The 57,539-nt window shown below is 55.3% G+C and carries 58 protein-coding genes, 4 tRNA genes and 1 pseudogene (1 of these 63 running past the window's edge); 8 read left to right on the top strand and 55 right to left on the bottom strand.

Annotated elements, in window-relative coordinates; translation table 11 throughout:
* On the top strand, positions 1 to 367 hold the 3' portion of the coding sequence (locus AUC60_RS12600; RefSeq protein WP_087267482.1) for an OmpW/AlkL family protein. Its footprint begins 320 nt before the window's first position; 367 of the gene's 687 nt are visible here — the last part of the coding sequence; its start codon lies beyond the left edge, outside the window; its stop codon occupies positions 365 to 367.
* A 166-nt stretch (positions 368 to 533) separates the two neighbouring features.
* Here AUC60_RS12600 and AUC60_RS12595 read toward each other — a convergent pair whose 3' ends face one another.
* Positions 534 to 1,463, bottom strand: coding sequence for an NAD-dependent epimerase/dehydratase family protein (locus tag AUC60_RS12595; RefSeq protein ID WP_087267479.1), 930 nt, complete (start codon positions 1,461 to 1,463; stop codon positions 534 to 536).
* Positions 1,456 to 2,340, bottom strand: a complete 885-nt coding sequence (locus tag AUC60_RS12590) for a sugar nucleotide-binding protein (RefSeq protein WP_087267476.1) — start codon at positions 2,338 to 2,340, stop codon at positions 1,456 to 1,458. The genes AUC60_RS12595 and AUC60_RS12590 overlap by 8 nt, the downstream gene beginning before the upstream one ends.
* 415 nt (positions 2,341 to 2,755) lie before the next feature.
* On the opposite strand from AUC60_RS12590, the gene AUC60_RS12585 reads away from it, so the two are divergent.
* Positions 2,756 to 7,078, top strand: a complete 4,323-nt coding sequence (locus AUC60_RS12585; protein WP_087267473.1) for a DNA glycosylase AlkZ-like family protein — start codon at positions 2,756 to 2,758, stop codon at positions 7,076 to 7,078.
* Between the two features lie 271 nt (positions 7,079 to 7,349).
* On the opposite strand, the gene AUC60_RS12580 is transcribed toward AUC60_RS12585, so the two are convergent.
* Positions 7,350 to 9,515: a mechanosensitive ion channel family protein gene (locus tag AUC60_RS12580; protein WP_338014028.1), complete on the bottom strand. Its 2,166-nt coding sequence runs from the start codon at positions 9,513 to 9,515 to the stop codon at positions 7,350 to 7,352.
* A 197-nt stretch (positions 9,516 to 9,712) separates the two neighbouring features.
* On the opposite strand from AUC60_RS12580, the gene AUC60_RS12575 reads away from it, so the two are divergent.
* From AUC60_RS12575 to AUC60_RS12565, 3 genes are read left to right on the top strand one after another with little or no spacing between them, the layout of a single operon-like run.
* On the top strand, positions 9,713 to 12,064 hold the full coding sequence (locus AUC60_RS12575; protein WP_087267467.1) for an FdhF/YdeP family oxidoreductase: 2,352 nt from the start codon (positions 9,713 to 9,715) through the stop codon (positions 12,062 to 12,064).
* Positions 12,065 to 12,108: 44 nt separating this feature from the next.
* On the top strand, positions 12,109 to 12,702 hold the full coding sequence (locus AUC60_RS12570) for a TetR/AcrR family transcriptional regulator (RefSeq protein ID WP_087267464.1): 594 nt from the start codon (positions 12,109 to 12,111) through the stop codon (positions 12,700 to 12,702).
* Between the two features lie 25 nt (positions 12,703 to 12,727).
* Positions 12,728 to 13,207, top strand: coding sequence for a nuclear transport factor 2 family protein (locus AUC60_RS12565; RefSeq protein ID WP_087267461.1), 480 nt, complete (start codon positions 12,728 to 12,730; stop codon positions 13,205 to 13,207).
* Here the strand turns inward: AUC60_RS12565 and AUC60_RS12560 are convergent, their stop codons facing one another.
* On the bottom strand, positions 13,208 to 14,134 hold the full coding sequence (locus AUC60_RS12560) for a LysR family transcriptional regulator (protein WP_087267458.1): 927 nt from the start codon (positions 14,132 to 14,134) through the stop codon (positions 13,208 to 13,210).
* Positions 14,135 to 14,358: 224 nt separating this feature from the next.
* Between AUC60_RS12560 and AUC60_RS12555 the strand changes: the two genes are divergently transcribed.
* Both AUC60_RS12555 and AUC60_RS12550 read left to right on the top strand, forming a co-directional pair.
* On the top strand, positions 14,359 to 15,351 hold the full coding sequence (locus AUC60_RS12555; protein WP_405623932.1) for an oxidoreductase: 993 nt from the start codon (positions 14,359 to 14,361) through the stop codon (positions 15,349 to 15,351).
* 55 nt (positions 15,352 to 15,406) lie between these two features.
* Positions 15,407 to 16,771, top strand: a complete 1,365-nt coding sequence (locus AUC60_RS12550) for an NTP/NDP exchange transporter (RefSeq protein WP_087267452.1) — start codon at positions 15,407 to 15,409, stop codon at positions 16,769 to 16,771.
* A gap of 96 nt (positions 16,772 to 16,867) precedes the next feature.
* Here AUC60_RS12550 and AUC60_RS12545 read toward each other — a convergent pair whose 3' ends face one another.
* Both AUC60_RS12545 and AUC60_RS12540 read right to left on the bottom strand, forming a co-directional pair.
* On the bottom strand, positions 16,868 to 17,404 hold the full coding sequence (locus tag AUC60_RS12545) for a single-stranded DNA-binding protein (protein ID WP_032626487.1): 537 nt from the start codon (positions 17,402 to 17,404) through the stop codon (positions 16,868 to 16,870).
* A gap of 9 nt (positions 17,405 to 17,413) precedes the next feature.
* Positions 17,414 to 18,808, bottom strand: a complete 1,395-nt coding sequence (locus AUC60_RS12540; RefSeq protein WP_087267449.1) for an MFS transporter — start codon at positions 18,806 to 18,808, stop codon at positions 17,414 to 17,416.
* Positions 18,809 to 18,998: 190 nt separating this feature from the next.
* On the opposite strand from AUC60_RS12540, the gene uvrA reads away from it, so the two are divergent.
* Positions 18,999 to 21,833, top strand: coding sequence for an excinuclease ABC subunit UvrA (uvrA, locus tag AUC60_RS12535; RefSeq protein WP_087267446.1), 2,835 nt, complete (start codon positions 18,999 to 19,001; stop codon positions 21,831 to 21,833).
* Positions 21,834 to 21,915: 82 nt separating this feature from the next.
* Here uvrA and bfr read toward each other — a convergent pair whose 3' ends face one another.
* The 49 genes and pseudogenes from bfr to birA all read right to left on the bottom strand — a co-directional run bounded on the left by bfr (position 21,916) and on the right by birA (position 57,273).
* The gene (bfr, locus tag AUC60_RS12530) at positions 21,916 to 22,380 is read right to left on the bottom strand and encodes a bacterioferritin (RefSeq protein ID WP_087267443.1); all 465 of its coding nucleotides are present in this window, start codon (positions 22,378 to 22,380) and stop codon (positions 21,916 to 21,918) included.
* A gap of 154 nt (positions 22,381 to 22,534) precedes the next feature.
* Entirely contained in the window at positions 22,535 to 23,983 is a 1,449-nt protein-coding gene (locus tag AUC60_RS12525; protein WP_087267441.1) for a catalase, read from the bottom strand.
* Positions 23,984 to 24,164: 181 nt separating this feature from the next.
* Complete coding sequence (rplQ, locus tag AUC60_RS12520; RefSeq protein ID WP_008145500.1) at positions 24,165 to 24,551, bottom strand: 50S ribosomal protein L17; 387 nt, start codon at positions 24,549 to 24,551, stop codon at positions 24,165 to 24,167.
* Positions 24,552 to 24,593: 42 nt separating this feature from the next.
* Positions 24,594 to 25,595, bottom strand: coding sequence for a DNA-directed RNA polymerase subunit alpha (locus AUC60_RS12515; protein WP_003176403.1), 1,002 nt, complete (start codon positions 25,593 to 25,595; stop codon positions 24,594 to 24,596).
* 22 nt (positions 25,596 to 25,617) lie between these two features.
* A complete protein-coding gene (gene rpsD, locus AUC60_RS12510) occupies positions 25,618 to 26,238 on the bottom strand; it encodes a 30S ribosomal protein S4 (protein WP_002555465.1) in 621 nt (206 codons plus the stop codon).
* 18 nt (positions 26,239 to 26,256) lie between these two features.
* Entirely contained in the window at positions 26,257 to 26,646 is a 390-nt protein-coding gene (rpsK, locus tag AUC60_RS12505; RefSeq protein ID WP_002555466.1) for a 30S ribosomal protein S11, read from the bottom strand.
* Between the two features lie 30 nt (positions 26,647 to 26,676).
* Positions 26,677 to 27,033, bottom strand: coding sequence for a 30S ribosomal protein S13 (gene rpsM / locus AUC60_RS12500; RefSeq protein ID WP_027898310.1), 357 nt, complete (start codon positions 27,031 to 27,033; stop codon positions 26,677 to 26,679).
* Between the two features lie 130 nt (positions 27,034 to 27,163).
* On the bottom strand, positions 27,164 to 27,280 hold the full coding sequence (rpmJ, locus tag AUC60_RS12495) for a 50S ribosomal protein L36 (protein ID WP_002555468.1): 117 nt from the start codon (positions 27,278 to 27,280) through the stop codon (positions 27,164 to 27,166).
* A gap of 28 nt (positions 27,281 to 27,308) precedes the next feature.
* Complete coding sequence (gene secY, locus AUC60_RS12490; protein WP_027898309.1) at positions 27,309 to 28,637, bottom strand: preprotein translocase subunit SecY; 1,329 nt, start codon at positions 28,635 to 28,637, stop codon at positions 27,309 to 27,311.
* A complete protein-coding gene (gene rplO / locus AUC60_RS12485) occupies positions 28,638 to 29,072 on the bottom strand; it encodes a 50S ribosomal protein L15 (RefSeq protein ID WP_087267438.1) in 435 nt (144 codons plus the stop codon).
* A gap of 3 nt (positions 29,073 to 29,075) precedes the next feature.
* Positions 29,076 to 29,252 carry a 50S ribosomal protein L30 gene (rpmD, locus tag AUC60_RS12480; RefSeq protein WP_003186033.1) on the bottom strand — a complete coding sequence of 59 codons (177 nt, stop codon included), beginning with the start codon at positions 29,250 to 29,252 and terminating at the stop codon, positions 29,076 to 29,078.
* A 2-nt stretch (positions 29,253 to 29,254) separates the two neighbouring features.
* The gene (gene rpsE / locus AUC60_RS12475) at positions 29,255 to 29,755 is read right to left on the bottom strand and encodes a 30S ribosomal protein S5 (RefSeq protein WP_003186035.1); all 501 of its coding nucleotides are present in this window, start codon (positions 29,753 to 29,755) and stop codon (positions 29,255 to 29,257) included.
* A gap of 3 nt (positions 29,756 to 29,758) precedes the next feature.
* Entirely contained in the window at positions 29,759 to 30,109 is a 351-nt protein-coding gene (gene rplR, locus AUC60_RS12470) for a 50S ribosomal protein L18 (RefSeq protein WP_087267435.1), read from the bottom strand.
* A 10-nt stretch (positions 30,110 to 30,119) separates the two neighbouring features.
* Positions 30,120 to 30,653, bottom strand: coding sequence for a 50S ribosomal protein L6 (gene rplF, locus AUC60_RS12465; RefSeq protein ID WP_027898306.1), 534 nt, complete (start codon positions 30,651 to 30,653; stop codon positions 30,120 to 30,122).
* Between the two features lie 12 nt (positions 30,654 to 30,665).
* Positions 30,666 to 31,058: a 30S ribosomal protein S8 gene (gene rpsH / locus AUC60_RS12460; protein ID WP_027898305.1), complete on the bottom strand. Its 393-nt coding sequence runs from the start codon at positions 31,056 to 31,058 to the stop codon at positions 30,666 to 30,668.
* Between the two features lie 213 nt (positions 31,059 to 31,271).
* The gene (gene rpsN, locus AUC60_RS12455) at positions 31,272 to 31,577 is read right to left on the bottom strand and encodes a 30S ribosomal protein S14 (protein ID WP_027898304.1); all 306 of its coding nucleotides are present in this window, start codon (positions 31,575 to 31,577) and stop codon (positions 31,272 to 31,274) included.
* A 13-nt stretch (positions 31,578 to 31,590) separates the two neighbouring features.
* Entirely contained in the window at positions 31,591 to 32,130 is a 540-nt protein-coding gene (gene rplE / locus AUC60_RS12450) for a 50S ribosomal protein L5 (RefSeq protein ID WP_004883677.1), read from the bottom strand.
* A 20-nt stretch (positions 32,131 to 32,150) separates the two neighbouring features.
* Positions 32,151 to 32,465, bottom strand: coding sequence for a 50S ribosomal protein L24 (gene rplX, locus AUC60_RS12445; RefSeq protein WP_002555478.1), 315 nt, complete (start codon positions 32,463 to 32,465; stop codon positions 32,151 to 32,153).
* An 11-nt stretch (positions 32,466 to 32,476) separates the two neighbouring features.
* A complete protein-coding gene (gene rplN, locus AUC60_RS12440) occupies positions 32,477 to 32,845 on the bottom strand; it encodes a 50S ribosomal protein L14 (protein ID WP_002555479.1) in 369 nt (122 codons plus the stop codon).
* 23 nt (positions 32,846 to 32,868) lie between these two features.
* Entirely contained in the window at positions 32,869 to 33,135 is a 267-nt protein-coding gene (rpsQ, locus tag AUC60_RS12435; protein WP_002555480.1) for a 30S ribosomal protein S17, read from the bottom strand.
* Between the two features lie 2 nt (positions 33,136 to 33,137).
* A complete protein-coding gene (rpmC, locus tag AUC60_RS12430; protein ID WP_002555481.1) occupies positions 33,138 to 33,329 on the bottom strand; it encodes a 50S ribosomal protein L29 in 192 nt (63 codons plus the stop codon).
* On the bottom strand, positions 33,329 to 33,742 hold the full coding sequence (rplP, locus tag AUC60_RS12425) for a 50S ribosomal protein L16 (protein ID WP_027898303.1): 414 nt from the start codon (positions 33,740 to 33,742) through the stop codon (positions 33,329 to 33,331). The genes rpmC and rplP overlap by 1 nt, the downstream gene beginning before the upstream one ends.
* Positions 33,743 to 33,754: 12 nt before the next feature.
* Positions 33,755 to 34,441, bottom strand: a complete 687-nt coding sequence (gene rpsC, locus AUC60_RS12420) for a 30S ribosomal protein S3 (protein WP_003176422.1) — start codon at positions 34,439 to 34,441, stop codon at positions 33,755 to 33,757.
* Between the two features lie 13 nt (positions 34,442 to 34,454).
* Entirely contained in the window at positions 34,455 to 34,787 is a 333-nt protein-coding gene (gene rplV, locus AUC60_RS12415) for a 50S ribosomal protein L22 (RefSeq protein WP_002555485.1), read from the bottom strand.
* 13 nt (positions 34,788 to 34,800) lie between these two features.
* Positions 34,801 to 35,076, bottom strand: coding sequence for a 30S ribosomal protein S19 (gene rpsS / locus AUC60_RS12410; protein ID WP_002555486.1), 276 nt, complete (start codon positions 35,074 to 35,076; stop codon positions 34,801 to 34,803).
* Positions 35,077 to 35,092: 16 nt separating this feature from the next.
* Positions 35,093 to 35,917 carry a 50S ribosomal protein L2 gene (rplB, locus tag AUC60_RS12405; RefSeq protein ID WP_003317104.1) on the bottom strand — a complete coding sequence of 275 codons (825 nt, stop codon included), beginning with the start codon at positions 35,915 to 35,917 and terminating at the stop codon, positions 35,093 to 35,095.
* Positions 35,918 to 35,931: 14 nt separating this feature from the next.
* Entirely contained in the window at positions 35,932 to 36,231 is a 300-nt protein-coding gene (rplW, locus tag AUC60_RS12400; protein WP_002555488.1) for a 50S ribosomal protein L23, read from the bottom strand.
* Positions 36,228 to 36,830 carry a 50S ribosomal protein L4 gene (gene rplD / locus AUC60_RS12395; RefSeq protein ID WP_020290705.1) on the bottom strand — a complete coding sequence of 201 codons (603 nt, stop codon included), beginning with the start codon at positions 36,828 to 36,830 and terminating at the stop codon, positions 36,228 to 36,230. The genes rplW and rplD overlap by 4 nt, the downstream gene beginning before the upstream one ends.
* Before the next feature lie 12 nt (positions 36,831 to 36,842).
* Complete coding sequence (rplC, locus tag AUC60_RS12390; protein WP_027898301.1) at positions 36,843 to 37,478, bottom strand: 50S ribosomal protein L3; 636 nt, start codon at positions 37,476 to 37,478, stop codon at positions 36,843 to 36,845.
* An 81-nt stretch (positions 37,479 to 37,559) separates the two neighbouring features.
* Entirely contained in the window at positions 37,560 to 37,871 is a 312-nt protein-coding gene (rpsJ, locus tag AUC60_RS12385) for a 30S ribosomal protein S10 (protein WP_003186070.1), read from the bottom strand.
* A 139-nt stretch (positions 37,872 to 38,010) separates the two neighbouring features.
* Positions 38,011 to 39,204, bottom strand: a complete 1,194-nt coding sequence (gene tuf, locus AUC60_RS12380; RefSeq protein WP_087267432.1) for an elongation factor Tu — start codon at positions 39,202 to 39,204, stop codon at positions 38,011 to 38,013.
* Between the two features lie 32 nt (positions 39,205 to 39,236).
* Complete coding sequence (gene fusA, locus AUC60_RS12375) at positions 39,237 to 41,339, bottom strand: elongation factor G (protein WP_087267429.1); 2,103 nt, start codon at positions 41,337 to 41,339, stop codon at positions 39,237 to 39,239.
* 30 nt (positions 41,340 to 41,369) lie between these two features.
* Positions 41,370 to 41,840, bottom strand: coding sequence for a 30S ribosomal protein S7 (gene rpsG / locus AUC60_RS12370; RefSeq protein WP_002555493.1), 471 nt, complete (start codon positions 41,838 to 41,840; stop codon positions 41,370 to 41,372).
* Positions 41,841 to 41,962: 122 nt separating this feature from the next.
* Complete coding sequence (gene rpsL, locus AUC60_RS12365; RefSeq protein ID WP_002555494.1) at positions 41,963 to 42,334, bottom strand: 30S ribosomal protein S12; 372 nt, start codon at positions 42,332 to 42,334, stop codon at positions 41,963 to 41,965.
* Positions 42,335 to 42,535: 201 nt separating this feature from the next.
* On the bottom strand, positions 42,536 to 46,735 hold the full coding sequence (gene rpoC, locus AUC60_RS12360) for a DNA-directed RNA polymerase subunit beta' (protein ID WP_087267426.1): 4,200 nt from the start codon (positions 46,733 to 46,735) through the stop codon (positions 42,536 to 42,538).
* Positions 46,736 to 46,798: 63 nt separating this feature from the next.
* A pseudogene (gene rpoB, locus AUC60_RS12355) lies at positions 46,799 to 50,871 on the bottom strand (DNA-directed RNA polymerase subunit beta).
* 219 nt (positions 50,872 to 51,090) lie between these two features.
* Entirely contained in the window at positions 51,091 to 51,456 is a 366-nt protein-coding gene (gene rplL / locus AUC60_RS12350) for a 50S ribosomal protein L7/L12 (protein WP_087267423.1), read from the bottom strand.
* Positions 51,457 to 51,534: 78 nt separating this feature from the next.
* Positions 51,535 to 52,035, bottom strand: coding sequence for a 50S ribosomal protein L10 (gene rplJ, locus AUC60_RS12345; protein ID WP_027898295.1), 501 nt, complete (start codon positions 52,033 to 52,035; stop codon positions 51,535 to 51,537).
* 194 nt (positions 52,036 to 52,229) lie between these two features.
* On the bottom strand, positions 52,230 to 52,925 hold the full coding sequence (gene rplA / locus AUC60_RS12340; protein WP_032626524.1) for a 50S ribosomal protein L1: 696 nt from the start codon (positions 52,923 to 52,925) through the stop codon (positions 52,230 to 52,232).
* Positions 52,925 to 53,356, bottom strand: coding sequence for a 50S ribosomal protein L11 (gene rplK / locus AUC60_RS12335; protein WP_020290713.1), 432 nt, complete (start codon positions 53,354 to 53,356; stop codon positions 52,925 to 52,927). The genes rplA and rplK overlap by 1 nt, the downstream gene beginning before the upstream one ends.
* Before the next feature lie 118 nt (positions 53,357 to 53,474).
* Entirely contained in the window at positions 53,475 to 54,008 is a 534-nt protein-coding gene (nusG, locus tag AUC60_RS12330; protein ID WP_020290714.1) for a transcription termination/antitermination protein NusG, read from the bottom strand.
* 9 nt (positions 54,009 to 54,017) lie between these two features.
* Complete coding sequence (gene secE / locus AUC60_RS12325; protein ID WP_087267420.1) at positions 54,018 to 54,386, bottom strand: preprotein translocase subunit SecE; 369 nt, start codon at positions 54,384 to 54,386, stop codon at positions 54,018 to 54,020.
* A gap of 46 nt (positions 54,387 to 54,432) precedes the next feature.
* Positions 54,433 to 54,508: transfer RNA gene (locus tag AUC60_RS12320), tRNA-Trp, on the bottom strand.
* 187 nt (positions 54,509 to 54,695) lie between these two features.
* Positions 54,696 to 54,771 (bottom strand) — tRNA-Thr (locus tag AUC60_RS12315).
* A gap of 25 nt (positions 54,772 to 54,796) precedes the next feature.
* Positions 54,797 to 54,870 (bottom strand) — tRNA-Gly (locus tag AUC60_RS12310).
* 25 nt (positions 54,871 to 54,895) lie between these two features.
* Positions 54,896 to 54,980: transfer RNA gene (locus AUC60_RS12305), tRNA-Tyr, on the bottom strand.
* 143 nt (positions 54,981 to 55,123) lie between these two features.
* Complete coding sequence (locus AUC60_RS12300; protein ID WP_087267417.1) at positions 55,124 to 55,561, bottom strand: hypothetical protein; 438 nt, start codon at positions 55,559 to 55,561, stop codon at positions 55,124 to 55,126.
* Between the two features lie 7 nt (positions 55,562 to 55,568).
* Positions 55,569 to 56,318 carry a pantothenate kinase gene (locus AUC60_RS12295; protein ID WP_087267414.1) on the bottom strand — a complete coding sequence of 250 codons (750 nt, stop codon included), beginning with the start codon at positions 56,316 to 56,318 and terminating at the stop codon, positions 55,569 to 55,571.
* The gene (birA, locus tag AUC60_RS12290; protein WP_087267411.1) at positions 56,308 to 57,273 is read right to left on the bottom strand and encodes a bifunctional biotin--[acetyl-CoA-carboxylase] ligase/biotin operon repressor BirA; all 966 of its coding nucleotides are present in this window, start codon (positions 57,271 to 57,273) and stop codon (positions 56,308 to 56,310) included. The genes AUC60_RS12295 and birA overlap by 11 nt, the downstream gene beginning before the upstream one ends.
* Positions 57,274 to 57,539 lie beyond the last annotated feature (266 nt).

Below are 57,539 nucleotides of genomic sequence, written 5' to 3'. Positions count from 1 at the left end.
GGACGTGAAACAACTGCCACCGACCCTGTCGCTGCAGTACTACCCGATGGAAGCGTCGTCGAAGTTTCAGCCGTACGCGGGTGTCGGCATCAACTACACCACGTTCTTTGACACCGACCTGACAGGTAATCGCAAAAGCCAGGGCTTCAGCAACCTGAAGATGAAAGACTCCGTCGGCCTGGCTGCACAAGTCGGTATGGACTACATGCTGACCGACAACATTCTGGTTAACGCCTCGGTCTGGTATGTGGACATCGACACCGAAGCGACTGTCGACGGCCCTTCAGCACTGAGTGTTGGCAAGACCAAAGTGAGCGTGGACATTGATCCATGGGTTTACATGGTGGGTGTGGGTTATAAGTTTTAAGACGCGGCGCACACTGGACCTGTAGGAGCTGCCGAAGGCTGCGATGCATTTGTTCTGGCGCACCGCGATCGCAGCCTTCGGCAGCTCCTACAGGTCAACGGTTTGCAGTAACCGCCCACAAAAAAAGCACCTCAGAGGTGCTTTTTTTGTGGGTCTCGACCAGCTCTCAACGACCAAGCAATTTCGCCAGCCCGACATTCAGCGGCGTTGGCTCACCCAGCGTAAACCGCTCCAGCAGGCGCTGATTGTTCGCTCTCGAGTGACGGATGTCGCCGGAGCGAGCCGTTTGATAGGTCACTTGCGGCTGCTTGCCTACCACGGCTGCCAACGCTGCCAACAACTGGTTCAACGAGGTGGTCTTGTTCAGACCCACATTGATCGCGCCCGACTCGACGTGCGGCAGATCCAGCGCTTGGGTCAGCAACTTGACCACATCGCCCACATAGAAGAAATCCCGTGTTTGCTCACCGTCGCCAAACACGGCGATCGGCAGGCCTTTTACTGCGCGCTCGGCAAAAATGCTGATCACACCCGAGTAAGGCGAGGAAGGATCCTGGCGTGGGCCGAAGATGTTGAAGAAACGAAAGATCACGGGCTCCAGACCATGCTGGCGGCCGTAGAAATCAAGGTAGTGCTCGCTGGACAGCTTGTCCGAGGCATAAGGCGTCAACGGCGCTTTAGGTGTGTCTTCGCTGATGGCTTCGCCTTCGCCATTATTCCCGTAGATCGCAGCACTGGAGGCAAAGACTACGCGCTTGATGCCTGCTTCACGCATGGCCTCACACACGTTCAGCGTGCCGATGAAGTTGCTCTGGTGAGTACGCACAGGGTCATCCACCGAAGCCTGCACCGAGGCAACAGCCGCCAGATGCACAACCGCTTTGCAGCCCAATGCAGCACGCTTGACCAGATCGGCATCGGCAACATCGCCTTCGATCAGCTCCATACGCGGGTTATCAAGCGGCAGGTTGCTGCGCTTGCCAGTGGAGAGGTCATCGAGGATACGCACTGCATGCCCTTGGGCCAGGAGTGCATCGGCTAGATTAGAGCCAATGAAACCGGCGCCGCCGGTAATCAAGACAGGAAGATCAGACATGACGGTAATAACGATCCAGAAGGCTCGGCAACCCGGCGCGCCATGCGCGAGGTTTGACGCCGAAGGTATGGAGAATTTTCTTGCAGGCCAGCACGCCATGTTGCGGCTCGTCAGCTGCGTCGGGACGTGCCGCATGGGCCTGTGCAGTCGGTGATTCAATAGCCAGCGGATGCAACAAACGGGCTTCTGTGAGAATCGCCTGCCCAAGCGCCAGCGGCGTGGTCGCCTCATGACCGGCGTAGTGGTAAGTGCCCCACAGCGGCGCTTCGCAATCGAGTTGCTTGAGTACGGCAATCATTACCCGAGCCGCGTCGTCGACAGGCGTCGGATTGCCACGTCGGTCATCGGCCATTAACAGCTCTTGAGATGATTCGGCACGCTTCAGGAAACGCCCCAACACACCCTCGGCACTGTCATCGAGCAGCCAGCCAAACCGTAGCAGCAGGTGTTGCGGGCAAGTAGCACGCACACTTTGCTCGATACGCAACAGCGCCTGGCCACGTGAACCCAACGGGACCGGCTCGTCTTTTTCACTGTAGGCAGTCGCCCGCGAACCATCGAAGACCCGATAGCTGGAAGGCTGCAGTAGAACAATGTTGTGGTGCTGGCACAGCTCGGCAAGGCGCTCAACAGAGCGTTCCTGACTGGACAGACGCGCGTCGCTTACGGATTCCGCCTGAAACCAGTCGAAATAGTAGGCAAGGTTGATCAAGGCATCGGGGCGGGTGTCATCAAGCAGTTGCGTCAGACTCGCTGCATCCCAGCCGTCTTGCGGTGGACGCGGTGCCAGGAAGCCAATGTCTTCCTCTGCACCCAGACGAATCAGCGCCTGCCCGAGGGCATTCCCGCCGCCCAACAGCATAAGGCGCATTCGCATAGAGTCAGCAGGCTCGGTATCAAATTCGGTTGGAATATTATGTGTAAAACGCCTGCAAACATATCACGTTGCCGCGCAACCCCCAACCGTTGAGGGCTGTGGGATTTTTCTGCTCTGCATGCAGGAATAGGATTAACACCTAACCCTATAGGGCGAGTGTGTGTCCGAAATGACGTGGGACCGGCTTTAGCCGGGAAAGCGGTATTTCTACCGATGAATATCCAGCGTCTGTCCCGGCCCCTTCCCGGCTAAAGCCGGTCCCACGCCATCAGTGATCCTGTGGGAGCCGAGCTTGCTCGCGATAAACGATAACGCGGTGTACCAGCCTAATAAGCTAGCCTTATCGAGGGCACGTCGGAATGCCACCGATCAAAGGGGCTTGCATCTTCCCCTTGCCACCCTCATTAATTTGCCCATGAACTCCCCGCTTATTCCCGACCCCGCACTCGACGGTTTTCATCCGGCAGTCAGTGCCTGGTTCCGCAGTACCTTCCCTGCGGTAACGCCCGCTCAGGCGCAGGCGTGGCCGTTGATCAAGGCCCGGCGCTCGACGCTGATTGCCGCGCCCACCGGTTCAGGGAAAACCCTGACGGCGTTTCTGGCTGTGCTCGATGATCTCGTGCATGAAGGCCTTGATCATGGCGGCGAATTGCCCGAGCAGACTTTCGTGGTTTACGTCTCGCCGCTCAAGGCGCTGTCCAACGACATTCAGATCAACCTGCAAAATCCGCTGGCTGGCATTACTGAACAATTGCAGCGCATGAATTTGCCGCCACTGCGCATCAGCACTGCCGTACGAACCGGCGATACGCCGCAGAAAGAACGCGCCGCCATGCGCAAGACTGCGCCGCACATTCTGGTGACCACGCCCGAATCGCTTTACGTATTGCTCGGCTCCGACTCTGGCAGACGCATGCTCGCCAGCACACGGACGGTAATTGTCGACGAGATCCATGCCATCGCCGCCAGCAAGCGCGGCAGCCACCTGGCGCTGACACTGGAACGACTGCAAGCACTGTGCAGCGAGCCATTACTGCGCATCGGTTTATCGGCGACGCAAAAACCTATCGAATCAGTGTCGCGTTTTCTGGTGGGCGCGGACCCGATTGAGCGTCCGTGCGCCATTGTCGATATCGGCCATGCACGGCCGCGTGATCTGGGGATCGAAGTACCGCCTGTGCCCTTGGGGCCGGTCATGTCCAATGATGTCTGGGAACTGGTCTACGACCGTCTTGCCGAATTGGCGCGTGAGCACCGGACTACGCTGATTTTCGTCAACACCCGACGCATGGCTGAGCGCATGGCGCGACACTTGAGTGACCGCCTGAGCAGAGAGACTGTGGCGGCGCACCATGGCAGCCTTGCCAAGGAGCAACGGCTCGATGCCGAGCAGCGTCTCAAGCGCGGCGATTTGCAGGTACTGATCGCAACGGCCTCGCTGGAGCTGGGCATCGATATCGGCGATGTCGATCTGGTGTGTCAGATTGCGTCGCCGCGCTCCATTTCGGCGTTTCTGCAACGGGTCGGACGTTCCGGGCACCACGTCGGTGGGACGCCCAAAGGCCGGCTGTTTGCGACCTCTCGCGACGACCTGATCGAATGTGCCGCGCTGCTCGATTGCGTGCGACGTGGCGAGCTGGATATTTTGCAGATCCCAAAAGCGCCGCTGGACGTGCTCGCACAACAAATCGTCGCTGAAGTCAGCTTGCAGGAATGGCACGAAGACGCGCTGCTGGACATGTTTCGTCGAGCTTCGCCTTACGCCGAGCTGGACGCCGACCACTACCAGGCACTGTTGAGCATGTTGGCCGAAGGCTATAGCGGAAGTCAGGGCGTGCGCGGCGCCTACCTGCATCGCGATGCCATGACCCGCACAGTACGCGGTCGACGAGGCAGCAAGCTGACCGCTGTCACAAGCGGCGGCACGATCCCGGACAACGCCGACTACAGCGTGATTCTTGAGCCGCAGGCGCTGAACATTGGCACCGTCAACGAAGACTTCGCGGTCGAGAGCATCGCTGGAGACATCTTCCAGTTGGGCAACACTTCGTACCGTATCCTGCGCATCGAGAGCGGCCGCGTACGTGTTGAAGATGCCCAGGGCCAGCCGCCCAATATCCCCTTCTGGATGGGTGAAGCTCCGGGCAGAAGCGATGAGTTGTCGTTTGCCGTGGCACGCCTGCAAAGTCAGATTGACGAACTGTTAGGCGCCCACCCCGGTGATCTGCAGCCGTGTACTGACTGGCTGATCGACACTCTGGGGTTGAATTTGGCGAGCGCTGAGCAACTGGTGGATTACCTGGCGCGAACGCGCTCGGTGTTGACTGCTCTGCCGTCGCAAGACACGTTGATCATGGAGCGCTTTTTCGACGAGTCCGGCGGCACCCAATTGATCATCCACACGCCATTCGGTAGCCGGCTGAATCGTGCCTGGGGCCTGGCGTTGCGCAAACGCTTCTGCCGTACGTTCAATTTCGAGCTTCAAGCCGCCGCCAGTGAAGATGCAATCGTGCTGTCGCTGTCCACCAGTCATAGCTTTGAGCTGGATGAAGTGTGGCGTTATCTGAACGCCAACACAGCTGAACATCTGCTGATTCAGGCGGTGCTGGATGCGCCACTGTTCGGCGTGCGCTGGCGCTGGAATGCCGGAACTGCGCTGGCGCTGCCCCGCTACACCGGCGGACGTAAGGTCGCGCCGCAGTTGCAGCGCATGAAAAGCGAAGACCTGATCGCGACGGTTTTCCCCGATCAGATCGCCTGCCTGGAAAATATCGTCGGCGAACGCGAAGTGCCGAATCATCCTCTGGTGGAGCAAACACTCGACGATTGCCTGCACGAAGCGATGGACGCTGAGGGCTGGCTCAATCTTCTGCGGCGCATGGAAAAGGGTGAAGTCCGGCTGATTGGCCGCGACCTACCCGCACCGTCGCCGCTGGCCGCCGAAATTCTCAACGCCCGTCCTTACGCCTTTCTCGACGACGCCCCCTTGGAGGAACGTCGTACCCAAGCAGTGCTAAACCGGCGCTGGAGTGATCCGCAATCTTCGGACGATCTCGGCGCGCTGGATGCCGACGCCATCGCGGCAGTAAACGAAGAGGCTTGGCCCCAACCGCAGAACGCCGACGAGATGCATGAAGCGTTGATGAGTCTGAGTTGCGTCAGCCACGCGGAGGCTGGGGCAAATAAGGATTGGCTTAAATGGCTGGAATCACTGGCCCGCTCCGGACGCGCCACGCGTTTCGAGGTCGATGCCGATCAAATGTTGTGGGCGCCCTTGGAGCGCCTGACTTGCCTCCAGGCGATTTATCCACAGGCGCCCATGCATCCACCGCTAAGCGCCCTGCCCGGTTTCGATGACGCATGGGAAACCGATGAAGCGATCGTTGAAGTGGTGCGCGCCCGCTTGAGCGGCTTTGGCCCGATGCCAACTCGCGACATCGCCGAGCCGTTGGCGTTGAGCGCCAGCAGCGTGGCTCAGGCGCTGGCACGGCTGGAGAGCGAAGGCTACGTGCTGCGCGGGCGCTTCAGCCCCGGCGCCAACGAGGACCAATGGTGCGAGCGACATTTGCTGGCAAGGATTCATCGGTACACCGTCAAGCGACTGCGCCGGGAAATCGAGCCGGTGTCTTTGCAAGACTTCATGCGTTTTCTATTCGACTGGCAGCATTTATCAGCGAGCACTCGCAGTCAGGGCCGAGCGACGCTGCCGGAAATTATCAGTCAGCTTGAAGGCTTCAGTGCTGCCGCCGGGGCTTGGGACAGCGACTTGCTGTCGGCCCGGATCAAGGATTACTCGTCACTCTGGCTCGATGAAATCTGCCGCTCGGGCAAGGTGGTCTGGACACGACTCGCGGCCAGCAGCAAAACCGGCGCGGTGGCGCTGCGCAGCACGCCGATTGTGCTGCTGCCCCGTAGCCAGGTCAGTTTATGGAGCGGTCTGACCGAGCAGCCGGAGCCCGACGAGTTATCGCCCAAGGCACAGAAAGTACATGCGGCGCTGAGCCAATACGGCGCGATGTTTTTTGATGAACTGGTGACCGAAGCGCATTTGTTGCGCGCGGAACTTGAAATCGCGCTGCAAGAGTTGGTGGCTGCCGGACTCGTGAATGCCGATAGCTTTGCCGGTCTCCGTGCCTTGATCACTCCCGCCAGCAAGCGCTCAGCGCACACCAGTCGGCGTAATCGCGGGGCGTTTATTGGCGGCATGGACGATGCCGGGCGTTGGGCGCTACTGAAACGTTCGACGCGCCCCGCCGCTGTCGCCAACAAGCGCCCGCAGCCTGTAGACCCACAAGTCCTGGAGCACGTCGCGATGACACTGCTGCGCCGCTATGGTGTGGTGTTCTGGCGTTTACTGGAGCGCGAAGCCGACTGGCTGCCAAGCTGGCGGGAATTGCTGCGTACCTTTCATAGGCTCGAAGCTCGCGGTGAAATTCGCGGCGGGCGCTTCGTCAGTGGCTTGGCCGGCGAGCAATTCGCACTGCCTGAAGCGATTCCAGTTCTACGCGAAATTCGCAAGCGGCCACTGGATGGCAGCCTGATCAGCCTGAGCGCTGTTGACCCGCTAAACCTGATAGGCACGCTGTTGCCGGGCAGTAAAGTCCCGGCGCTGGTGGGCAATCGGCTGGTGTATCGCGATGGTATTCCGGCTGCAGCAGTTATTGCGGGCAAACCCCAGTATTGGCTGGAGCTGGATCAGGAAGCGATGGCGCAGGTGCGGGACAGGCTGTTGCGCTGAACGAAAAAAGCACCAACTGCTGTGGGAGCTGCCAAAACGTCCCCTGACACCGCGCTGTCTCCCGCCCAACGGTGGACCTGTAGGAGCGTACGAGCACCGCGAGGCCGCGATAGCGGTATATCAGACAGACCGCCATCGCTGCCTCGCGGTGCTCGTGAGCTCCTACAGAATGTATTTAATTCAGTGAGCTTGCCGGCGATGAAGGTTGACTCATCAGGCAGCTTCTCCGGTGCCCCAATCGCGAGCAAGCTCTGCTCCCACAAGGAAGAGGTTAGACAGGTTTAACCGGCGGACTCTCCGAGCCATCGACGTTCACCACATTGCCTTTGCCCGATGCCGGTTGCGCATCTCTGTCGATAGAAAGCGGCTGCACTTGCCCGGCATTCGGGCTGATGACCGTTTGTGGATAAGTTTGCGCAAAGCGAACGTCATCGGATTTATCCACAAGTTTTTTCAATCGCTCGTTGAACGCACGACCCACGCTGTATTGCCCGCCGGATGAGGTCCGGAACTGAGCGGTGAGCACTACGCCGTTAAGGTCCATCCGGTCTACGCCGAACACTTCCAATGGCCCTTGCAGATTGCTTTTGAGCAGGATGTCTTCCGTGATCGACTGGCCAACTTCACGAATCAAAGACAGCGCGCTGTCGATGTCGGAATCATAGGTGAACTGCACCGAGAAGAACGCGTAAGCAAATTGCCGGGACTGGTTGGTCACTGCCTTGATCTGGCCGAACGGCACCGAATGCACAAAGCCCTTACCGTCACGCAGACGCACAGTACGGATGGTCAGGCTTTCAACCGTGCCCGAGTGGCCAGTGCTGAGCACCACCCAATCGCCAATGGAAAACGTGTCTTCGATAATGATGAACAGACCGGTAATGACGTCCTGCACCAGTTGCTGGGAGCCAAAACCAATTGCCAGACCGACCACACCCGCACCCGCCAGCAGTGGCGCGACGTTAATGCCAAGGTTGGCCATGGTGGTGATAGCGCAGATCACCACCAGAATAATTTTTATCGCGTTACGCAGCAGCGGCAGAATGGTCTTGATCCGCGTACTCGGCTGACGAGACGAGCGATGATTGAGCGGCGCTTTCAATGCTTCCTGAATAGCAGTGTCGAGCACCACCCACAGCATCCAGGTGACCATGAAGATCAGGCCAATGCTGCTCAGCGATTCCCCGATGGCTCGGCCCAGACTGTTGCTTTGAGCAAATTCAAAGAGCGAAAAACCCCAGATCTGGCCCAGGATTTCAATAAACGCCACTGCCAGAACAATCCGCGCCACCCCGTGCGCCAGATTCAGCAACCGTGCTTTGTAGATATGCCCACCACGCCCTTCAACGGTGGTGGGCTTGAACAGATGCTGGAAAACCGTACTCAAGAACACCGTGGCAATCAGCAATACAGTCGTGAACAAAGCGCAACGCAGCGCCTTCTGACTGTCTTCGCCTGCACCGATCAGGTTAACCGCAGACACCAGAATCATCAGCAGAATCGGCAAGTACCACAGGTTTGAGAACACCTTCAGGGATTCTTGTAGCGCCGGTCGGGCCAGACGACTGCTCAGCGAGCGATTGCGTATCAGGTGCGCGATGGGACGACGCACCTTGATCACCAACATGCAGAACACGACTGACGCAAACAACCCGGTAAACACCGCAACGCTGGTGGTGACGTTGTTGCCAATCTGGCGAGCGATCTGCGGGCTGGTCAAAGCGTCACTGAGGGCCGCCATGAAACCGATGACGAACAGCGGCTTGGGGCTGAAGCGGCGAATCATTCGTACCGCAGCGCGCTTATGCCCGTAGTTGAACATGACGATCACGCACAACAACACTGACGTGGAGACGATACCGCTACTGGTCGAATACGCCAGACACAGCGCCAGCGCGCGCCCCACCGAGGCCGTCAGGAAGTGACTGGCGTATAGCGTCAGTGGCAGGCTGATCAACGCAGGCAAGGTGTACGGCAATACATAACCAAGCAGCGCCTGACTGCGCTCACGGACCTTAAAAAACGGGCGGCGGCTGAGACGCATGGCAACGAAACTGCCAAGGGTAGTCAACGCGGCAAATGCGCCGATCCACACGACCGACAGCATCAGGAAGTCGCCGACAACGCCCCACTTGGAACGCGAGGTTGGTTTGTTGACCAGCTTGTCCAGCTCATCGGCTGCCCGATCAGCACGTAAGCGCCAGCTGTCGAGCAGGCGGCCATCCAGTGACAGGGCTTCCTGCACGTCATCAATACTGGAACTGATCACCCCAAGTAAACCGCCCTGCACGAGGATTTCCGGTGCAGCGGGCGCCTCGGCGGTGTCCGGCGCTGCATCGGCGGCGGGAGCGGCAGCCGCTTGCTCGGCAGCCTGCAAGTTGAAGCTGCCAGCAAATAGCAGCGTGCAAAGCAGGACGATGGACTTGAAATTCAACAAAACGCGGGGCACTCCTTGATGATCAGGGCTCTCTTTATCAGGCAATAGGAACTGATTCATATACGGCGGACAAGTTCGGTTTTCGCCTGTCAATCCCATGACAACCACTGGGGAAAGCGCAGCGAACCTTCCATAGGCCCCCACGTCAGAGTTGCATAAGACGTTCAGCGCGGCTGTTCGGCAAGAGGAATACCCTGATGCTCATCCATCCCCGGACACGCTATAAACCCTACAAAATGGCAGCAGGAGGTTGGGGCTCTGCCATATCGGTCATGCGTATTCTCTGGCGTGAACAGACACTGCTCAAGGCGGCGGGGGCACTGACCCGGCAAAACAAGCAAGGCGGCTTTGCCTGTGTCAGCTGTGCGTGGGCCAAACCCGGCAAACCCCACGCGTTTGAGTTCTGCGAAAACGGAGCGAAAGCCACAGCCTGGGAATTAACCTCGCTGAAAACCGGCCCTGATTTCTTTGCCCGCCACTCAGTCACAGAGCTGCTGCAACTGCCCGACTACGACCTCGAGCAGCATGGCCGCCTGACCCACCCGATGCGCTATGACCCCGAAACTGACCGTTACCGTGAAACCACCTGGGAGCAGGCTTACCGCGAGATAGGCGCTCAGCTAAAACAACTGGACCCGGACAGCGTCGCGTTTTATGCCTCAGGGCGTGCCTCCCTTGAGACCTCCTTCATCTACCAGATCTTCGCCAGAGCTTACGGGACAAACAACCTGCCAGACAGCTCCAACATGTGCCACGAAAGCACATCGGTGGGCTTGCAGGAAAGCATTGGCGTCCCCGTAGGCACCGTTACGCTTGAGGACTTCAAGCAGACCGATTGCATCTTTTTCTTTGGGCAGAATGTAGGCAGCAACAGCCCGCGCATGCTCCATGATCTGCAAGAAGCACGCAGTCGAAATGTGCCAATCATCACGTTCAATCCCATCCGGGAAAGAGGACTGGAACGCTTCGTCAATCCTCAATCACCACTCCAGATGCTGGGTCCGGATTCGACAGTCATCAGCACCCAATACCATCAGGTAGCGATAGGCGGTGACATTGCAGCCGTCATGGGCATAGCCAAGGCATTGCTGGAAATCGACAAGACCGCACTGATCAAGGGCGAGCCGCCAGTGATCGACCAAGCGTTCATCGGCCAACATACCGAAGGCTTCGCCGACTTTGTTAATGCGGTACGTCATTGCGAATGGGACACCCTGACGGAACGCTCAGGGCTCAGTCGTGGAGCCATGGAGGCGGCGGCGACAGTCTACGCCGCCAGCGAGCGGGCAATAATTGTTTACGGCATGGGTATCACGCAACACCGTAAAGGGGTTGAAGCCGTACAGATGCTGGTCAATCTGCTGATGCTGCGCGGCAACATCGGCAAGCCCGGTGCGGGTATCTGCCCGGTGCGGGGTCATTCCAATGTGCAAGGTCAGCGTACCGTCGGCATCACTGAAGACCCAGGCAAGGTGCCTGTGGATAAAATTGAGACGTTGTTCAGGTTTCAGGTTCCGAAAAACAAAGGGCGTGCGACCGTGGAAACCTGTGAAGGCATCCTTGATGGCAGCGTGCGCGGTTTCATTGGTCTGGGCGGTAATTTTCTCCGGGCGATTCCCGATACCTCACGCATGGAACCTGCCTGGAAAAATCTGCAGCTGAGCGTACAAATTGCCACCAAGCTCAACCGCACCCATCTGGTTACGGCGAAAAACAGTTGGCTGCTGCCGTGCCTGGGCAAAATTGAAATCGACCGCCAGAACGGTCACGAACAAAGCTATAGCACCGAAGACAGTACCGGCTGCATTCATGGCTGGAAAGGCACCAACGAACCGGTCGGCGAACAATTGCGCGCCGAAACCTCGATCATTGCTGGCTTGGCGCAAGCGACACTGGCAGGAACCGAGCACATAGACTGGAATGCCTGGCGCAGTGACTACAGGGAGATTCGCAAAGCCATCGCGACGGTGTACCCGGAAATTTTCCATGATATGGAAACCCGGATGTGGCAAACCGGTGGTTTTCACAAACCGATCCCGGCCATTCAGCGTGAATGGAAAACCGAGAGCGGGCGTGCCCACTTCATCACTCCACAGTCCCTTGAGGAAGACAGTGACGTCAGCCGGGGATCGGATTGCCGTGATGTTCTGCAACTGATGACGCTACGCAGCAACGACCAATTCAACACCACGATCTACGGCTATGAAGATCGCTTTCGGGGCGTCAGCGGTACACGTTCGGTGATTTTCATGAATCGTAACGACATCGTGCGGCTCGGCTTTACCGCAGGTGAATGGGTTTTGCTAAAGACAGCTGTGGAACCGGAAACGCCGCGAGAAGCCGGGCCAATGCAAATCATTGCCTACGACATTCCCGAAGGCTGCAGCGCGGCGTATTACCCGGAATGTAATCCGTTAGTGCCGCTTTGGCACTACGCGGAACGTAGCAAGGTGCCCGCCGCCAAATCTATTCCAATCATCCTTAGCCGCGCAGAGCCAGACTCTGCACAACGCAAACGGGCAATCCCGAAAACGGATCAGGTGGTTTAAGCGATACGATTGACAGGGTAGAACGATCGTTCTACCCTCTGATCATGAACAAGACATCGACTACAGCTGTGCAGGACAAAATCCTGCAAACCGCCGAGCAACTGATCTACACCAACGGAATTCATGCCATGGGCATGGACTTGCTCGTGCGTACCTCCGGCGTGGCACGCAAAAGCATCTACCGATATTACGCTACCAAAGAAGACGTGGCCGTGAACGCATTGAGCGCGCGCGATGTTCGCTGGATGCATTGGTTTCGCACTGAGACCGCTAAGGCCACAAGCCCTGAAGCGCGAATTCTTGAAATGTTTACGGTGCTCAAGGGCTGGTTTGAATCGGAAGGCTTCCGTGGCTGCGCATTTATCAACACGGCGGGTGAGATCGGCGACGCTGAAGATCCAATCCGGCAGTTGGCAAAAGCTCACAAGCAGAAGCTTTTTGACTACGCGCTGGAGCTGTCCCAGCAATTGGACATCGAGCAGCCCGAAGCGCTGGCCAAACAACTGCTGATCCTGATCGACGGCGCTATCACCCTCGCCCTGGTGATGGGCGACCACAATGCCGCTGACAGCGCCCGCGACATGGCGCAAGTACTCTTGAAGTCTGCCCTGAAAAATCCTGCTCCGCCTGCAAACTGATCATCCACTGTTCGGAGGTTTTGCCATGTCATCCAGCACTGAAACCCGCCCGCCTTTGCCGCCCTTTACTCGGGAGTCTGCAATCCAGAAAGCCCGTCTGGCCGAGGATGGCTGGAATGGTCGCGATCCCGAAAAAGTCGCATTGGCCTACACACTGGACACCAAATGGCGCAACCGCGCGGAGTTCGCGACCAACCGCGAGGAAGCCAAAGCCTTCCTGACTCGCAAATGGGCCAAAGAGCTGGATTACCGGTTGATCAAAGAATTGTGGGCCTTCACCGATAACCGCATCGCCGTGCGCTACGCCTACGAATGGCACGACGACTCAGGCAACTGGTTCCGCTCGTATGGCAACGAGAACTGGGAGTTCGACGCAAATGGCCTGATGGCCAACCGCTTCGCCTGCATCAACGACATGCCGATCAAAGAGTCAGAGCGCAAGTTTTACTGGCCGCTGGGACGGCGTCCGGATGATCATCCGGGGTTGTCGGAGTTGGGCTTGTAATCAGTCGATCAGGCTATTGCCCGACATTTCAGCGGGTGTCTGATCCTTTATAAAATCGACGAAGGCCCTTAGCGGTGAGGGCATATGGCGACGCCCGTGATAATAAAGATAGGGGCCGTCGAAAGACTGCCACCAATCTTGAAGCACAGGCGTCAGGCGCCCATCCGAAAGAGGCTCGCGGATGAAATCCTCGAAGGTATAGACGATGCCAAATCCATTAATGGCGGCGCTGATCTTGAGATCATGAGAAGAGGTCAACAGCTGCCCATTGGGTGGAATACGCAACGTTCTGCCTTCTTTTTCAAACTCGAAGATCCCGACTTTACCGCTTTCAAAACGGTGGCCAAGCAAGTCATGATCCGTCAGTTGCGAGGGATGCAGAGGGGTTCCACGGGCAGCCAGATAGGCCGGTGCAGCAGCGGCGACGAAGCGTTGCCGACGTGGGCCTATGGGTATCGCAATCATGTCTTTAGCCAGGCTCTCCTCATAACGAACACCGGCGTCATACCCTGCCGCAATGACATCAATAAACGTATTCTCCATGGTCACCTCGACATTCACGCCAGGGTAAAGCCTGAGAAAACGACTCAGCAGATCGGGCATCAAATAGCGTGCTACCGGGACCGGCACGTTCAGCTTCAAATTGCCCACCGGGCGCTGGAACTCATCATCCAGATCGTTGAACGCTGCGCCAATCTCATCAAGCGCCGGGCGCAAGCGCTCAAGCAAACGCTCGCCAGCGGCTGTAGGGGTAACGCTGCGAGTCGTTCGATTCAGCAAACGCACCCCCACCTCGCGCTCCAGGCGACGCATGCAATCACTCAGTGATGACGCAGAAATCCCACATTTCTGTGCTGCCGCCCTGAAACCTCCGAACTCGACCACAGTGGCAAAAACCGCCATATCACTCAGGTTGGGTTGACGCATGACGCCTCCTTTGTTGGTCTTCAACTGTACGACTGCCCGTACGACCCGTCCACCGCTACCCGGATTATCCAGACCACACCGTACGGTGATAATTGTCCCCGTCGATCGATTGCCTGTCTGGAAGTCGGTCATACCCTTTAAACGACGACCAGGACACCGACATGTGGAGCACAACCAACGCTTTTGAAACCGGCACTACGAGTATCGCGCGCCAACTCATGAACATGACCAAAACGCTGGTAGCGGGCTTGGCTATGGCGGGAGCCGTCACCGTTGAGGCCGCCAGCCGGGTCCCGCCGAAACCTGACTGGACCGCAGCCGACATACCCTCGCAGAGAGGCCGAATCATTCTGATTACCGGCGGCACCAGCGGTATGGGTTACGAGGACGCATTGGCCCTTTCCCGTGCTGGCGCTCAAGTGATCATTGCCGCGCGTAATCCCGAGCGCGGCGAAGAAACGATCACCCGCATACGTCAGGAAGTCCCAAACGCCAGCGTGCAGTTCGAAACGGTGGACCTGGCCAACCTGGACTCGGTTCGCAGCCTTGCTGATCGTCTCAAAGGCCGGTTGTCGCGGCTCGACGTATTAATCAACAACGCCGCAATCATGTCGCCACCACAACGGGGTACATCTGCAGATGGCCTTGAACTGCAACTGGCAACCAACTATCTAGGGCCCTTTGCGCTGACAGGCTTGTTGATGCCTTTGCTACGGCAGAGCGATGACGCCCGAGTCGTGAGCCTGTCGAGCATCGCCGCTGCTCGCGGCCAGATCAATTACCAAGACCTGCAGTCCGAACAAAATTACAACCCCTTCGCCACCTACGCACAATCCAAGCTGGCGGTGCTCAAGTGGGCTTTTGAGTTGCAACGGCGCAGTGACGCCAACAACTGGGGTGTTCGCAGCATAGCGGTGCACCCAGGTGTAGCGGTGACTGAGTTGATTGCACGTGGCCCAGGTCTGGACAGTAAATTCGGCCACGAGTGGGCTAAGGACCGCGAAAAATATCATTCAGCGGCACAAGGTGCGTTGTCGTCACTGTATGCCGCTACCGCGCCACAGGCCGTTGGAGGTACGTATTACGGGCCAATCGGCGAAGAGGAAAAACGCGGCCCCTTGGGATTTGCGACAGTCCCCCAAGCCGCTGCAGCTCAAGAAGACGTGGCAAAACTCTGGCAACTTTCGGAACGCCTCACCGGCGTTACCTACCCCTGAATGCAGAGACACGGGTATGCGCCCGTGTCTCGCCCCTCACGTTTCAGGAGCATCTATGAGCACATCCTCTGTCTTGCACCGTCTGAGCGCCACTATCAATGCCGAGGATCAGGAACTGCGTCCTGCGCTGTCTGGTTTTCTATTATTTTTCTGCCTGTTTACCGGCTACTTCATGCTGCGCCCCATTCGCGAGTCCATGGGTATTTCGGCGGGCGTAGAAAATCTGCAGTGGCTGTTTACCGCGACCTTCTTCGTCATGCTCGCGGCTGTTCCTCTGTTCGCGTGGCTCAGTTCCAGGGTTCCGCGCCTGCATTTCATCGACTGGGTTTACGGATTTTTCTGCGTGAACCTGCTGATTTTCGCTGCGCTGTTCCAGTCATATGGCGAAAGCATCTGGATGGCCCGCCTGTTCTATGTGTGGATATCGGTCTACAACCTGTTTGTCGTCTCGGTCGCGTGGAGCCTGATGGCGGATGTGTTTGACGGCGCTCAGGCCAAGCGCCTGTTTGCCTTCATCGCTGCAGGTGCGAGTGTCGGCGGTCTGGTTGGCCCGGCCCTCAGTGCGTTACTGGTCAAGAGCATCGGCGAGTCGGGGCTGATACTCCTGGCCGGACTGTTGTTGGGCATCGCGCTAACCCTCAAGTTTTCACTGATGCGCTGGCGGGAAATCAGCGGCGCTGGCCGACCCGGTGCGGCGGCAGTTGAAAGCACGCGCAAACCATTGCCCGGTAATCCCTTTAGCGGCATCACCCGCGTACTGCAATCGCCCTATCTGCTGGGGATTGCTGGTTTCGTGATTCTGTTGGCCACCGTTACCACTTTTCTCTATTTTGAGCAGGCACGTTTGGTAGCCGAGCTGTTCCCGAACAGGCAAGAGCAAATCCGGGTGTTCGGCACCATTGACCTGATTGTTCAGGCTGGGGCACTTCTCTCGCAGATATTTCTAACCGGTCGCATCGCGCAAAGGCTGGGCGTGCGGGTCCTGCTGGCGATCGTGCCATTGTTGATGTGCATCGGCTTCGTCGGTCTGGCGCTGGCGTCGAGTTTTGGAATGCTCGCAACGCTGATGATCGTGCGCCGTATCGGCGAATACGCCTTCGTTCGACCCGGTCGGGAAATGCTATTTGCGCCCTTGGACGCCGAGAGTAAGTACAAGGCAAAAAATGTCATTGATACGATTGTCTATCGCGCCGGTGACGCTCTCAGCGGTTGGGCCAAAAGCGTATTGGACATGCTCGGCCAAGGAGCCGGACTGGTGGCAGTGGTCGGTGCCGCCTGCGCTCTACTGTGGGGCTATCTGGGATGGAGGCTTGGTAAAGAGGCCGATGGGAAAATGCAGCGGCCAGAACAAACGGGCACGGACTTGCTTCGCCCCGCACTTTCAAGAGCGACTCGCAGGCACAGCAAATCAATAGAGTAAAAACAAAAAAACGCCGGATGACGCCCTATAAAAAAGCCCCGAGAGCAACGCTTTCGGGGCTTTTAGGCAACGGGCACAGGCTAAGCCAGAGATATCCTAGAACGGGATATCGTCATCAAAGCTGTCGAAATCGGCGGCCGGCTGTGGCGCTTGTTGCTGTGGAGCCGGACGGGATTCGCGTTGTGGCTGCTGCTGTGGCGCGGACTGTTGTGGACGCGACTGCTGAGGACGTGGAGCGGAGTTTTGATAACCACCGCCACCTTGGCCTTGAGGAGCACCGTCGTTTTGTGGACGGCCGCCCAGCAGTTGCATGGTGCCCTGCATGTCGACGACGATTTCAGTCGTGTAACGCTTGATACCGTCTTTTTCCCACTCGCGGGTCTGCAGCTTGCCTTCGATGTACACCTGGGAACCCTTGCGCAGGTATTCGCCAGCGATTTCGGCAACTTTGCCGAACATCGACACACGGTGCCATTCAGTCTTTTCGACTTTCTGACCGGTCTGTTTGTCAGTCCACTGTTCGCTGGTTGCCAGACTCAGGTTGGTCACGGCATTACCGTTAGGCAGGTAGCGAACTTCGGGATCCTGGCCGCATGTGCCGACCAATATAACTTTGTTAACCCCACGGGCCATAACGTTCTCCTAGGCTTCGCACGCTTGGGCGGCTGGGTTGATCATCCGCTCCAGTGACGCGCGATCCAATAGTTCTGTATCCAATTTGATATAGATGGCGCTTTCTTCGGCGACCACCACTGCATCCGTTACGCCTTCTACGGCCTTGAGTCTCTCTGCCAGGCCAGCCTCACGCAGGGCTTCAGGCGACAAGGGCAGACGCAGGCTCGTCACGTAAGGCGGCTCACGCATGGTTACTGCAACCGCTAGCCAGATGGCGGCCATCGCAGCACCACCAAGGAAGACCACGTCGAGCCCGCCATGCTGGAACAACCAGCCGCCGAGTATCCCACCTGCGGCCGAACCAAGGAACTGGCTGGTGGAATAAACCCCCATCGCCGTACCTTTTCCGCCAGCCGGTGATACTTTGCTGATTAACGACGGCAAAGACGCTTCCAGCAGGTTGAACGCGACGAAGAATACCACTGTCCCGATGACCAGTGCTCGTAACGTGTCTCCAAACTCCCAGAAGAATAGTTCAGTGAGCATCAATACGGTGACTGCACCGATGAGCACACGTTTCATCTGACGTTTTTTCTCACCATAAATGATGAAGGGAATCATTGCGAAAAATGAGATCAGCAGCGCCGTAAGGTAGACCCACCAGTGCTCTTCCTTGGGCAAACCGGCCTTTGTCACCAGCGCCAGCGGCAAGGCCACGAAGCTTGACATGAGCATCGCGTGCAACACGAAGATACCCAAATCCAGTCGAAGAAGATCCGGGTGACGCAAGGTCGGCCCTAAAGCCTGACGTGCAACACCCGATTCACGGTGCTGCAGCGTGCCGGTATTTTTGGGCACCACAAAAGCGACGATCAAAATCCCCAGCAAAGCCATTGCGCCAGTGGCAAGGAACAAGCCGGACAAGCCGAACGCGCTGGTCAGTATTGGCCCTACAACCATAGCAACCGCAAACGACAGGCCAATGGTCATGCCGATCATGGCCATGGCCTTGGTACGGTGTTGTTCGCGCGTCAGGTCCGAAAGTAGCGCCATAACCGCTGCGGAGATCGCACCGGCACCCTGCAGGATGCGTCCGGCGATGATGCCCCATATCGAATCCGCACTCGCTGCCAGTACGCTGCCCAGGGCGAAAATGATCAAACCAAAATAGATAACCGGACGCCGCCCGATGCGGTCGGAAATAATTCCGAAGGGAATCTGCAGGAACGCCTGAGTCAGGCCATAAGCGCCGATTGCGAGACCGATAAGCGCCGGGCTCGCCCCAGCCAGGTCCATGCCATAGGTCGCCAGCACCGGCAGGACCATGAACATGCCGAGCATGCGAAAAGCAAACACCAGCGCAAGACCGCCTGCCGCGCGGGTCTCGCCGCCGCTCATTCGCTCGCTGTAGGGATCGTGCATGGAAAAACCTCGTGTGAACCGGCGGCGATTCTACCAGTCCCATCGATTGACGGGGTATATCGCGACGCTATGACACGCCTAGATGACACAGTCTTCATTTAAGGTGAGGACAGCTGACTAGATAGTGTGCATCCATCCAGTATTTGTCCGTATACTCCTACGTTTTCGACGCCCGCCGTGCGAGGCCATTTTGGACAAGATCCTGATTCGTGGGGCCCGAACCCACAACCTGAAAAACATTGACCTGACACTGCCACGCGACAAGCTGATCGTCATCACCGGGTTGTCCGGTTCTGGCAAATCATCGCTGGCGTTTGACACGCTGTACGCTGAAGGGCAACGGCGCTACGTCGAATCGCTGTCCGCGTATGCCCGGCAATTCCTTTCAATGATGGAAAAACCGGACGTCGACACCATCGAAGGCCTGTCGCCGGCAATTTCCATCGAGCAAAAATCGACATCCCATAACCCGCGCTCAACCGTGGGCACGATCACCGAGATTTACGACTACCTGCGCCTTCTCTACGCCCGTGTCGGCCAGCCACGTTGCCCGGATCATGACATTCCGCTGGAAGCGCAAACCGTCAGCCAGATGGTTGATCTGGTTATGGCGCAACCTGAAGGCAGCAAGCTGATGCTGTTGGCGCCAGTGGTTCGCGAACGCAAAGGCGAACACTTGTCGGTGTTCGAAGAGCTTCGTGCTCAAGGCTTCGTCCGCGCTCGCGTCGATGGTCGTCTGTGTGAACTCGATGAACTGCCAAAACTGGATAAGCAGAAGAAGCACTCCATCGATGTCGTTGTCGATCGCTTCAAGGTGCGTGCGGATCTGCAACAGCGTCTGGCAGAGTCCTTTGAGACTGCGCTTAAACTGGCTGACGGTATCGCCTGGGTCGCGCCAATGGATGATGAACCCGGCGAAGAGATGATTTTCTCCGCCCGCTTCGCCTGCCCGATCTGCGGTCACGCCATCAGCGAACTGGAACCCAAACTGTTTTCCTTCAACAACCCCGCCGGTGCATGTCCGACGTGCGACGGTCTGGGCGTGAAGCAGTTTTTCGATATCAAGCGTCTGGTAAATGCCGAATTGACTCTGGCCGAAGGCGCGATACGCGGCTGGGACAGGCGCAACGTGTATTACTTCCAGATGCTCGGCTCGTTGGCCAAGCATTACGATTTCAGTCTGGAAGTGCCGTTCAAGGAACTGCCCAACGACATTCAGAAAACCCTGCTAAACGGCAGTGGCTCGCAGAATGTCGACTTCCGCTATCTCAACGATCGTGGAGACATCGTCAAACGTGCTCACCCGTTCGAAGGCATCGTGCCCAACCTCGAACGTCGTTATCGGGAAACCGAATCGGCGACCGTGCGCGAAGAGCTGGCCAAGTTTCTCGGCACGCAGCCGTGCCCGGATTGCCGCGGGACACGCTTGCGTCGCGAGGCTCGCCACGTATGGGTTGGCGAGAAGACACTGCCTGCCGTTACGAACATGCCAATCGGTGATGCAACCGACTATTTCGGTGAGCTGAAACTGACCGGACGTCGGGGTGAAATCGCCGACAAGATTCTTAAAGAGATTCGCGAGCGTCTCGAGTTCCTGGTTAACGTCGGTCTTGATTACCTGACGCTAGATCGCAGCGCTGACACGCTCTCGGGTGGTGAAGCCCAGCGTATCCGTTTGGCCAGTCAGATTGGTGCGGGGCTCGTCGGTGTGATGTACATCCTCGATGAACCTTCGATTGGCCTGCACCAGCGGGACAATGACCGGTTGCTGGGGACGCTCAAGCACCTGCGTGACATCGGCAATACGGTGATCGTGGTCGAGCATGACGAAGATGCGATTCGCCTCGCAGACTATGTGGTGGATATCGGTCCGGGCGCTGGCGTGCATGGTGGGCACATCGTTGCCGAGGGAACGCCGGATGAGGTCATGTCGCACCCCGACTCACTCACCGGCAAGTATCTTTCCGGCCGGGTGAAGATCGCAGTGCCGGCCAAACGCACTCCGCGTAACAAGAAGTTGTCACTGACCCTCAAGGGTGCTCGCGGCAACAACTTGCGTAACGTTGACCTGGAAATCCCGATCGGCCTGCTGACCTGCGTGACTGGTGTTTCGGGTTCAGGCAAGTCGACGCTGATCAACAACACGCTGTTCCCGCTCAGTGCAACAGCACTGAACGGCGCGACGACGCTGGAAGCTGCGACCCACGACAGTATCAAAGGCCTGGAGCACCTGGACAAGGTCGTCGACATCGATCAAAGCCCGATTGGCCGTACGCCTCGCTCCAACCCGGCAACTTACACCGGTCTGTTCACGCCGATTCGCGAGCTGTTCTCTGGGGTACCAGAGTCGCGCTCCCGCGGATACGGACCAGGGCGCTTCTCTTTCAACGTCAAAGGCGGTCGTTGTGAGGCGTGTCAGGGCGATGGCCTGATCAAGGTTGAGATGCACTTCCTGCCGGACATCTACGTGCCGTGCGATGTGTGCAAGAGCAAGCGTTACAACCGCGAAACCCTTGAGATCAAATACAAGGGCAAGAGCATCCATGAAGTATTAGAGATGACCATTGAGGAAGCACGTGAGTTCTTCGATGCGGTTCCAGCTCTCGCGCGAAAACTACAGACCTTGATGGATGTGGGACTTTCCTACATTAAGCTGGGTCAGTCGGCTACTACGCTTTCCGGCGGTGAGGCTCAACGGGTGAAGCTGTCCCGTGAGCTGTCCAAGCGCGACACCGGCAAAACGCTGTACATCCTTGACGAGCCGACCACTGGTCTGCACTTCGCGGATATTCAGCAATTGCTGGATGTATTGCATCGTCTGCGTGATCACGGCAATACGGTAGTCGTCATTGAGCACAATCTGGACGTGATCAAGACTGCTGACTGGCTGGTGGATCTCGGCCCGGAAGGCGGTTCAAAAGGCGGTCAAATCATTGCGGTCGGTACACCAGAGCAAGTGTCTCAAATGGAGCAATCCTATACAGGCCACTATCTCAAACCACTGCTACTGCGCGACAAAGCCTGACGTTACCTGATCGTTAGAACGAAAAAGCCCCTGTCACATGAAGTGCAGGGGCTTTTTTATGCGGCTTGCCTTGGCGGCGAAATCAATACTGCGATTGCAGGTAGTTTTCCAGGCCGATGGTCTTGATCAGACCCAGCTGTTTTTCCAGCCAATAGGTGTGATCTTCTTCGGTATCGTTCAACTGAACACGCAGGATTTCGCGCGTCACGTAATCCTTGTGCAACTCGCAGAGCTCAATACCCTTGCACAGTGCAGCACGCACTTTGTACTCAAGGCGCAGATCTGCAGCGAACATCTCAGGGACAGTAGTGCCGACATCCAGATCGTCCGGACGCATACGCGGAGTACCTTCGAGCATCAAGATACGACGCATCAGAGCATCGGCGTGCTGTGCCTCTTCTTCCATTTCGTGATTGATACGCTCATAGAGCTTGGTGAAGCCCCAGTCTTCGTACATACGCGAATGAACGAAATATTGGTCACGCGCTGCCAATTCGCCCACCAGCAGCGTATTGAGATAATCGATTACTTCCGGGTGGCCTAGCATCGCCCACGTCTCCTGCTTGAAAGTGCGTAGTCTGAACCAACCGCTTGCGAAGGTCACTGCCAATAGTGATAAAAATCGACAAAAAGCAGTGAAAAATAGGTGATCAGATACGAAAAACCGCCCAAATGAGGGCGGTTCCGTTTATCACTTAGACTTACATCAGCGATACGCCCAGCGCTTTAGCAATGCCTTCGCCATAAGCGGCATCAGCCTTGTAGAAATGCTGCAACTGACGCTGAACCACATCGTTGGAAACATCTGCCATTGTGCCGGCAATGTTGTTGATCAGCAGCGCTTTCTGGTCAGCGCTCATAAGGTTGAACAACTTGCCCGCTTGGCTGTAGTAGTCGCCATCCTCACGGTGATCATAGCGATCAGCCGCCCCGCTGAGGGCCAAGGCAGGCTCAGCGTAGTGTGGAGCCTGCTTCGGTGCGTCTGAATAGCTGTTGGGCTCGTAGTTAGGCCCTGAACCACCGTTAGTACCGAAAGCCATCGCGCCATCACGCTGGTAGCTGTGAACCGGATTCTTCGGAGCATTGATCGGCAAGTGCTGGTGGTTTGTTCCCACACGGTAGCGATGCGCATCAGCGTAAGCAAAAACGCGCCCCTGCAGCATGCGATCCGGAGACAAGCCAACACCTGGGACCATATTGCTCGGGCCGAATGCTGCTTGCTCTACTTCAGCGAAGTAGTTAAGCGGATTGCGGTTAAGCTCAATCTCGCCAACTTCAATCAGTGGATATTCTTTTTGCGACCACGTTTTGGTCACGTCGAAAGGATTCTCGTGATGAGCCGCTGCCTGGGCTTCAGTCATCAACTGAATGCAGACGGTCCACTTCGGGAAATCACCTTTTTCGATGGCGGTGAACAAGTCACGCTGTGCGTAATCCGGGTCGGTCCCGGCGATACTTGCAGCATCGGCAGGCGTGAGGTTTTTGATGCCCTGCTGGGTCTTGTAGTGCCATTTAACCCAGTGACGCTCACCAGCAGCGCTAATCAGGCTGTAGGTGTGGCTGCCAAACCCGTGCATGTGTCGATAGCCATCCGGGATGCCGCGATCCGAGAACAAGATCGTTACCTGATGCAGCGCCTCTGGGGAATGGGACCAGAAGTCCCACATCATCTGGGCATTTTTCAGGTTTGTTTGAGGCTGACGCTTCTGAGTGTGAATGAAGTCCGGAAACTTCAGTGGATCACGGATGAAAAACACCGGCGTGTTATTACCCACGATGTCCCAGTTGCCTTCTTCTGTGTAGAACTTCAAAGCAAAGCCACGCGGGTCGCGCTCAGTGTCAGCCGAGCCGCGCTCGCCGCCGACAGTGGAGAACCGCAGAAAGATCGGGGTTTGTTTACCTACAGTGTCGAACAGGTTGGGGCTGGTGTATTGGGTGATGTCACGGCTGACAGTGAAAGTGCCGTGAGCGCCCGAGCCTTTAGCATGTACGCGACGTTCAGGGATGTTCTCCCGGTTGAAATGGGCAAGCTTCTCGATCAGATGAAAATCGTCGAGCAGCAACGGGCCACGGGGACCGGCGGAACGGGAGTTCTGGTTATCAGCTACAGGTGCGCCGCTGGCGGTGGTAAGAGTCTTGGACTGGCTCATTAATAATTTCCTCTGGCATAAACGACCGGCTAATCGGCATGGCAGGGATTATTGTCCGGATTTGTTACATGACAAAGTTTATTAAATCTTTGGTAACGATAGATATACCTAATACGAAATCAGAAACTGTAAAAACAAAAAACCGGGCGCTAGGCCCGGTTCCTTGTTTCAGACTGACGTCTTACTCAGCGGATACAGCTTCGCCGCCAGCAGGACGATCAACCAGCTCGACATACGCCATAGGAGCGTTGTCGCCAGTGCGGAAACCGCACTTCAGGATGCGCAGGTAGCCACCCTCGCGGGTTGCATAACGCTTGCCCAGATCGTTGAACAGCTTACCAACGATTGCTTTCGAACGAGTACGGTCGAAAGCCAGACGGCGGTTAGCCAGGCTGTCTGTTTTAGCCAAAGTGATCAGCGGCTCAGCAACGCGACGCAGTTCTTTAGCTTTCGGCAATGTAGTTTTGATCAGCTCGTGCTCGAACAGCGACACCGCCATGTTTTGGAACATGGCCTTACGGTGGGAGCTAGTCCGGCTCAGGTGACGACCACTTTTACGATGACGCATGGTTCATTCCTTACCAAACACAACGTTCGGTGATTACGACGATCAGGCAGTCGCCTTGTCGTCCTTCTTAAGACTTGCCGGCGGCCAGTTGTCGAGGCGCATGCCGAGGGACAGACCACGGGAGGCCAAAACGTCCTTGATTTCAGTCAAGGATTTCTTGCCAAGGTTTGGAGTCTTCAACAGTTCTACTTCGGTACGCTGAATCAGGTCGCCGATGTAGTAAATGTTCTCCGCCTTGAGGCAGTTGGCCGAACGTACAGTCAGTTCCAAATCGTCAACCGGACGGAGCAGGATCGGATCGATCTCGTCTTCCTGTTCGATTACCACTGGTTCGCTGTCACCTTTGAGGTCGACGAACGCAGCCAACTGCTGTTGCAGAATGGTTGCAGCGCGGCGGATAGCCTCTTCAGGATCCAGAGTACCGTTGGTTTCCAGATCAATAACCAGCTTGTCCAGGTTAGTACGCTGCTCGACACGGGCGTTTTCCACCACGTATGCGATACGGCGAACCGGGCTGAACGAAGAGTCAAGCTGCAAGCGACCAATGCTGCGGCTTTCGTCTTCATCGCTCTGACGCGAGTCTGCCGGCTCATAACCACGACCACGAGCTACGGTGAGCTTCATGTTCAGGGCGCCGTTAGACGCCAGGTTAGCGATTACGTGATCGGGGTTAACGATCTCGACATCATGATCCAGCTGAATATCGGCAGCGGTAACCACCCCCGAACCCTTCTTCGACAAGGTCAGCGTAACTTCGTCTCGACCGTGCAGCTTGATAGCCAGACCTTTAAGGTTCAACAGGATTTCAATTACATCTTCCTGTACACCTTCGATGGCGCTGTACTCATGGAGTACACCGTCAATCTCGGCCTCGACTACTGCACAGCCGGGCATGGAGGACAACAGGATGCGGCGCAGCGCGTTGCCCAGGGTATGGCCGAAACCACGCTCGAGAGGCTCGAGAGTGATCTTGGCGCGGGTTGGACTGACAACCTGCACATCAATGTGGCGGGGTGTCAGGAACTCATTTACCGAAATCTGCATGGATGCACCTATTTTCTAGCCCTTACTTGGAGTAGAGCTCGACAATCAGGCTTTCGTTGATGTCGGCGGATAGATCACTGCGAGCTGGAACGTTCTTGAAAACGCCCGATTTCTTCTCAGTGTCTACTTCTACCCATTCTACGCGGCCACGTTGGGCACACAGATCGAGAGCCTGGACGATGCGCAGTTGGTTCTTCGCTTTCTCGCGGATAGCTACCACGTCACCAGCACGAACCTGATACGACGGAACGTTAACGGTTTTGCCGTTTACGCTGACCGACTTGTGCGAAACCAGTTGACGGGATTCAGCACGAGTCGAGCCGAAGCCCATACGGTATACAACGTTATCCAGACGGCATTCGAGCAGTTGCAGCAGGTTCTCACCAGTAGCGCCTTTCTTGCCGGCAGCTTCTTTGTAGTAACCGCTGAATTGACGCTCGAGTACGCCGTAAATACGACGAACTTTTTGTTTCTCACGCAGCTGGGTGCCGTAGTCGGACTGACGGCCACGGCGCTGGCCGTGGATACCTGGAGCTGCTTCGATGTTGCACTTGGATTCGATCGCACGAACGCCGCTCTTCAGAAAGAGGTCGGTGCCTTCACGACGAGCAAGTTTGCATTTTGGACCAATGTAACGAGCCATTTTCTACAATCTCCTGGATTACACGCGGCGCTTCTTCGGCGGACGGCACCCGTTGTGCGGGATTGGCGTCACGTCGGTGATGCTGGCGATCTTATAGCCACAGCCGTTCAAAGCACGGACAGCAGACTCACGACCTGGACCTGGACCTTTGACGTTAACGTCGAGGTTCTTCAGACCATATTCCAGCGCAGCTTGACCAGCACGTTCAGCAGCTACCTGAGCAGCGAACGGCGTGGACTTGCGTGAACCGCGGAAACCCGAACCGCCGGAGGTAGCCCAGGAAAGCGCGTTACCTTGACGATCGGTGATGGTGACGATTGTGTTGTTAAAAGAAGCGTGGATGTGGGCGATGCCATCAACCACCGTCTTTTTAACTTTTTTACGAGGACGAGCAGCAGGTTTTGCCATGACTAAATTCCTGTCGTTGCGCTGGTGCGATTACTTGCGGATCGGCTTACGCGGACCTTTGCGAGTACGCGCGTTAGTCTTGGTACGCTGACCGCGTACTGGAAGACCACGACGATGGCGCAGACCGCGGTAGCAGCCCAGATCCATCAAGCGCTTGATTTTCATGTTGATTTCGCGACGCAGGTCACCTTCAGTGGTGAACTTCGCCACTTCGCCACGCAGTAGTTCAATCTGCTCGTCGCTCAGATCTTTAATCTTTGCCGCTGGGTTAACCCCAGTGGTTGCACAGATTTTATGTGCAGTGGTGCGACCAACACCATAGATGTAGGTCAGCGAGATAACAGTATGCTTGTTATCTGGAATGTTAACGCCTGCAATACGGGCCATTCAGTGGGACTCCAATTGACAGCTACCTACGCCCCGGAAGCCAAGAAATAGGGCGCGAGATAATATCGCTGTAATAACAAATAATCAACCCAGCAGCGCACTAGCTGCTGGGCTTAAGCACAGATCACACTCAGCCTTGGCGCTGTTTGTGACGTGGTTCCGCGCTGCAAATTACTCGAACAACACCTTCGCGGCGAATAATCTTGCAGTTACGGCACAGCTTTTTCACCGATGCACGAACTTTCATTACCAGCTCCTCGAACCTTATGGGTACCTCAGCGCAACATGCCGCTGCCGTAGCCCTTCAGGTTGGCTTTCTTCATCAGGGATTCGTACTGGTGCGAAACGAGGTGCGATTGTACTTGGGACATGAAGTCCATCACAACCACTACCACGATCAGCAACGAGGTCCCGCCAAGGTAGAACGGTACGTTTGCTGCAACCACCAGGAACTGGGGCAGCAGACATACGGCCGTCATATATAGAGCACCGAACATGGTCAAGCGAGTCAGAACGCCATCGATATAGCGTGCAGACTGCTCACCTGGACGGATGCCCGGAATAAAGGCACCGGACTTCTTCAGGTTTTCCGCTACGTCTTTCGGATTGAACATCAACGCCGTATAGAAGAAGCAGAAGAAAATAATCCCTGCACTAAACAGCAGAATATTCAACGGCTGACCAGGAGCGATCGACTGCGAGATGTCCTGCAACCAGCCCATACCTTCAGACTGGCCGAACCAGGCACCCAACGACGCTGGAAACAGCAAAATGCTGCTTGCGAAAATAGCTGGAATAACACCAGCCATGTTCACTTTCAGCGGCAAGTGGCTGGTCTGCGCAGCGAAGACCTTACGGCCCTGCTGACGCTTGGCGTAATGGACAGCAATACGACGCTGACCACGCTCAATGAACACCACAAAACCGATAATCGCTACTGCCAGCAAACCGATAGCAACCAGGGCAAAGATATTGATATCACCCATGCGAGCAGACTCGAAAGACTGCCCAATCGCTCTCGGAAGACCGGCGACGATACCTGCGAAGATCAACATCGAGATACCGTTACCAACACCGCGCTCGGTAATCTGCTCGCCTAGCCACATCATGAACATCGCACCAGCCACAAAGGTGGTGACAGCAACGAAGTGGAAGCCGATATCTGCAGAGAACGCGACGCCCTGACCGGCCAGGCCAACGGACATGCCGATAGCTTGAACCAAGGCCAGGACAACGGTGCCGTAGCGGGTGTACTGGCTGATCTTGCGACGGCCAGCTTCCCCTTCCTTCTTCAACTGCTCCAGCTGGGGGCTGACGGCTGTCATCAATTGCATGATGATCGATGCCGAAATGTACGGCATGATCCCCAGTGCAAAAATACTCATCCGCTCCAGCGCACCGCCGGAAAACATGTTGAACAAGCTAAGAATGGTCCCCTCATTCTGTCGAAACAGGTCTGCGAGTCGCTCCGGGTTAATACCTGGAACCGGGATGTGTGCGCCTATTCGGTAGACGATAATCGCCAAGAACAGAAAACGCAGACGAGCCCAGAGTTCAGACATACCGCCTTTGCCGAGCGCAGAGAGAGCACCTTGCTTAGCCATTTATTCCTCGAACTTGCCGCCAGCTGCTTCGATAGCCGCACGCGCACCTTTGGTGGCTGCGATACCTTTGATGGTGACAGCGCGATTAACTTCACCGGACAGCATGATTTTCACACGCTGTACGTTTTGGTTGATCACGTTGGCATCCTTCAGGGACTGCACAGTTACAACGTCGCCTTCCACTTTAACCAGCTCGGACAGACGCACTTCTGCGCGGTCCATGGCCTTCAGGGAAACGAAGCCGAATTTTGGCAGACGACGATGCAGCGGCTGTTGGCCGCCTTCAAAGCCCGGAGCAATAGTGCCACCGGAGCGGGAGGTCTGACCTTTGTGACCACGGCCACCAGTCTTACCCAAACCACTACCGATACCACGGCCCGGACGATGCTTTTCGCGACGGGAACCCGGCGCTGGACTCAGATCATTGAGTTTCATCGATTAACCCTCGACTCGCAGCATGTAGTAAGCCTTATTGATCATCCCGCGATTCTCGGGAGTATCCAGCACTTCTACAGTGTGACCGATGCGACGCAGACCCAGACCTTTAACACACAGTTTGTGGTTAGGAATGCGACCGGTCATGCTTTTGATCAGCGTTACTTTAACGGTAGCCATGATCAGAAGATCTCCTTGACACTTTTGCCACGCTTGGCAGCAATAGACTCAGGAGATTGCATAGCCTTCAAACCCTTGAAAGTGGCGTGAACCACGTTTACCGGATTAGTCGAGCCATAGCACTTGGCCAATACGTTCTGAACACCAGCAACTTCCAACACTGCGCGCATAGCGCCGCCAGCGATGATACCGGTACCTTCAGAAGCAGGCTGCATGTACACCTTCGAAGCGCCATGAGCAGACTTCATTGCGTACTGCAGAGTAGTGCCATTCAGATCAACCTGGATCATGTTGCGGCGAGCAGCTTCCATCGCCTTCTGGATCGCAGCAGGCACTTCACGTGACTTGCCACGGCCAAAACCAACACGCCCTTTACCATCACCAACCACGGTCAACGCGGTGAAAGTGAAGATACGGCCGCCTTTTACAGTCTTTGCAACGCGGTTAACTTGAACCAGCTTCTCAATGTAGCCTTCGTCGCGTTTTTGGTCGTTATTTGACATAACTTAGAACTCCAGCCCGCCTTCACGAGCAGCATCAGCCAGCGCCTTGACGCGGCCGTGGTACTTGAAGCCAGAACGGTCGAAAGCCACTTGCGATACACCGGCGGCTTTCGCACGCGCAGCGACCAGCTGGCCAACCTTAGTGGCCGCGTCGATGTTGCCAGTGGCACCATCACGCAGTTCTTTGTCCAAAGTCGAGGCGCTCGCCAAGACTTTGCTGCCGTCGGCCGAAATGACCTGGGCATAAATGTGCTGCGAAGAGCGGTGCACGCAGAGACGCACGACTTCTAGCTCGTGCATTTTCAGGCGTGCTTTGCGAGCGCGACGCAGTCGGGTAACTTTTTTGACGGTCATTTGCTATGCCCTACTTCTTCTTGGCTTCTTTACGGCGGACGACTTCGTCTGCGTAACGCACACCTTTGCCTTTGTACGGCTCAGGACGGCGGAAGTCGCGGATCTCAGCGGCCACTTGACCAACCAACTGCTTGTCGATACCTCGAATGAAGATATCGGTCTGGTTGGGAGTCTCAGCGGTGATGCCTTCCGGCAGGTCGTAATCCACTGGGTGCGAGAAGCCAAGAGCCAGGTTCAGCACTGTGCCTTTTGCTTGCGCTTTGTAACCAACACCGACCAGCTGGAGCTTACGCTCGAAGCCTTGGCTTACGCCTTGGACCATGTTGTTAACCAGTGCACGAGTGGTGCCGGCCATTGCGCGAGTTTGCTGATCGCCATTGCGAGCAGCGAAACGCAGCTCACCAGCTTCTTCAACAATCTCAACGGACGAATGGATATTCAGATCTAGAGTGCCCTTGGCACCCTTCACCGAAAGCTGCTGGCCGACGAGCTTAACTTCGACGCCTGCTGGCAACTTAACGGGGTTCTTAGCTACGCGTGACATGCTTATCCCCCCTTAGAACACTGTGCAAAGCACTTCGCCGCCGACACCGGCAGCGCGCGCAGCACGATCCGTCATCACACCTTTGCTGGTGGAGACGATAGACACACCGAGACCGCCACGAACTTTTGGCAGATCATCGACGGACTTGTACTGACGCAGGCCTGGACGGCTTACGCGCTTCACTTCTTCGATGACTGGACGGCCTTCGAAGTATTTCAGCTCGATAGACAACAGCGGCTTTGTTTCGCTGCTGATCTGATAACCCGCAATGTAACCTTCGTCCTTCAGGACTTTAGCTACAGCAACCTTCACTGTGGAAGATGGCATGCTTACGACGGGCTTTTCAGCCATCTGGGCATTACGGATACGAGTTAGCATGTCCGCTAACGGGTCCTGCATACTCATGGGCTAGACGCTCCTAATACAAAATAATTAGCCTTGCGGCTACAGCTTATCGCCGAGAATTCCGGGCAAATGAAAAACACGGGCTCAGGCGAGCCGGCAATTCTAGGCGCACCCCGGAAATGAATCAAGCCCCAATAGGGGCTTGATTCAAATTCAGGCTTGATTCCGACCAATCGCTTGCACGACCAGCCGGAATTTTGCGTGAAAGGCGTATTACCAGCTGGCTTTAACCAGACCCGGTACATCACCACGCATTGCAGCTTCACGCAGCTTGTTACGGCCAAGGCCGAACTTGCGGTAAACGCCGTGCGGACGACCAGTGATGCGGCAGCGGTTACGCATGCGCGAAGCGCTTGCATCACGTGGCTGCTTTTGCAGAGCTACTGTAGCTTCCCAACGCGCTTCTGGACTTGCGTTCAGATCAACGATGATTGCTTTGAGCGCTGCACGCTTAGTGGCGTACTTGGCAACGGTGAGCTGACGCTTCAGCTCACGGTTCTTCATGCTCTTCTTGGCCATTTTCCTACTCCAATCAGTTGCGGAACGGGAATTTGAAAGCACGCAGCAGAGCGCGGCCTTCATCATCGTTCTTGGCAGTGGTGGTCAGGGTAATGTCCAGACCGCGGAGAGCATCGATCTTGTCGTAATCGATTTCCGGGAAAATGATCTGCTCTTTTACGCCCATGCTGTAGTTACCACGACCGTCGAAGGACTTGGCATTCAGGCCGCGGAAGTCGCGAACCCGAGGCAGGGAGATCGACAGCAGACGATCCAGGAATTCATACATACGATCGCGGCGCAGAGTCACTTTGACACCGATCGGCCAACCTTCACGGACTTTAAAGCCAGCGATGGATTTCCGAGCGTAAGTCACAACAACTTTTTGACCGGTGATCTTTTCCAGGTCAGCAACAGCGTGCTCGATGACTTTTTTGTCGCCGATCGCTTCGCCCAGACCCATGTTAAGGGTGATTTTGGTAACGCGCGGAACTTCCATCACGTTCGCGAGCTTAAGTTCTTCCTTAAGCTTCGGAGCGATTTCCTTCCGGTAAATCTCTTTTAGTCGTGCCATGGTCTTCTACCTAGCAGTGTTCAAGCATCAACCGCTTTTTGGGTCGACTTGAAGACACGAATTTTCTTGCCATCTTCAACTTTGAAACCAACGCGGTCAGCCTTGTTGGTTGCACCATTGAAAATAGCGACGTTAGAAGCGTGCAGTGGCGCTTCTTTCTCGACGATACCGCCCTGTACGCCCGACATCGGGTTTGGCTTGGTATGACGCTTAACCAAGTTGATCCCACCAACGACCAAACGGTCGTCAGCGAGAACCTTGAGCACCTTACCGCGCTTACCTTTGTCTTTGCCGGCGATCACGATGATCTCGTCGTCACGACGAATCTTTTGCATGTCGGATCTCCTTACAGCACTTCTGGGGCGAGCGAGACGATCTTCATGAACTTCTCAGTACGAAGTTCACGGGTCACTGGCCCAAAGATACGGGTGCCGATCGGCTCTTGCTTGTTGTTCAAAAGAACAGCAGCGTTGCCATCAAAGCGGATGATGGAGCCGTCAGCACGACGAACGCCATGGCGAGTGCGGACTACAACAGCAGTCATCACTTGGCCTTTTTTCACCTTACCGCGAGGAATTGCTTCCTTGACGGTAACTTTGATGATGTCACCGATACCAGCGTAACGACGATGGGAGCCACCCAGCACCTTGATGCACATAACGCGGCGTGCGCCGCTGTTATCGGCCACATCGAGCATGGATTGAGTCTGAATCATATAATTTCTCCGACCCCTAGTCCTTAGACTTCCACAGCGCGTTCGAGAATATCAACCAGTGCCCAAGACTTGGTCTTGGCTACAGGACGAGTTTCACGAATCGTGACTTTGTCGCCGATGTGGCATTGATTGGTTTCGTCGTGCGCGTGCAGCTTAGTCGAACGCTTAACGTATTTACCGTAGATCGGGTGCTTAACGCGACGCTCGATCAGAACGGTGATGGTCTTGTCCATCTTGTCGCTGACAACACGGCCAGTCAGCGTACGGACGGTTTTTTCGGCTTCAGCCATGATTACTTACCTGCCTGCTGGTTGAGCACAGTCTTCACGCGAGCGATGTCACGCTTAACTTGCGAGAGCAGGTGAGACTGCCCCAACTGGCCAGTTGCTTTCTGCATACGCAGATTGAACTGGTCGCGCAGCAGGCCGAGCAGTTGCTCGTTCAGCTGCTGTGCTGATTTTTCACGAAGTTCATTCGCTTTCATCACATCACCGTCCGTTTAACAAAGGAGGTGGCGAGCGGCAGCTTTGCAGCAGCCAGGGCGAAAGCCTCACGCGCCAGCTCTTCAGAAACACCCTCGATTTCATACAGGACTTTGCCTGGCTGAATCTGGGCAACCCAGTACTCCACGTTACCCTTACCTTTACCCATACGAACTTCGAGGGGCTTTTTGGTTACAGGCTTGTCCGGGAATACACGGATCCAGATTTTACCGCCACGCTTAACGTGACGGGTCAGTGCACGACGCGCTGACTCAATCTGACGAGCAGTGAGACGACCACGAGCAACAGACTTCAGCGCATATTCGCCGAAGCTGACTTTGCTACCGCGCAATGCCAGGCCACGGTTGTGACCAGTCATCTGCTTGCGGAACTTCGTACGCTTTGGTTGCAACATTTGGCGTACCCCTTACTTAGCAGCTTTTTTACGAGGCGCAGGTGCTTGTGGTTTCAGTTCTTCTTGGCGACCACCAATTACTTCGCCTTTGAAGATCCAAACCTTTACACCGATCACACCGTAAGTGGTGTGAGCTTCGTAGTTGGCATAGTCGATGTCGGCACGCAGGGTGTGCAAAGGCACACGACCTTCGCGATACCATTCAGTACGTGCGATTTCAGCACCGCCGAGACGACCGCTCACTTGGATTTTGATGCCTTTGGCACCAATGCGCATGGCGTTCTGTACAGCGCGCTTCATAGCGCGACGGAACATAACGCGACGCTCCAGCTGCTGAGCTACGCTCTGCGCAACCAACATACCGTCGAGCTCCGGCTTGCGGATTTCTTCGATATTGATGTGCACAGGCACACCCATTTGTTTGGTCAGGTCCTGACGCAGCTTCTCAACATCTTCACCTTTCTTCCCGATAACGATACCAGGACGAGCGGTGTGAATGGTGATGCGTGCTGTCTGAGCCGGACGATGGATATCGATACGGCTTACGGACGCGCTTTTTAGTTTGTCTTGGAGATACTCACGCACTTTCAGATCAGCGAACAAGTAGTCCGCATAAGTCCGACCGTCTGCGTACCAGACGGAGGTGTGCTCCTTGACGATTCCCAGGCGAATGCCAATGGGATGTACTTTCTGACCCATCTCTTCGACTCCGTTACTTGTCAGCAACCTTGACAGTGATATGGCAAGACCGCTTGACGATGCGATCAGCACGGCCTTTGGCACGTGGCATGATGCGCTTCAGCGAACGCCCTTCGTTGACGAAAACGGTGGAGACCTTGAGGTCATCAACGTCTGCGCCTTCGTTATGCTCGGCGTTGGCTACAGCCGACTCCAGCACTTTCTTCAGGATCTCGGCAGCTTTCTTACTACTGAAAGCCAACAGGTTGAGCGCTTCGCCCACCTTCTTCCCGCGGATCTGGTCGGCGACCAAGCGGGCTTTCTGGGCGGAGATTCGAGCGCCCGACAACTTAGCGGCTACTTCCATCGTTCCTTACCCCTTAACGCTTGGCTTTCTTGTCTGCCACGTGCCCACGATAAGTGCGGGTACCGGCAAACTCGCCTAGTTTATGGCCGACCATGTCTTCGTTCACGAGAACTGGAACATGCTGACGACCGTTATGCACAGCAATGGTCAAACCGACCATTTGTGGCAGGATCATCGAACGACGCGACCAGGTTTTCACCGGTTTGCGATCATTCTTTTCCGCCGCCACTTCGATCTTCTTCAGTAGGTGAAGATCAATAAAAGGACCTTTTTTCAGAGAACGTGGCACTGTCGTATCCCTCTATTTACTTGCGACGACGGACGATCATTTTGTCGGTACGCTTATTACCACGAGTCTTCGCGCCCTTAGTCGGGAAGCCCCACGGCGATACCGGATGACGACCACCAGAGGTACGACCTTCACCACCACCATGTGGGTGATCAACCGGGTTCATGGCAACACCACGAACGGTTGGGCGAACGCCACGCCAGCGCTTAGCACCAGCTTTACCCAAGGAACGCAGGCTATGCTCGGAGTTCGAGACTTCGCCCAACGTTGCACGGCACTCGGAAAGCACTTTGCGCATTTCACCGGAACGCAGACGCAGGGTCACGTAGACACCTTCACGAGCGATCAGCTGAGCCGAAGCACCAGCGGAACGAGCGATCTGTGCACCTTTGCCCGGCTTCAATTCGATACCGTGAACGGTGCTACCAACTGGAATGTTGCGCAGTTGAAGAGCGTTACCCGGCTTGATTGGAGCCAAAGCGCCCGCAATCAGCTGATCGCCAGCACTCACGCCTTTAGGGGCGATGATGTAGCGACGCTCGCCGTCTGCGTAGAGCAGCAATGCGATGTGAGCAGTACGGTTTGGATCGTATTCGATACGCTCGACAGTGGCAGCGATGCCATCTTTGTCGTTGCGACGGAAGTCGACCAGACGATAATGCTGCTTATGACCACCACCGATATGACGGGTAGTAATACGGCCATTGTTGTTACGACCACCAGACTTCGATTTTTTCTCGAGCAGCGGTGCGTGAGGAGCGCCTTTATGCAGCTCCTGGTTGACCACCTTGACCACAAAACGGCGGCCAGGGGAAGTCGGTTTGCATTTAACGATTGCCATGATGCACCCCTTCCTTACTCAGCACTGCTGCTGAAATCGAGATCTTGGCCTGGTTGAAGGGAGATAACTGCCTTCTTCCAGTCATTACGCTTGCCCAGACCGCGAGCAGTGCGCTTGCTCTTACCCAGAACATTCAGGGTAGTAACACGCTCTACTTTCACGCTGAACAGGCTTTCGACGGCCTTCTTGATTTCCAGCTTGGTTGCGTCAGTAGCAACCTTGAAAACGAACTGACCTTTTTTGTCTGCAAGAACCGTAGCCTTTTCGGAAACGTGCGGGCCAAGCAGAACTTTAAATACGCGTTCCTGGTTCATCCCAGCAGCTCCTCGAATTTCTTCACGGCCGACACAGTGATCAACACTTTGTCGTATGCGATCAGACTAACTGGATCGGAACCTTGTACATCACGCACATCAACGTGCGGCAGGTTGCGAGCAGCCAGGTACAGATTCTGGTCAACAGCGTCAGACACGATCAGGACGTCAGTCAGGCCCATGCCAGTCAGCTTGTTCAGCAGATCTTTGGTTTTCGGTGCTTCAACAGCGAAGTCCTGAACCACGACCAGACGATCAGTGCGAACCAGTTCAGCAAGGATGGAGCGCAAAGCTGCGCGATACATCTTCTTGTTGAGCTTCTGAGAGTGATCCTGAGGACGTGCTGCGAAAGTGGTACCACCGCCGCGCCAGATCGGGCTACGAATAGTACCGGCACGAGCACGGCCAGTACCCTTCTGACGCCATGGGCGCTTACCGCCACCACGAACATCGGAACGGGTCTTTTGCTGCTTGGTGCCCTGACGACCGCCAGCCATGTAGGCTACGACTGCCTGGTGTACCAGTGTCTCGTTGAACTCGCCGCCAAATGTCAGTTCGGAAACTTCGATTGCTTGAGCGTCATTTACATTTAATTGCATGTCAGCTTCCCCTTAACCGCGAGCCTTGGCTGCTGGACGTACAACCAGGTTGCCGCCAGTAGCGCCAGGAACAGCGCCCTTGACCAACAACAGATTGCGTTCAGCGTCCACGCGCACTACTTCCAGGGACTGCACGGTCACGCGCTCAGCGCCCATATGACCGGACATTTTTTTGCCCTTGAATACACGACCAGGAGTCTGGCACTGGCCGATAGAGCCTGGGACGCGGTGGGATACGGAGTTACCGTGGGTGTTATCTTGCCCGCGGAAATTCCAACGCTTGATCGTACCCTGGAAGCCTTTACCCTTGGACTGACCGGTTACATCAACCAGTTGACCAGCAGCGAAGATTTCAGCGTTGATCAGGTCGCCTGCTTGGTACTCGCCTTCTTCAAGACGGAATTCCATGACGGCACGACCAGCGGCAACGTTCGCTTTAGCGAAGTGGCCAGCTTGAGCAGCTGTAACACGCGAAGCACGACGCTCGCCGACAGTGACTTGCACTGCACGATAGCCATCGGTCTCTTCAGTTTTGAACTGGGTGACGCGATTCGGCTCGATCTCAATGACCGTAACCGGAATGGAGACACCTTCTTCGGTGAAAATACGGGTCATACCGCATTTACGACCGACTACACCAATAGTCATGTTGTAAACCTCATGAGTGTACGGGGCTTTCACCCGCTATGGCCGCCCATTTCAGAGCGTTACACGACTAAGACCCAAGTCTTAGCCGAGGCTGATCTGCACTTCCACACCGGCTGCAAGATCAAGCTTCATAAGCGCGTCAACGGTTTTATCCGTCGGCTGGACAATGTCCAGAACGCGTTTATGAGTACGGATCTCGTACTGGTCGCGCGCGTCTTTGTTGACGTGCGGGGAAACCAGAACAGTGAACCGCTCTTTACGTGTCGGCAGTGGGATTGGACCACGCACCTGAGCACCAGTACGTTTCGCGGTTTCCACGATTTCCTGGGTGGATTGGTCGATCAGGCGATGGTCAAAAGCCTTCAACCTGATACGGATTTGCTGGTTTTGCATTGGATTCAGACTCCAGATTGCTGTTCCCACCGAGCGCAATACGCCCGTTAAAAGGAGGCGCAATTCTATAGACGAGGTAACGGGGTGTCAACCCAATAAAAAAGCCCCCGCAAGCGGAGGCTTTTTTTCAAATCATTGCTTACGCGATGATTTTGGCTACGACGCCAGCGCCGACGGTACGACCGCCTTCACGAATTGCGAAACGCAGACCATCTTCCATTGCGATTGGCTTGATCAGGGTAACGCTAACTTTAACGTTATCACCTGGCATAACCATCTCAACGCCTTCCGGCAGTTCGCAGCTACCAGTTACGTCGGTAGTACGGAAGTAGAACTGTGGACGGTAGCCTTTGAAGAAAGGAGTATGACGACCGCCTTCTTCTTTGCTCAGAACATAGATTTCAGCTTCGAACTGAGTGTGCGGCTTAACAGTGCCCGGCTTAACCAGAACCTGACCACGCTCAACGTCGTCACGCTTGGTGCCACGCAGCAGAACGCCACAGTTCTCACCAGCACGACCTTCGTCCAGCAGCTTGCGGAACATCTCAACACCAGTGCAAGTAGTTTTGGTGGTGTCACGCAGACCCACGATCTCTACTTCTTCCTGGATTTTGACGATACCACGCTCAACACGACCGGTAACAACAGTACCGCGACCCGAGATCGAGAATACGTCTTCGATTGGCATCAGGAACGGCTTGTCGATAGCACGAACTGGTTCTGGGATGTAGCTATCCAGAGTTTCAACCAGTTTCTTAACGGCAGTGGTGCCCATCTCGTTGTCGTCTTGGCCGTTCAGAGCCATCAGAGCAGAACCGATGATGATCGGAGTGTCGTCGCCTGGGAAGTCGTAAGTGCTCAGCAGATCGCGCACTTCCATCTCAACCAGTTCCAGCAGCTCTGCGTCGTCAACCATGTCAGCCTTGTTCAGGAAGACAACGATGTACGGAACGCCAACCTGACGGGACAACAGGATGTGCTCACGAGTCTGAGGCATCGGACCATCAGCAGCCGAACAAACCAGAATAGCGCCGTCCATCTGAGCAGCACCAGTGATCATGTTTTTTACGTAGTCAGCGTGACCCGGGCAGTCAACGTGCGCGTAGTGACGAACAGACGAATCGTACTCAACGTGAGCAGTGTTGATGGTGATACCACGAGCCTTTTCTTCTGGCGCGCTGTCGATTTTATCGAAGTCGACTTTAGCCGAACCGAAAACTTCGGAGCAAACGCGAGTCAGAGCAGCGGTCAGAGTGGTTTTACCGTGGTCAACGTGACCGATGGTGCCAACGTTGACGTGCGGTTTGTTACGTTCAAATTTTTCTTTAGCCACGACAGTGAACTCCTAGCCTAAAGGGGCTGAAATCAGCCTTGTTTTTTAACGATAGCTTCGACGACATTCGACGGAGCTTCGGAGTATTTGGAGAATTCCATAGAGTAGCTCGCGCGACCCTGGGACATGGAGCGAACGTCGGTCGCATAACCGAACATCTCACCCAACGGTACTTCGGCGCGAATCACTTTGCCAGAAACCGTATCTTCCATACCCTGGATCAGACCGCGACGACGGTTCAGGTCACCCATCACGTCGCCCATGTAGTCCTCAGGTGTAACAACTTCAACCTTCATGATCGGCTCAAGTACAACACCGCCACCTTTGGTAGCAAGTTGCTTGGTCGCCATGGAGGCTGCCACCTTAAACGCCATCTCGTTGGAGTCGACGTCGTGGTAAGAACCATCGAAAACGGTAGCCTTCAGGCCGATCAGCGGATAGCCGGCAACAACACCGTTCTTCATCTGCTCTTCGATACCCTTCTGGATAGCAGGGATGTATTCCTTAGGAACAACACCGCCCACTACTTCGTTTACGAATTGCAGACCTTCCTGACCTTCGTCAGCAGGAGCAAAACGGATCCAGCAATGGCCGAACTGACCACGACCGCCGGACTGACGAACGAACTTGCCTTCGATCTCACAGGCCTTCGTGATTTTCTCACGATAGGAAACCTGTGGTTTACCGATGTTGGCTTCAACGTTGAACTCACGGCGCATCCGGTCAACCAGGATGTCCAAGTGCAACTCGCCCATACCAGAGATGATCGTTTGACCAGTCTCTTCATCAGTTTTTACGCGGAAAGACGGGTCTTCCTGAGCAAGCTTGCCCAAAGCGATACCCATTTTTTCCTGGTCATCCTTGGTTTTAGGCTCAACGGCAACCGAAATAACCGGCTCCGGGAAGTCCATACGAACCAGAATGATTGGCTTGTCAGCCGAGCAGAGGGTATCACCAGTGGTGACGTCCTTCATGCCGATCAGAGCCGCGATGTCACCAGCGCGAACTTCTTTGATCTCTTCACGTGTGTTCGCGTGCATTTGCACCATACGACCAACACGCTCTTTCTTGCCTTTAACCGAGTTGATAACGCCGTCACCGGAGCTCAACACGCCCGAGTAAACACGAGCAAAGGTCAAAGTACCCACGAACGGGTCGGTAGCGATCTTGAACGCCAGAGCCGAGAAAGGCTCGTTGTCGTCTGCATGACGCTCCATTTCAACAGTCTCATCATCCGGGTCGGAACCCTTGATGGCAGGAATGTCTACAGGTGCAGGCAGATACTTGATCACTGCGTCGAGAACCAGGGGAACGCCCTTGTTCTTGAAGGAAGAACCGCAAACCGCCAGAACGATTTCGCCAGCGATAGTACGCTGACGCAAAGCGCCTTCGATTTCCTCGGTGGTGAGTTCTTCACCTTCGAGGTATTTGTTCATCAGCTCTTCGTTGGCCTCGGCAGCAGCCTCAACCATGTTGCTGCGCCATTCTTCAGCCAGCTCTTGCAGCTCAGCCGGGATAGCTTCGCGACGAGGAGCCATGCCCTTGTCGGCGTCGTCCCAGTAAACCGCTTCCATGGTCATCAGATCAATCTGACCCTGGAAGTTGTCTTCAGAGCCGATGGCCAACTGGATTGGCACCGGAGTGTGACCCAGACGCTGCTTGATCTGACCGATCACGCGCAGGAAGTTCGCACCAGCACGGTCCATCTTGTTCACATAAACAAGACGTGGAACGCCGTATTTGTTGGCTTGACGCCATACGGTTTCCGACTGAGGTTCAACACCTGAAGTGCCGCAGAACACAACGACCGCACCATCGAGTACGCGCAGGGAGCGCTCTACTTCAATAGTGAAGTCAACGTGACCCGGAGTATCGATGATGTTGAAGCGATGCTTTTCGAACTGCTTGACGGAGCCAGCCCAGAATGCAGTTGTAGCAGCGGAAGTAATGGTAATACCCCGCTCCTGCTCTTGCACCATCCAGTCCATGGTCGCGGCGCCATCATGCACCTCGCCCATTTTGTGGTTTACGCCAGTGTAAAAAAGGACGCGCTCGGTGGTTGTGGTTTTACCAGCATCCACGTGAGCAACGATACCGATGTTACGGTAGCGGTTAATCGGAGTAGTACGAGCCATAAAGCCCTCGCAAAATTAGTGACGCTAAAATTAGAAGCGGTAGTGCGAGAAAGCTTTGTTAGCTTCAGCCATACGGTGCACGTCTTCACGCTTCTTAACTGCAGCACCTTTACCTTCAGCGGCGTCCAACAGTTCGCCAGCCAAACGCAGAGCCATAGACTTCTCACCGCGCTTGCGCGCGAAGTCTACCAGCCAGCGCATTGCCAATGCATTACGACGGGACGGACGAACTTCGACCGGAACCTGGTAAGTAGCACCGCCTACACGGCGCGACTTCACTTCGACCAGCGGAGCGATGGCGTCGAGAGCTTTCTCGAAGATTTCCAGGGGATCGCTGTTCTTACGCTCTTTAACCTTTTCCAGCGCGCCATAAACGATACGCTCGGCAACGGCTTTTTTGCCGCTTTCCATCACGTGGTTCATGAACTTGGCCAGAATTTGGCTTCCGTATTTTGGATCGTCAAGCACTTCGCGCTTGGCTGCTACGCGTCTTCTTGGCATGGATAAGCCCTCAAACGGTCTTCAGGTAGCCCGGGACCACCACTCACTTGGGAGCGCGCCCGACCTTACTCTTATCGACTCAGAAAAATAGAAATCTGCAATTTGTCACAGGAAGCCAAATACTACTTAGGCTTCTTGGTACCGTACTTCGAACGACCCTGGTTACGACCTTTAACGCCGGAAGTATCCAAAGAACCGCGAACGGTGTGATAACGAACACCTGGCAAGTCTTTTACACGACCGCCACGAATCAGTACCACGCTGTGCTCTTGCAGGTTGTGACCTTCACCACCGATGTACGAGGAAACCTCGAAACCGTTGGTCAGGCGCACACGGCATACTTTACGCAATGCCGAGTTAGGTTTTTTCGGCGTGGTGGTATACACACGAGTGCATACGCCACGACGTTGCGGGCAGTTCTGCAGCGCAGGTACGTCGGATTTCTCGACGATACGCTTGCGCGGCTGACGTACCAGCTGGTTGATAGTTGCCATCTACTAGCTCCACTGTTGTCTTGCGACGCTATTGTCTTGCAAGAAAAGCAAAATGGCAGGACGCGAGTCCCGCCAAATTTAGGGGTACAAGAGTCTAAAGAGGATCCTGCCCCCAGTCAAGACAAAGCCCCGACGTCCTTTCTCGTCAAGCGACAGAATTTATCTGCCGCTTGGTTAGATAGGAGGCCGAGGCCTTACTCTTTAATTACCGCTTGAGTTCAACGCTTCAGTCAATGCTGCTTCGACTTCGCTAGCGCTTACTCGCAACGGCTTGTCTACATCACGACGACGCTTGCGCTCGCTGTGATAAGCCAGACCGGTACCGGCCGGAATCAAACGACCCACAACCACGTTTTCCTTCAGACCGCGCAGATAGTCGCGCTTGCCTGTTACTGCTGCTTCGGTCAGTACTCGGGTTGTCTCTTGGAAAGACGCCGCAGAGATGAACGACTCAGTGGACAACGAAGCCTTGGTGATACCAAGCAGTACACGGGTGAACTTGGAAACAAATTTCTCTTCCGCGTTCAGACGCTCGTTCTCAACCAGTACGTGAGTCAGCTCCATCTGGTCACCTTTGATGAAGGTGGAATCACCAGACTCGGAGATTTCAACTTTACGCAACATCTGACGCAGGATGGTCTCGATGTGCTTGTCGTTGATCTTCACGCCCTGCAGACGATAAACGTCCTGGATCTCGTTAACGATGTACTTGGCCAGCGCACTCACACCCAGCAGACGCAGGATATCGTGTGGATCGCTAGGACCGTCGGAGATAACTTCGCCGCGGTTAACCTGTTCGCCTTCGAAGACGTTCAGGTGGCGCCACTTCGGAATCAGCTCTTCGTACGGATCGCTACCGTCGTTCGGAGTAATAACCAGACGACGCTTACCTTTGGTTTCCTTACCGAACGCAATCGTACCGCTGACCTCTGCAAGGATCGACGCCTCTTTCGGACGACGAGCTTCGAACAAGTCAGCAACACGCGGCAGACCACCGGTGATGTCTCGAGTTTTCGAGGTTTCCTGCGGGATACGAGCGATAACATCACCGATCGCAACCTGCACACCATCCGCCACGCCGACGAGTGCGTTAGCCGGCAGGAAGTACTGAGCAGGAACGTCGGTACCTGGCAGCAGCAGATCCTTACCATCGACACCAACCATTTTCACAGCTGGGCGAATATCTTTGCCGGCTGCTGGACGGTCTTTGGCATCCAGAACTTCAATGTTGGTCATACCGGTCAATTCGTCTGTCTGACGCTTGATCGTGATGCCCTCTTCCATGCCCACGTAGGTCACGGTACCTTTCATTTCGGTAACGATTGGGTGAGTGTGCGGATCCCACTTGGCCACGATCGAACCTGCGTCGACCTTGTCGCCTTCCTTCACCGAAATCACTGCACCGTAAGGCAGCTTGTAACGCTCACGCTCACGACCGTAGTCATCAGCGATGGCCAGCTCGCCCGAACGGGACACGGCTACCAGGTGACCGTCTACTCGCTCAACGTGCTTCAGGTTATGCAGGCGAACAGTACCGCCGTTCTTCACCTGAACGCTGTCAGCAGCGGAGGTCCGGCTTGCCGCACCACCAATGTGGAACGTACGCATGGTCAGCTGGGTACCCGGCTCACCGATGGACTGGGCAGCAATTACGCCGACCGCTTCACCGATGTTTACCTGGTGACCACGAGCCAGATCACGGCCGTAGCACTTGGCGCAGATGCCGTAACGGGTTTCACAGCTGATAGGCGAACGGACGATTACTTCGTCGATACTGTTCAGCTCGATGAACTCAACCCACTTCTCGTCCACCAGCGTACCGGCAGGCACGATGACTTCGTCGGTGCCAGGCTTGAATACGTCACGGGCGATTACTCGACCCAATACGCGCTCACCCAATGGCTCAACAACGTCACCGCCTTCAATGTGCGGAGTCATCAGCAGACCGTGTTCGGTACCGCAGTCAACTTCGGTAACAACCAGATCCTGGGCGACGTCAACCAGACGACGAGTCAGATAACCGGAGTTAGCTGTTTTCAACGCGGTATCCGCAAGACCCTTACGAGCACCGTGAGTCGAGATGAAGTACTGAAGTACGCTCAGACCTTCACGGAAGTTTGCAGTGATCGGCGTCTCAATGATCGAGCCGTCCGGCTTGGCCATCAGACCACGCATACCCGCCAACTGACGAATCTGTGCAGCCGAACCCCGCGCACCGGAGTCAGCCATCATGTACATCGAGTTGAAGGATTCCTGATCAACTTCGACGCCGTGACGGTCGATAACACGCTCTTTGGAGAGGTTCGACATCATCGCTTTCGAGACTTCGTCGTTCGCCTTGGACCAAAGGTCGATCACCTTGTTGTACTTCTCGCCCTGAGTTACCAGGCCCGAAGCGTACTGACTTTCGATTTCTTTAACTTCTTCGGTAGCCGCGTCGATGATGCGAGCTTTTTCATCAGGGATAACGAAGTCGTTAACACCAATGGAAACACCCGAAATAGTCGAGTAAGCAAAACCGGTGTACATCAACTGGTCAGCGAAGATAACGGTCTCTTTCAAACCAACCACGCGGTAGCACTGGTTGATCAGTTTGGAGATTGCCTTTTTCTTCATTGGCTGGTTGACGACGTCATAAGACAGGCCGGCCGGAACCACCTGGAACAACAGCGCACGGCCGACAGTGGTGTCGACGATACGGGTGTTCTTGACGCTGCCACCGTCACGATCATTGATCGTCTCGTGGATGCGAACTTTAACCTTGGCATGCAGCGCGGCTTCGCCAGCGCGGAATACACGGTCAACTTCCTGCAGATCCGCGAACACACGACCTTCGCCTTTGGCGTTGATCGCTTCACGAGTCATGTAGTACAGACCCAATACAACGTCCTGCGAAGGAACGATGATTGGCTCACCGTTGGCTGGCGACAGGATGTTGTTGGTCGACATCATCAACGCACGCGCTTCGAGCTGGGCTTCCAGCGTCAACGGTACGTGTACAGCCATCTGGTCGCCGTCGAAGTCGGCGTTGTACGCAGCACAGACCAGAGGGTGCAGCTGGATAGCTTTACCTTCGATCAGTACCGGCTCAAACGCCTGAATGCCCAGACGGTGAAGAGTTGGTGCACGGTTCAGTAGCACTGGGTGTTCGCGGATAACTTCTGCAAGAACGTCCCAAACTTCTGGCAGCTCGCGCTCAACCATTTTCTTGGCAGCTTTGATGGTCGTGGCGAGGCCACGCATTTCCAGCTTGCCGAAGATGAATGGCTTGAACAGCTCGAGAGCCATTTTTTTCGGCAGACCGCACTGGTGCAGACGCAGGGTCGGACCAACGGTAATTACCGAACGACCCGAGTAGTCAACACGCTTACCAAGCAAGTTCTGACGGAAACGACCCTGCTTACCCTTGATCATGTCAGCCAAGGATTTCAGAGGACGCTTGTTCGAGCCGGTGATGGCGCGACCGCGACGGCCGTTGTCGAGCAAGGCATCGACAGCTTCCTGCAACATACGCTTTTCGTTGCGCACAATGATGTCCGGAGCGGACAGATCAAGCAGGCGCTTCAAGCGGTTGTTACGGTTGATCACTCGACGATAAAGATCGTTGAGGTCAGAAGTCGCGAAACGACCACCGTCCAGCGGAACCAATGGACGCAGGTCTGGCGGCAGAACCGGCAGAACGGTCAGGACCATCCACTCAGGCAGGTTGCCCGAACCCTGGAATGCTTCCATCAGCTTCAGACGCTTGGACAGCTTCTTGATCTTGGTTTCGGAGTTGGTTTGCGGAATTTCTTCACGCAGACGGCCAATCTCGTGCTCCAGATCGATAGCGTGCAGGAGCTCACGAACAGCTTCAGCACCCATACGGGCGTCGAAGTCGTCACCGAACTCTTCCAAAGCTTCAAAGTACTGCTCATCGTTCAGCAGCTGACCTTTTTCAAGAGTGGTCATGCCCGGATCGATTACGACATAGCTCTCGAAATAGAGAACACGCTCGATATCGCGCAGGGTCATGTCCATCAGCAAACCGATACGGGACGGCAGCGACTTCAGGAACCAGATGTGGGCAACAGGCGATGCCAGTTCGATGTGAGCCATACGCTCACGACGGACCTTGGCCAGTGCAACTTCAACGCCGCACTTCTCGCAGATCACACCACGGTGTTTCAGGCGCTTGTACTTACCGCACAGGCACTCGTAATCCTTGACCGGACCAAAGATCTTGGCGCAGAACAAGCCGTCACGTTCAGGTTTGAACGTACGGTAGTTGATGGTTTCCGGCTTTTTAACTTCACCGAACGACCACGAACGGATCATCTCAGGCGATGCCAATCCAATACGGATGGCGTCGAACTCTTCGACTTGACCCTGGTTTTTCAGCAAATTCAGTAGGTCTTTCAAGGCCTTTCCTCCTGGCGGAGCAGAGGGCAGTCATACCGACCCACCCTCGATTCGCGTCACGTGTTATTCGGTTTCCAGATCGATATCGATGCCGAGCGAACGGATTTCTTTGATCAACACGTTGAAGGACTCGGGCATGCCCGGCTCCATACGGTGATCGCCATCCACGATGTTTTTGTACATCTTGGTACGGCCGTTCACATCGTCCGACTTCACTGTGAGCATTTCCTGCAGAGTGTAGGCCGCGCCGTATGCTTCCAGCGCCCACCCTCCATCTCCCCGAAACGCTGACCACCGAACTGAGCCTTACCACCCAGCGGCTGCTGGGTAACGAGGCTGTAAGAACCAGTGGAACGCGCATGCATCTTGTCGTCCACCAAGTGGTTCAGCTTCAGCATGTACATGTAGCCAACAGTAACCGGACGCTCAAACTTGTTGCCGGTGCGACCATCGAACAGCTGCATCTGGCCGCTCTCTGGCATATCCGCCAGTTTCAGCATTGCCTTGATTTCAACTTCTTTGGCACCGTCGAACACTGGCGTAGCCATTGGCACACCATTACGCAGGTTCTTCGCCAGATCCAGGATTTCTTTATCGCTAAAGTCTTCCAGTTTCTCTTGACGACCACCGATCTCGTTATAGATCTCGGTCAGGAACTTACGCAGTTCAGCAACTTTACGCTGCTCCTCGAGCATGCGGTTGATCTTCTCGCCCAAGCCCTTGGCCGCTAGACCCAGGTGAGTTTCGAGAATCTGACCAACGTTCATACGCGAAGGTACGCCCAACGGGTTGAGAACGATATCGACCGGCGTGCCATTGGCATCGTGCGGCATATCCTCAACAGGCATAATCACGGAGACCACACCCTTGTTACCGTGACGACCGGCCATCTTGTCGCCCGGCTGGATGCGACGACGGATTGCCAGGTAAACCTTGACGATTTTCAGAACGCCTGGAGCCAGGTCATCGCCCTGCTGCAGTTTGCGTTTCTTATCTTCGAACTTGTCATCCAGAAGACGGCGACGATCAACGATGTAAGCCTGAGCTTTCTCGAGCTGCTCATTCAGAGCATCTTCAGCCATGCGCAGTTTGAACCACTGGCCATGCTCAAGACCGTCGAGAACTTCGTCGGTGATGTCCTGGCCTTTCTTCAAGCCAGCGCCACCTTCGACCTTACGGCCAACCAGAGCGGAACGCAGGCGTTCGAAAGTAGCGCCTTCAACGATACGGAACTCTTCGTTCAAGTCCTTGCGGATCTCGTCCAGCTGAGTCTTCTCGATGGACAGTGCGCGAGCGTCACGCTCAACACCATCACGGGTGAAGACCTGAACGTCGATGACAGTACCTTTGGTACCGGTAGGTACGCGCAGGGATGTGTCTTTAACGTCGCTTGCCTTCTCACCGAAGATAGCGCGCAGCAGTTTTTCTTCTGGAGTGAGCTGGGTCTCGCCTTTAGGGGTGACCTTGCCTACCAGAATGTCGCCAGCGCCAACTTCAGCACCTACGTAAACGATACCGGCTTCGTCCAGTTTGTTCAGTGCAGCTTCACCCACGTTCGGGATGTCTGCAGTGATTTCTTCAGGCCCAAGCTTGGTGTCACGCGCCACACAGGTCAATTCCTGAATGTGGATCGTGGTGAAACGATCTTCCTGAACAACACGCTCGGACAGGCAGATGGAGTCTTCGAAGTTGAAGCCGTTCCATGCCATGAACGCGATGCGCATGTTCTGACCCAGAGCCAGCTCACCCATATCGGTGGACGGACCGTCAGCCATAATATCGCTACGCTCAACACGATCACCTTTGCTTACCAGCGGACGCTGGTTGATGCAGGTGTTCTGGTTGGAGCGGGTGTACTTGGTCAGGTTGTAGATGTCGACACCAGCTTCACCGGTTTCAACTTCGTCATCAGCAACACGAACCACGATACGGCTTGCATCAACAGAGTCGATCACGCCGCCACGACGAGCCACGACGCAAACGCCGGAGTCACGAGCCACGTTACGCTCCATGCCTGTACCTACCAGCGGCTTGTCAGCACGCAGAGTAGGAACAGCCTGACGCTGCATGTTCGAACCCATCAACGCACGGTTGGCGTCGTCGTGCTCGAGGAACGGGATCAGAGACGCCGCAACCGAAACTACCTGCTTCGGCGATACATCCATCAGCGTCACGTCTTCTGGAGCCTTGACGGTGAACTCGTTCAAGTGACGCACAGCAACCAGTTCGTCGATCAGGACCTTCTTGTCGTTCATCGCCGCAGAAGCCTGGGCGATGACGTGATCAGCTTCCTCGATAGCCGAGAGGAAAACGATTTCGTCAGTTACCAAAGCATCTTTAACAACACGGTACGGACTTTCCAGGAAGCCGTACTGGTTGGTACGCGCATAAGCAGCCAAGGAGTTGATCAGACCGATGTTCGGACCTTCCGGCGTCTCAATCGGGCACACACGACCGTAGTGAGTCGGGTGAACGTCACGAACTTCAAAGCCAGCACGCTCACGAGTCAGACCACCAGGGCCGAGTGCAGAGACGCGACGCTTGTGAGTGATCTCGGACAGCGGGTTGTTCTGGTCCATGAACTGGGAAAGCTGACTAGAACCGAAGAACTCTTTAACCGCTGCAGCAACTGGCTTGGCGTTGATCAGGTCCTGAGGCATCAGGCCTTCGCTTTCTGCCATCGACAGACGCTCTTTGACTGCACGCTCAACACGCACCAAGCCAACGCGGAACTGGTTTTCAGCCATTTCGCCAACACAACGAACACGACGGTTACCCAAGTGGTCGATGTCGTCGACGATGCCTTTACCGTTACGGATATCAACCAGCGTCTTGAGAACGGCGACGATATCTTCTTTGCACAGAACACCCGAACCTTCGATCTCGGTGCGACCGATACGACGGTTGAACTTCATCCGGCCTACAGCAGAGAGGTCATAGCGCTCCGGGCTGAAGAACAGGTTGTTGAACAGGGTCTCTGCAGCGTCCTTGGTAGGAGGCTCGCCCGGACGCATCATGCGATAGATCTCAACCAGCGCTTCCAGCTGATTGCTGGTGGAATCGATCTTCAGCGTGTCGGAAATGAATGGACCACAGTCGATATCGTTGGTGTACAACGTTTCGATGCGAACAACCTGAGCCTTGGCGATCTTCGCCAGGATTTCGGTGTTCAGCTCGGTGTTGCACTCAGCGATGATTTCGCCGGTTGCCGGATGCACGACAACTTTGGCAGTGGTGCGACCCAGGACGTAGTCCAAAGGCACTTGCAACTGCTTGATACCGGCTTTTTCCAACTGGTTGATGTGGCGAGCGGTAATACGGCGACCTTGCTCAACAATAACCTTGCCTTTGTCGTCCAGGATATCCAGAACGGCAATTTCGCCACGCAGGCGCTGAGGCACCAGTTCCAGGCTGAGGTTTTCACCTTCTACGTGGAATACGTTGGTGGTATAGAAAGCATCCAGGACCTGCTCGGTCGTGTAGCCAAGCGCGCGCAGCAGCACTGAAGCAGGCAGCTTACGGCGACGGTCGATACGGACGAATACACAGTCCTTTGGATCGAACTCGAAGTCCAGCCACGAACCACGGTAAGGAATGATGCGAGCGGAGTAGAGCAGCTTGCCGGAGCTGTGCGTCTTGCCGCGGTCGTGGTCAAAGAACACGCCCGGGGAACGGTGCAGCTGGGAAACGATAACGCGCTCGGTACCATTGATTACAAAGGTGCCGTTTTCAGTCATCAGGGGGATTTCACCCATGTAGACTTCTTGCTCTTTGATGTCCTTGATCGCTTTGTTCGACGATTCTTTGTCGAAAATGATCAAACGGACTTTTACTCGCAGAGGTACAGCGTAAGTCACACCGCGCAGCACGCACTCTTTGACATCAAATGCCGGTTCGCCCAAGCGATAACCTACATACTCCAGCGCAGCATTGCCGGAGTAGCTGATGATCGGGAAAACGGATTTGAAGGCTGCATGCAGACCGACGTCGCGGAACTGATCTTTGGTCGCTCCCGCTTGCAGGAATTCGCGATACGAATCCAGCTGGATGGCCAGGAGATAAGGCACATCCATTACGTCCGGCAACTTGCTAAAGTCCTTGCGGATACGTTTTTTCTCAGTATATGAGTAAGCCATCAGCGTTCCCCAGCTTGGTCACCTGCTTGTTTGGCTCCTCCCGACGGGAACAGCCAGAAAATCGTGCAAACCCCTTGGTTTGCGCCACCATCACCGGTGGTTTTACACGTTATGGATACCGGCCGAGCCAGTCATCTATAACGGAAAAAGGCCGGTGGCAAGAGCCACCAGCCATCAGCCTTTCGCTTAACGCTTGGGCTGGACACTCAAAGTCGATACTTACTTCAGCTCGACTTTAGCGCCTGCTTCTTCCAGCGTAGCTTTGGCTTTGTCAGCAGCGTCTTTCGCAACTGCTTCCAGAACCATTGCTGGTGCGCCGTCAACTACTGCCTTGGCTTCTTTCAAGCCCAGACCGGTCAGTTCACGTACAGCCTTGATCACGTTAACTTTCTTCTCGCCAGCTTCGGTCAGCATGACGTTGAATTCAGTTTGCTCTTCAACAACAGCGGCAGCAGCAGCTGGACCAGCAGAAGCAGCAGCGGCAGTAACACCGAACTTCTCTTCGAATGCTTTGATCAGCTCAACAACCTGCAGAACGGACATTTCGCCAACTGCGTTGAGGATATCGTCTTGAGAGATAGACATGAATCTAATTCCTGAATTGGGGGACGGCCTACGCGACCATCGAAATAAACAAAAATACGCGAAAGGAGGTACGGAGCCTTAGGCTGCAGTAGCTTCTTTTTGGTCGCGAATAGCCGCCAGAGTACGAGCCAACTTGCTGGTAGCGCCTTGAATCACGCTCATCAGCTGGGAAATTGCTTCGTCACGGGTCGGCAAGGTTGCCAGTACGTCGATCTGATTAGCTGCGAGGAACTTGCCCTCGAACGCAGCTGCCTTGATCTCGAACTTATCCTGACCCTTGGCAAACTCTTTGAACAAACGGGCAGCAGCGCCAGGATGCTCGTTAGAGAATGCAATCAGGGTCGGGCCGGTGAACGCGTCGTTGAGAACACTGAAATCAGTCCCTTCAACAGCGCGCTTTAGCAGCGTGTTACGTACTACGCGTACGTAAACACCAGCTTCACGAGCCTCTTTACGGAGTCCGGTCATTGCGCCTACTGTCACGCCACGGGCATCAGCCACGACAGCAGACAGAGCGACTTTGGCAGCCTCGTTGACTTCAGCGACGATGGCCTTCTTGTCTTCGAGTTTAATTGCCACGGGTTTAACTCCTGCTTGTTACCGTTTCATCTGACCTAAGCCGGATGTCGTTTTGGTGTCTGATTCGGTAAGGAACCGGGAGCACCATCTGCGTAGGCTTGTATTTTAAGACTTGCGCCGCCTACGGTCTTGGATAGCCCCCGCCAGGCAGGGACCCCAATTTTTTATTGGTGCGACGAGCGCACCAATTTGTCTTACGCGTCCAGGGAACCCTGGTCGATCACCAGGCCTGGGCCCATAGTGGTGCTCAAGGTTACGCGCTTAACATAGATACCTTTCGAGGAAGCTGGCTTGATACGCTTCAAATCAGCGATCAGAGCTTCAACGTTTTCTTTCAGCTTGACAGCGTCGAAACCGACTTTGCCAACTGAAGTGTGGATGATGCCGTTCTTGTCGGTGCGATAACGAACCTGACCAGCCTTGGCATTCTTGACGGCGTTAGCAACGTCAGGAGTAACAGTGCCGACCTTAGGGTTAGGCATCAGGCCGCGAGGACCGAGGATCTGACCCAACTGACCAACAACACGCATCGCGTCCGGAGAGGCGATAACCACGTCATAGTTCAGGTCGCCGCCCTTCATTTCGGCAGCCAGGTCGTCCATACCAACGCGATCAGCGCCGGCAGCCAGAGCAGCTTCAGCAGCAGGACCCTGGGTGAACACAGCAACGCGAACGGTTTTACCAGTGCCGTGCGGCAGCACAGTAGCGCTACGAACAACCTGGTCAGATTTACGCGGGTCAACACCGAGGTTTACAGCAACGTCTACAGACTCGCTGAACTTGACGGTCGACAGCTCGGCCAGCAAGGTAGCTGCGTCGGTGAAGCTGTAAGATTTGCCCGGCTCGATTTTAGCCGCGATAGCTTTTTGGCGCTTAGTCAGCTTAGCCATTACACACCCTCCACGTTAAGGCCCATGCTACGAGCGGAACCGGCGATGGTACGCACGGCCGCTTCCATGTCAGCAGCAGTCAGATCCGCATTTTTTGCTTTAGCGATATCTTCCAGCTGTGCACGAGTCACGGTGCCAACTTTAACGGTGTTCGGACGTGCCGAACCGCTAGTCAGACCAGCAGCTTTCTTCAGCAGAACCGAAGCAGGGGTGCTCTTTGTTTCGAAAGTGAAGCTACGGTCGCTATAGACAGTGATGATCACTGGAGTCGGCAGACCTGGCTCAAGACCCTGAGTACGGGCGTTGAAGGCCTTGCAGAATTCCATGATGTTCACGCCGTGCTGACCCAGGGCCGGACCGACTGGCGGGCTTGGGTTAGCTTGAGCAGCTTTCACTTGCAGCTTGATGTAAGCGGTAATTTTCTTGGCCATGAGGCACTCCAATTACGGGTTCAAACGCCAATCAAGGCTCCCCGGTTACTTGCACGTTTATCCCAGTGACGAAAAAACCCCACAGCCTATGGCTACGGGGTATGGGATTCTCGCTCAGCTAGACCTTTTCGACCTGACTGAACTCCAGCTCCACCGGAGTAGAGCGACCGAAAATGAGCACTGCAACTTGAATGCGGCTCTTCTCGTAGTTAACTTCTTCGACAGTACCGTTAAAATCTGCAAACGGACCGTCTGTGACACGAACCACTTCACCCGGCTCAAACAGAGTCTTAGGCTTAGGCTTATCACTGCCATCAGCAACGCGACGAAGAATCGCGTCAGCTTCTTTATCTGTAATCGGTGCAGGCTTGTCAGCCGTGCCGCCAATGAAGCCCATGACACGAGGAGTATCCTTGACCAAGTGCCAAGTACCTTCATTCATGTCCATCTGGACCAGCACATAACCTGGAAAGAATTTACGCTCGCTTTTGCGCTTCTGGCCGTTACGCATTTCCACCACTTCTTCAGTGGGAACCAGAATTTCGCCGAAGCCATCTTCCATGCCAGCCAGCTTCACACGCTCGATCAACGAGCGCATTACATGCTTTTCGTAACCCGAATAAGCATGCACTACGTACCAACGCTTAGCCACGGGACACCCTTAGCCAACAATCAAGGAAACAAGCCAGCCGAGCAGGGAATCAAGACCCCACAACAGCAACGCCATAACCAGAACAACAGCCACAACAATCAACGTGGTCTGAGTGGTTTCTTGGCGAGTCGGCCAAACGACTTTGCGAATTTCAGCACGAGCTTCCTTAGCCAAAACAAAGAAAGCTTTGCCTCTAGCAGTCTGCAAACCAACAAATGCAGCAACCCCAGCCAGCACGAGCAAGACCAGGACGCGATACAAGATAGGTTGAGCTGAGTAGTATTGATTACCGACAACCCCAACCACTACCAGAGCGACCACAACCAGCCACTTGAGCAGATCGAAGCGAGATTCTTGGGCTTCAGCCTTGAGAGTCATCTACGATAATCCTGTGAAAAGAAAGCCAGATACAACCTAGTGAATCTGGCAGGTCAGGAGGGAATCGAACCCCCAACCTACGGTTTTGGAGACCGTCGCTCTGCCAATTGAGCTACTGACCTAAAAGCAAAATCAGGCCGACCAATATGCCAGCCCAACAAGAATTTTTCAACAGCATTCTGGCCCTTACCGATATACCCACCCACAAAGGAAAGATACAACACTAAAAACCAGATAACTAATCGCCTCGAAATGACAGCAAGCCGACTAGTAAAACAAAGGCAGATATTTTCATATCTGCCTTTATAATGGAGCTCTTGAGCGGATTTGAACCGCTGACCTCACCCTTACCAAGGGTGTGCTCTACCAACTGAGCTACAAGAGCAAACTCTTTGGACATACAGCAAATCTGGAGCGGGTAGCGGGAATCGAACCCGCATCATCAGCTTGGAAGGCTGAGGTTCTACCACTAAACTATACCCGCCTAACTTGCTGCACAGCCTGAAATATGGTGGAGGGAGAAGGATTCGAACCTTCGAAGTCGTAGACGTCAGATTTACAGTCTGATCCCTTTGGCCGCTCGGGAACCCCTCCTGAACGAGGCAGCATTCTCAACTCATGCCACCCTTCTGTCAACCTTTTTCTCAGTAAAAACCTGAGGTTACATGCGTTGACGATCGCCTTGCAGCCCTGAACAAACTATCAAGCACTGCGAAGCGGGCGCCATTCTATGCAAACTACCCCCCGGTTGCAATGCCTTCGCACAACATTATTTTGTTTTTTAACTCAGGGAAATCCTGCACGAGCCCAGCGATAAGACTATCTCCGACAAGCCTGCGACTGACAGGGTCTATTTTGACCCAGTACGTATTAATACCACCAAGATGCTGCGCCTGAAACTGCGCCTGAACATCGAGACTCATGAGCCTCTGCTCAACCGTTCGAGCCTCGTCCTGGCGTTCAAAACCGCCAAGATAGAGACATTTATCCTGAGACTCTAGATCTGACGCTTGATTACCCTGCGCACCGGACTCACTGAGCAAATGTATGTTCTGCTGTTCAGCCCGATGCAGAGATAACGGCAAAACTTCTTTAGCCCTCAACGGTGCCTCTTGCTGATGCCAGACATAGTAAAAGCCGTTTAGCATCAGCAATAAAAGAAATAACCACCGCATAGAAACCTCAGAGCAAAGGGCAGGCCAGTGCCAGGCCTGTAAACACCAGATCAGGAACATGTCTTGCGCTTGGCATGACGCCCTTGACGAGCTCTGCATCCCCACCAGTCACAAAGACGACAAAGTCATCCCCCAAATACTGATGAGCAAGCTCTAGCTGCGACGCAGCGAAGCCTCTCAGCATCAGGGCGCAGCCTCGCTCCACAGCCTCCGCAGTCGTGCGCCCAGGAGCGAAGCTGGAATGCGCCTCCTCCGCCGCCGCATCATCGTACCGAATACGTCGCGTATGGGTACGGAGCTGCCCACGCATAAGCGGCATACCAGGACAGATGAAGCCACCAAGATGCTCCCCATCGACACTGACAAAATCCGAGGTGACTGCCGTCCCCAGATCAAGTACGAGGCACGCCCCCCCTACACTCGCGTAAGCACCTACCAACGCCAACCATCGATCCAGACCGAGCCGCTCATAAGCCTCATAACCATTTTTGACACCCGCCAGCACCTTGGCCGACTCCGCACATTGGGTCTCAAGGCCAAACGACGCTTTAATCGCAGCAGCCAGCTTCTGAGTCTCCTCCGGACTCCGCACGCTAACCATGCGACTATGTCGAAGGAGTAATCCTGGGGTAGAAGCGACAGCGCCTATCAGCTTGTCATCCGAGTCAACCACACCACCCGATACAACTACTGGCGCCCCCTGCCGAATCACGCGCCACTTTATAAAGCTATTCCCGCAATCCAGCTCAAGTATCATCACGCAACCTCAAGCTGAGCTCTCCACCGCTGAACACTTTTTCGTCGCTCCCAACCTGCAATCGCAGCGCGCCCTGTGGATCGATACCCAAGACAACACCCTCAACCGCCTGAGTGCCCGCAAGCAAACAGACAGCACAGCCTTGCCATAAGTGATTGTTTTCCCACTCAGACCTGAACACTTCAAAGCCTGAATTCTGGTGCACCGATAAATACTCTTCGATATTGCTCGTCAATTTACCAGCCAACTCGTTACGGCTGGCGAGCGTTCCAACCTCCAGCCTTAAAGAGGTCCATAGCTGATCCACCTCTTCCGTCGCACGCATGTTCACATTGATGCCAACACCGATGACCACGTGACACACATCCGCTGGATCACCTACCAATTCCAGAAGTATTCCAGCAATCTTGCGCCGTCCTACCAGGACGTCATTCGGCCACTTTAAGCCAGCGCCTTGAACACCCATTTCCCGCAACGTCTTCAAGACCGCAAGACCTATCAGGAGACTCATCCCCTCCAACTGGCGCATTCCCCCATCAATACGGAGGGCCAGGCTGTAGTAGACGTTCTCGCCAAATGGGCTAATCCACTTGCGACCCCGCCGACCGCGACCAGCGGTTTGCCGCTCCGCCAAAACGACGAAAGGTGGGGAAGGTGAGTTTTCAGCAATCAACTTCATAGCTGCAGCATTGGTGGAACCAATTGAATCGTAGACAACAATCGGCCATGCACTCGCCTTACCGGCGGCGGCAGACACTTCACCAGCGACCAGCAGGGATATCGGACTCTCCAGCCTATAGCCCCGCCCTCTGATTTTATGAACACGGATGTTCAACTCAGACTCTAGCTGCTGAAGCTGCTTCCACACAGAAGTACGACTAACCCCGAGAGCCTGCCCCAGAGCCTGCCCAGAATGAAATTTCCCATCCTCAAGGAGCTTCAACAACGTCAGCATTTAAAGATCGCCATGCAATAAGGCTCGCATGATAGCCACGCAAGCCGACGATGCATAGAAACGACACGCGGTTAATTTCAGATTGCTGCCAGGGGGACCAAACACCAAGATCCAGCATGGCTTGGCGTGGCAATCCAAGGCCGTGAAGAGGTGCGGTAGACAGAACGCGCAGTCAGCCAGAAGATCAGCGTCGGGGCATATGATGCCCTCCCGGCTGAGGCCGGCCCTACGGTTATGCAAGAGGCGGTCTTTTTTTCGCGCATAAA

This window comes from Pseudomonas caspiana, from assembly GCF_002158995.1.
Taxonomy (GTDB): domain Bacteria; phylum Pseudomonadota; class Gammaproteobacteria; order Pseudomonadales; family Pseudomonadaceae; genus Aquipseudomonas; species Aquipseudomonas caspiana.
This window is presented reverse-complemented; position numbering and strand designations above follow the sequence as displayed.

Coding starts and splice junctions, on each gene's coding strand:
- AUC60_RS12595 (WP_087267479.1), bottom strand. CDS start 1,463: ATGTCTGATCTTCCTGTCTTGATTACCGGCGGCGCCGGTTTCATTGGC.
- AUC60_RS12590 (WP_087267476.1), bottom strand. CDS start 2,340: ATGCGAATGCGCCTTATGCTGTTGGGCGGCGGGAATGCCCTCGGGCAG.
- AUC60_RS12585 (WP_087267473.1), top strand. CDS start 2,756: ATGAACTCCCCGCTTATTCCCGACCCCGCACTCGACGGTTTTCATCCG.
- AUC60_RS12575 (WP_087267467.1), top strand. CDS start 9,713: ATGCTCATCCATCCCCGGACACGCTATAAACCCTACAAAATGGCAGCA.
- AUC60_RS12570 (WP_087267464.1), top strand. CDS start 12,109: ATGAACAAGACATCGACTACAGCTGTGCAGGACAAAATCCTGCAAACC.
- AUC60_RS12565 (WP_087267461.1), top strand. CDS start 12,728: ATGTCATCCAGCACTGAAACCCGCCCGCCTTTGCCGCCCTTTACTCGG.
- AUC60_RS12560 (WP_087267458.1), bottom strand. CDS start 14,134: ATGCGTCAACCCAACCTGAGTGATATGGCGGTTTTTGCCACTGTGGTC.
- AUC60_RS12555 (WP_405623932.1), top strand. CDS start 14,359: ATGACCAAAACGCTGGTAGCGGGCTTGGCTATGGCGGGAGCCGTCACC.
- AUC60_RS12550 (WP_087267452.1), top strand. CDS start 15,407: ATGAGCACATCCTCTGTCTTGCACCGTCTGAGCGCCACTATCAATGCC.
- AUC60_RS12545 (WP_032626487.1), bottom strand. CDS start 17,404: ATGGCCCGTGGGGTTAACAAAGTTATATTGGTCGGCACATGCGGCCAG.
- AUC60_RS12540 (WP_087267449.1), bottom strand. CDS start 18,808: ATGCACGATCCCTACAGCGAGCGAATGAGCGGCGGCGAGACCCGCGCG.
- bfr (WP_087267443.1), bottom strand. CDS start 22,380: ATGCTAGGCCACCCGGAAGTAATCGATTATCTCAATACGCTGCTGGTG.
- AUC60_RS12525 (WP_087267441.1), bottom strand. CDS start 23,983: ATGAGCCAGTCCAAGACTCTTACCACCGCCAGCGGCGCACCTGTAGCT.
- rplQ (WP_008145500.1), bottom strand. CDS start 24,551: ATGCGTCATCGTAAAAGTGGTCGTCACCTGAGCCGGACTAGCTCCCAC.
- AUC60_RS12515 (WP_003176403.1), bottom strand. CDS start 25,595: ATGCAGATTTCGGTAAATGAGTTCCTGACACCCCGCCACATTGATGTG.
- rpsD (WP_002555465.1), bottom strand. CDS start 26,238: ATGGCTCGTTACATTGGTCCAAAATGCAAACTTGCTCGTCGTGAAGGC.
- rpsK (WP_002555466.1), bottom strand. CDS start 26,646: ATGGCAAAACCTGCTGCTCGTCCTCGTAAAAAAGTTAAAAAGACGGTG.
- rpsM (WP_027898310.1), bottom strand. CDS start 27,033: ATGGCCCGTATTGCAGGCGTTAACATTCCAGATAACAAGCATACTGTT.
- rpmJ (WP_002555468.1), bottom strand. CDS start 27,280: ATGAAAGTTCGTGCATCGGTGAAAAAGCTGTGCCGTAACTGCAAGATT.
- secY (WP_027898309.1), bottom strand. CDS start 28,637: ATGGCTAAGCAAGGTGCTCTCTCTGCGCTCGGCAAAGGCGGTATGTCT.
- rplO (WP_087267438.1), bottom strand. CDS start 29,072: ATGAAACTCAATGATCTGAGTCCAGCGCCGGGTTCCCGTCGCGAAAAG.
- rpmD (WP_003186033.1), bottom strand. CDS start 29,252: ATGGCTACCGTTAAAGTAACGCTGATCAAAAGCATGACCGGTCGCATT.
- rpsE (WP_003186035.1), bottom strand. CDS start 29,755: ATGTCAAATAACGACCAAAAACGCGACGAAGGCTACATTGAGAAGCTG.
- rplR (WP_087267435.1), bottom strand. CDS start 30,109: ATGACCGTCAAAAAAGTTACCCGACTGCGTCGCGCTCGCAAAGCACGC.
- rplF (WP_027898306.1), bottom strand. CDS start 30,653: ATGTCACGCGTAGCTAAGAACCCCGTTAAGTTGCCAGCAGGCGTCGAA.
- rpsH (WP_027898305.1), bottom strand. CDS start 31,058: ATGAGTATGCAGGACCCGTTAGCGGACATGCTAACTCGTATCCGTAAT.
- rpsN (WP_027898304.1), bottom strand. CDS start 31,577: ATGGCCAAGAAGAGCATGAAGAACCGTGAGCTGAAGCGTCAGCTCACC.
- rplE (WP_004883677.1), bottom strand. CDS start 32,130: ATGGCACGACTAAAAGAGATTTACCGGAAGGAAATCGCTCCGAAGCTT.
- rplX (WP_002555478.1), bottom strand. CDS start 32,465: ATGCAAAAGATTCGTCGTGACGACGAGATCATCGTGATCGCCGGCAAA.
- rplN (WP_002555479.1), bottom strand. CDS start 32,845: ATGATTCAGACTCAATCCATGCTCGATGTGGCCGATAACAGCGGCGCA.
- rpsQ (WP_002555480.1), bottom strand. CDS start 33,135: ATGGCTGAAGCCGAAAAAACCGTCCGTACGCTGACTGGCCGTGTTGTC.
- rpmC (WP_002555481.1), bottom strand. CDS start 33,329: ATGAAAGCGAATGAACTTCGTGAAAAATCAGCACAGCAGCTGAACGAG.
- rplP (WP_027898303.1), bottom strand. CDS start 33,742: ATGTTGCAACCAAAGCGTACGAAGTTCCGCAAGCAGATGACTGGTCAC.
- rpsC (WP_003176422.1), bottom strand. CDS start 34,441: ATGGGTCAGAAAGTACATCCCATTGGCATTCGCCTGGGAATCGTCAAG.
- rplV (WP_002555485.1), bottom strand. CDS start 34,787: ATGGAAGTAGCCGCTAAGTTGTCGGGCGCTCGAATCTCCGCCCAGAAA.
- rplB (WP_003317104.1), bottom strand. CDS start 35,917: ATGGCAATCGTTAAATGCAAACCGACTTCCCCTGGCCGCCGTTTTGTG.
- rplW (WP_002555488.1), bottom strand. CDS start 36,231: ATGAACCAGGAACGCGTATTTAAAGTTCTGCTTGGCCCGCACGTTTCC.
- rplD (WP_020290705.1), bottom strand. CDS start 36,830: ATGCAATTAAATGTAAATGACGCTCAAGCAATCGAAGTTTCCGAACTG.
- rplC (WP_027898301.1), bottom strand. CDS start 37,478: ATGACTATTGGTGTAGTCGGTCGTAAATGCGGTATGACCCGTATTTTC.
- rpsJ (WP_003186070.1), bottom strand. CDS start 37,871: ATGCAAAACCAGCAAATCCGTATCAGGTTGAAGGCTTTTGACCATCGC.
- fusA (WP_087267429.1), bottom strand. CDS start 41,339: ATGGCTCGTACTACTCCGATTAACCGCTACCGTAACATCGGTATCGTT.
- rpsG (WP_002555493.1), bottom strand. CDS start 41,840: ATGCCAAGAAGACGCGTAGCAGCCAAGCGCGAAGTGCTTGACGATCCA.
- rpsL (WP_002555494.1), bottom strand. CDS start 42,334: ATGGCAACTATCAACCAGCTGGTACGTCAGCCGCGCAAGCGTATCGTC.
- rplL (WP_087267423.1), bottom strand. CDS start 51,456: ATGTCTATCTCTCAAGACGATATCCTCAACGCAGTTGGCGAAATGTCC.
- rplA (WP_032626524.1), bottom strand. CDS start 52,925: ATGGCTAAGCTGACTAAGCGCCAAAAAGCTATCGCGGCTAAAATCGAG.
- rplK (WP_020290713.1), bottom strand. CDS start 53,356: ATGGCCAAGAAAATTACCGCTTACATCAAGCTGCAAGTGAAAGCTGCT.
- secE (WP_087267420.1), bottom strand. CDS start 54,386: ATGACTCTCAAGGCTGAAGCCCAAGAATCTCGCTTCGATCTGCTCAAG.
- AUC60_RS12300 (WP_087267417.1), bottom strand. CDS start 55,561: ATGCGGTGGTTATTTCTTTTATTGCTGATGCTAAACGGCTTTTACTAT.
- AUC60_RS12295 (WP_087267414.1), bottom strand. CDS start 56,318: ATGATACTTGAGCTGGATTGCGGGAATAGCTTTATAAAGTGGCGCGTG.
- birA (WP_087267411.1), bottom strand. CDS start 57,273: ATGCTGACGTTGTTGAAGCTCCTTGAGGATGGGAAATTTCATTCTGGG.